The organism is Sphingobacterium siyangense (assembly GCF_007830445.1).
Lineage (GTDB): Bacteria > Bacteroidota > Bacteroidia > Sphingobacteriales > Sphingobacteriaceae > Sphingobacterium > Sphingobacterium siyangense.
Genome location: NZ_VLKR01000002.1, coordinates 115,344 through 173,014, shown reverse-complemented (window position 1 = coordinate 173,014; position 57,671 = coordinate 115,344). Strand labels below are relative to the sequence as shown.

The window sequence follows — 57,671 nt, the reverse complement described above, 5'->3', positions numbered from 1 at the left end:
GATGGTACCACGCTTAACAATTGGCATACCTACAATAATAGTAAAAATGCTCCTACAGCCTGGGTCGTTAAAAATGGGACTATTTACTGCAATCCAAACAGTGAAAGCCAAAAATATGACTTAGTATCGGACAAAGAGTATAAAAATTATGAGTTTAAGTTTGAATGGAAGCTCGAAAAAGAGGGAAATAGTGGCGTTTTTGTCAATGTACAGGAAAGACCGGATATCAATGCGACCTACCATTCAGGACCAGAATATCAATTGTTAGCAGATTCCCATCCTGATTTTGATAAGCCGCTAAAGCGTTCCGGCTGTCTTTATACATTTCTACCGCAGCAGAACTTTGTCAATATTAAAGCACAGGATGATTGGAATGAATCCAGTATTATTCAGAAAGACGGAAAGGTAACGTTCTACCTGAATGGTAAAATCACTGCTGAAATGGATTTTAATTCCGCTAAATGGAAAGATTTGGTAAAACATAGTAATTTCAAAGATTATCCAGAGTTTGGTAAACATATTAGTGGGAAATTAGCACTACAGGATTGGTCCAGAGGTGTTTCATTTAGAAACCTAAAAATAAAAACCTTATAATAAAAAAGTCCTTAGCAAATGCTAAGGACTTTTTTTTATGCAATAGCCTCAGCCCCATCATCCCGCTTTAACCCTCCTATTATCTTCCTGTTCCGCTTTCAATCCCCGCCTTTTGTCGACTGTCTTTGCCAATGAAATCCGTCAGGAGTTAAGCTCTCCCATCGCTAGACATTCAGTCCTTAATAAAGGATCTGCACCTTGATTTGAAAAAGATGCCTTATACACCCCAAAAACTTCACAAGCCTTTAGTATGTTAAAAAGAATTTAAAATCAAAATATGAATTAAATAAGAAATAAAATACTATGTAAAATAAATTGTAGCGAATTAAATTTCAAAAACGTTACCTATAGTAAGTCACATAAAATCCTGACTTAACTATATTAATGAAGAAAATTATATTCATCGTCCTAGTCTCCTTGATTTCGTTGGAAGGATATGGGCAAGAAAACATGCAAAAAAAATTAGAAATTCGAGTGGGGTATGGACTTATTCCGGTCCAAGAGATCGGTACAATGCTCGGTGAGGGAATATTTATGGGTTTACTCGGAAGAGAAGTAGAACATTCCAGCGGAACTGGCACATTTACTGCCGGGTATTGACGTAATTTAAACAAAAGACTGTCTATAGGCATCGACGGATTTTATGGTAAAAATACGGTTTCTTACAAAGATGATCTTGGGGATTCAAAATGGAATGTTTTTGGGGGGCTTTTGAATATGCGATATAGCTATTTGAATAAAACTAAACTTGAACTATATGGAAAAGGAGGTTTGGGCTATGCAAAATTTAACAATAGACAAAAAGAAGATAGAGAAAGCTTCGGTGCGCTATCCTATCAATTTACACCGATAGCCATTCGTTATGGCAATAAACTAGGTGTCTATGGCGAATTTGGATTCGGTTACCTTGGGATTGCAAATGTCGGGATATCCTTCAAATTGTAAATTATCCAATTTTGGTTCATTAACAGTTAAAACAAAACAAACAAAAAAAATATGATGTTAAAACTTACAATATCAGTAATTGCTGTCGCACTCGCTGCAAGCAGTTGTTCAACAACATTAAATACGAAAAAAATGAATACGGATACAACTGGTCTTTCCGTAAAAATTCAATCAACAAATGCTATTGCAGTTAAAAATCCAACGGGCAAGATTCGTCTGTATGCAGTTTCGGCCCAGATAGCAGATGTACCAGCTACAATGATTCTGGAAAAGAGTTTTACAGCGAACCAAATACCTTTTGATCTCAAACTCGATTTACCTAAAAATCACCTTAAGCTCATCCAGCCTAAAGTCAGTGACGCTGAGCCCATAAAATACTACGTAACATTAGATTGGGATTCCAACGGAGACGGCGAAAAGGGAAAAGGAGATATTGCGATTGACTTCAACAAAAAGTTTCCTACTGTGGTCATTGGACAAGAAAATGAAATTTTTGTCGCAGAATCCAAATAATAAAAAAGTTTCCCAAGAGGTATTCGTCGGAGAACGAGATAGCTCTTGGGAAACCACACTTCAATTAGCAGTAAACTACCGCCAGTCAATTCTTGTATCTATCCAAAAACAATCTCTATTCCGCCGAAATAAGTCGTCCGGTCTTTGGTGATTGTAGATAAGTTCTTCCAAGGCGTTAAAATTATAGCGAAACATGTCTTCATCTTTTGATTGAATGGGGCGCAGAATTGAATCTTCATCATCGATAAAAATGTCGGATTCAAAAATATTGATTCGATGCGCATTCACCCATGCAATAGCCGTCTCCTTACTCATGCGCTCCAATGCTTTGGTCGCTTCCTGAAATTGTTTCATTTCCCAGGGAAGATCTTCGGGATAATGTGAGGCAATATAGTCTTGATAAGCTTTTATATCACCTTCACGGAGACATTCGTTGCGAAGCAACAGCCTTGTTGTATCCCGAGCAAAGCTAATATACTCCGGTCGCATAAATAGGCCGTACCTTTTACTATACAATTCTATTTTTTCAGCTAGTTCTTGCCTCATAATTTAATTGCGCAGCAAAAATCATCCCAACCTACTCTCTTCTAATGAGTTTAGACTAAAAAAAATAGATTTTATATATTTTTAACAATCCAATTGAAGAAAATTGAGCGCACATTCTATTTTTTTATGTAGACTGCGATAAATAACATTTCCAGTATTTTTAAAAAATCTTTAAGCCAATAATTCCTGCGACGATCAATGTTGCAGACAGGAGTCTAAATACATTGGCCGAATCTCCGAAAAAAAAGATTCCGACCATTAATGTGCCCACTGCCCCTAAACCTGTCCATACGGCATATGCTGTACCTATAGGAATAGCTTTTTGAGCATAAAATAATAATCCGCCACTAATGCTCATGGAGACAATAGCTAATAGAATCCAACCAAATTTATTTGAATCTGGCTGTTGAGCCATTTTTAATCCGAGCGGCCAGCCAATTTCAAAAATGCCAGCAATAATCAATGCAATCCAATTCATTTTCAATAGTTTAAATTTCTAAAGCAAAGATAATCGCTATATAAGGGGCATTTTTTGACTTATATCAAAATCGTGTACTTATCGCCGTATCCGGCTAAGCGTTTCCTGTGTAATTCCTAAATATGATGCAATATGGCCAAGATTAATTCTATTTAACAAATTTGGCTGTAGGCGGATGAGAGATTGATATCGTTCTACTGCAGATTCGGTATGCAGGGACATAATCCGTTCTTCAAGAATAATACAAACCTCCTCAGCAATCTTTCGGCCTATAAGATTTAGTTCAGGATAAATCCTATACAATTCATTCAAATCGTCCACAGAAATTGCATAGATCTCGGAGTCTTCCAAAAACTGAATATTTTCAAAAGAGGGCTTTTCAGTATAAACGGGCAAAATCGATCCAAAAATCTGGTTTTCTTCACCAAACCAACTGTTCATTTCACGTCCATTTTTTAAGAAATAAGCACGAATCAGTCCTTTACGCAAAACAAAATAGCTTGATAAATGCTGCCCTTCCCTCAAAAAATGCTCACCCTTTTTCTTAAAAAAATAACGAGTTCTATTTTCTACCGCTTTCTCAAGCGCTTCATTGAGATAGCCATATTTTTTAAATTGTTCAATTAGGGGATTCATACTATTTTAGATTAAAATCATTCATAGTTTATCGAATTATCTGCTGGATTATACTTTAGAAGTTCTGTATATGCATCGCCTTCAATTCCCAATAGCTGACAAAATGCCGGCTCAGTTTTTACCCCGCTCCTTTTGAGCTGTCTGACCTGCTCAGCGAATTCTTCCCCCCTCAATTGAATGATTTCATGCTCTTTAAGCATATGTAAATATCCATTCTGAATTTCAGTTGCTTTATCCGTCGCATAAATTTCAAAAAGCTGTTCCTCAATCGAGAAGCTGCACACGATTACATGACCGGTAGCCCGCTGTAACCGAAAATGTGCATGCTGCGAAAAATTAAGAGACAGCTTTTCTTCAAGAGCATCAAAATCATCTACACACAGAATAATGTCTATATCGCTCCCATCAATATCTACCTGAATCGGTATCGTACCAACTACAATCGGACTGTAGCCCTCAAGACGGTTAATAATCTGATAATCCCTCAGTAACCGATAGGCTTTTTTTTGCACTTTATTTCCACTCTTCAAATACTCTATATTTCTAAAATTTATGGTCATAAGCAAATCGATAATTCGATCACACAAAATAGGTCAGAATATACTAAACAACAAAAGAAAATTGTAACTAAATCATATAAAAAAGGATAAGTCTTGTATCTTTATTTGCAACACATCATTCATATGCAGGAGATCCAACATTTCTATCTGAACCAGAAAGAACCAAATAAAAGCTGTCTTTTAGCATTAAGACATATTATCCTTCAACAGGATACGGATGTGAGTGAGACCATAAAGTACGGTATGCCTTGCTTTTGCTATAGAAAAAAAGCATTCTGTTACCTTTGGACCGACAAACGGACTACATTTCCGTACCTACTGATGGTTGAAGGTAAACATTTGGACCAGGTACAACTGGAAGCAGGTCAGCGTCTTCGGATGAAAACATTGCCTATTGATCCACAGGAAGATCTTCCGATAGACACAATCGAAAGTATTCTGACGGCCGCCTTAAACCTCTATCGCAATGGCACAATTAAAATTAAAAAATAGCCATCAACCAGTGAAATAACCTATCATCAACCATTAAACGATAACCTATATAATTACCAAATGAAGGCCTCATATAGCAGCGATTGTGGAAATATTTAAATAATATTTACTTAACACAAAATCAATAATACTCTCCTACCTTTATCGCGGTTTAAAAATCACCTAGTCATTTAAACAGCTACAAAACAAATGAGAAAACATTTGATTACCAGCATTTTGCTAAGCACAATTGGTACATCACTTACCTATGCGCAAAATGAAACCACCTCTGCTCTGAATGGAACCGTCAGAGAGGGAAATTCGCCAATCAATGGGGCGACAATTGAAGCCATACATTTACCTTCTGGGACAAAGTACGTTACTTCATCGCGAAGTGACGGTCGCTACAATCTCCCCAATATGAGAATTGGTGGCCCTTATCAAATCACCGTAACTTATCTGGGTCATTCACCCAATATCAAACAGATCGAGAAACTAGCTTTGGGACAAAGCTCAACATTAGATATTCAGATGCAGTCCGCATCGCAAGTGCTGGATGAAGCTGTCGTTGTAGGAACGAGACAGGGATAAGTCTTCAACTCCGGCCGAACAGGTGCAGCACAAAACATTTCCCGAACAGCGATTCAAAATCTACCTACACTCAATCGAAGCTTTACAGATTTTGTCAAACTGACGCCTCAATTTTCGATGCAATACGGTAATCCTTCGTTTGCAGGGAGAAGCAACCTTGCAAATAACTTTACGATCGACGGAGCGCTATTCAATAATGCTTTTGGATTACAGGGAACTATCGGAAGTCAAACAAACTCGCAACCCATCAATATGGACGCCTTTGAGGAGATTTCAGTAAACATCGCTCCTTATGACGTCAGACAAAATGGTTTTACCGGCGCTGCAATTAATGCTGTAACAAGAAGTGGTACAAACGAAGTACAAGGTTCATTAAATTATTATTTCAGAAATCAAAATTTAGTCAACAAATACAATTCGGCCGGGTTAAGAGCACCTGTCAACAACTTCAGCTTGAAAGGCTATGGTTTTACCGTAGGGGGGCCAATTATCAAAAACAAGCTATTCTTTTTTGCAAGCGGTGAGCTTGAGCGAAGAACAGACCCAGGAACAAATTTTATAGCTTCACGTGGAGGAAATACGGGGCCGAATGTTTCAACCGTATCTGCGGAGAAACTTGATGATCTAGCCAACTACCTAAAATCGATCGGCTATAATCCTGGATCTTATCAAGATTATCCTTTAGATACACGCAGTGACAAATTTTCCGTTAAATTAGATTACAATATCGATCAAAAAAATACTTTAAGCGCCAAATATTTCTACTTTCGTTCCTATCGCGACATCCTACCATCCAATAGTGGTGCGCCAAAAAATAATCGGCAACCGTCCAACCTTGGCCTACCTTTCAGCTCAGCAGGCTACGGTATAAACAACAACATGGACAATGTGAATTTAGAATTACGCACACGTATCAGTAGCAAATATTCAAATTCATTGACCGTAGGTTACAATGTCATGAACGATTTTAGGGAATCCAAAGGTGGTCAGCCATTTCCTTTGGTAGACATCATGAACCCCGACGGTAGTAGCATGACAGCATTTGGTTACGAACCATTTACAGCATTTAATAGTTTAAAGACGAAGGTATTTCAAGCTACAAACAACTTTAATATTTATGCCGGAAAACATGAGATTACATTGGGAGCCAATTTTGAAAACTACAAAACCACCAATGGATTTGCCCCGAACTATTATGGAGCCTATACATTTGCCAGTTTAGATGATTTCTACAACTCTGCAAAAAATAATGTTTCTAACGCAACCAAATACCAAATCCAGTATTCTGTTTTACCTGATGGATCATTTCCTTATGCAGAGATTTCAGCACGTATGTTTGGCCTATATGCACAGGATGCCTATGCTGTAAATGAGCATTTTAAATTGACTGCTGGATTGAGAGCCGATTTGACGAACATATCATCTCCCAATGATCTGAAAAATGATAATGTAACCAAGTTAAATTTTGATCAAGGTGAAAAGATCGATGTATCAAAATATCCAAAGAGTGCAATTCTTTGGTCGCCGCGAATTGGATTTAATTGGAATGTCAATGGAACAAATCAAACGCAGGTACGTGGTGGATCGGGAATTTTTACAGGTCGTCCGCCATTAGTATGGATTTCTAATCAGGCCGGCAATAATGGTGTCATGTTTGGTTCTGAATCCATCAATAATCCAACAAATAGACCGTTTACACCTGATGTGGATGCTTATCGCAACGTGAACCACCAAACTGCAGCCAACAACTCCAGTTATAACTTGGCGGTAACGGATAATAACTTCAAATTTATGCAGCTTTGGAGAACGAACCTTGCCGTTGACCAAAAATTACCGGGCGGTGTTATTGGTACTTTTGAAGCCATGTATTCGAAAGATATCAATTCGGTTTATTTCCGTAACGTCAATCTAAATACGACGGACGGAAAAGCTTTAGCTGGTGCCGATAACCGTATGCGCTATACAACACCACGTATCTATGGCGCCGCACAACCGACTCCTGAAAATCCTAACATTTCCGACGCTATTGTGATGTCCAATACATCAAAAGGCTATAGCTACACCCTTACAGGAACATTATCGAAAGAATTCAAAGGTGGTTTCTTTGCAAATATCGGTTATACCTATACAGATTCAAGATCTGTGAACGATGGAGGATCTATTGCGCAGTCAATGTGGCGTGATCGTTATGTTTCGGGCAATCCAAATAGTGCCGATCTTTCTTATTCAACTTATCTGGTTAAAAATAGATTTATTGCCAACTTCTCTTACCGTAAAGAATACCTGGATCATTTAGGAACGACATTCTCCTTATTTTATCAACTACAGGATGGGCCTCGTTATTCCTATACCTATGGCGGTGACCTGAATAATGATGGTTTGTCGGGCAATGACTTGATCTATATCCCGAATAGTAAAGCTGAAATTGCTCTTGTTGGCGACAATGCGCAAGACACTCGGACAGCTGATCAACTATGGTCTCAATTGAACGGCTACATTAATCAGGACAATTACCTGAATGCACACAGAGGCCAATACGCGAAACGTAACGCATTGGTAGGAAAAATGATCGGAACACTGGATATTCGTATCGCGCAAGATGTGTTTTTAAATACCAGCGGAAAGAAACATCAATTGCAGATTACTTTTGATGTATTTAATTTCGGTAATATGATCAACAAAAGCTGGGGAGTTGCCCAATTTGCCAACAAAGCAAACGGTATCTTAAATTACAAAGGATCGAATGCTCAGGGACAACCAACATTCTCATTCCCGTATTTAGATGCAACAAATCAGATTCCTTTAACCAACACGTTCTCGAACAGTGTGGATGAAACTTCACGCTGGAGAATTCAGCTGGGTGTACGTTACCGATTCAACCAATAAACAAAAAATAGTGTAAATTTGAACCCATCCTATAATAAAGGATGGGTTTTTAGTTTAATAATCATGAAAAAACTAGCGCTTTCCATTTTTACATTTCTTGTGACCATGACCTGTCATGCACAGCATTTTGACCTTGTCCCGCTGGGAATATATGGTGGCGAACAAGAAGACAATCTTTCTGCTTATTTAGTAGGAACTCCAAAAGACACGGCCTTCCTTTGCCTCGATGCCGGAACCATAAATACAGGCATCAGAAAAGCCATTGCATTGAAAAGTCTAAATGGTTCGGTCGAAACAATTTTACATAACCAAATAAAGGGATATTTCATTTCCCATGGACATCTCGATCATTTATCGGGTCTTATTATTAATTCTCCTGCCGATAGCAAAAAGAACATTTTTGCTATTGATCCGGTCCTTCAAATTCTACAAAATCACTATTTTATCACGGATACCTGGATCAATTTTGGCGACCAGGGCCAAAAACCCATACTAGGAAAGTATCATTACAACAGTTTACAAGAGGGGCTGGAAACGCAAGTACCAAATACGACATTATCTTTGACGGCATACGAGCTGAGCCATGTAAATCCATATAAAAGTAGTGCTGCCCTCGTCCACTACGACAACCACTATCTCCTTTACCTTGGTGATACCGGTGCCGATCGGGTGGAAAAATCCGATCAGCTAGATAAGCTCTGGAATACCATTGCCCCACTGATCAAAAACAAACAATTAAACAGTATATTGATTGAAGTCTCCTTTCCAAATAATCAACCGGAAAATTTACTCTTTGGTCACCTAACCCCCAGTTTGTTGTTAGAAGAACTGCTAAAGCTCAAAGAAAAAACGGGACTGAAAAACTTGGAAGGGCTAAGCATAGTGGTCACACACCGAAAACCAACTGGTAACAACCCTGAAATCATTAAAAACGAATTGCTCAAGAATAATCCACTTAAAGTAAATTATATTTTCCCCGAACAGGGCAAAAAGATAAGTTTAAACTAATGTAAAAAAGATGAAACCGATAGTGGTTTCATCTTTTTTTACCTAGAGTTCTTCAATTATATCTGCAATTGTCAAGCGTGATTTTGCGGTAATGGCAGGCTGATTTGCATCCTCCACATGTCGATAGCCAATAGCAACTGCAAACAGCGTCTGATAGCCATCGAGTTCCAGTATTTCATCGTAGACGGAATTTTCAATTCCTTCCATTGGGGTTGCGTCAATATGATTTGCAGCACAGGCTGCAAGGAAAAATCCCAAAGAAAGATACACTTGTTGCTTCATCCAGGATTGAACATGGACCTCCCCTTTCGACTGCAAAAATTGCTTATAGTAATTAATCGATCCCTCTGGAAGCGTGTTTGCGATTTGCTCTTCAAAGCGATCTACATCGGTAAGTGCACTAAACACAACCAGATGACTTGCCTCATTTATCTTCTGTGCGTTCCAATAGGATGCGGCAGCGAGTTTTTGTTTCATGTCCGCAGAAGAAACAAAGAAAAACTTCCATGGCTGGCTATTGATGGAAGATGGACTCAATCGGATTATTTCCTTTAATTCAGCGATTTTCTCCTCCGGAATTAGCGCTTCTGAATTATACTTTTTCGTTGTGTAACGTTGCTTTGCAATTTCTAAAAAAGCCATAACATACAAGATTAAATTAACTATATTTTTTATAGTTGCAAACTTAAATATAGTGTTATATATTTGCAATAACGGTCAAACTTGATAGTAACAGATGTATTTGATAGACAACAAACAATACCCATGCAGTACCAGCCTGACTATGAAATACATAGGCGGCAAGTGGAAGGCAGTGATTTTGATTCATTTAATTGAAAAAAAACGCTATAATGAACTGAGAAAAGAATGCGCCTTAATTACAGAGCGTACATTAAGCTTACAATTAAAGGAACTTGAGGCTGATGGTTTAGTAAAGCGTACAGTACATACCGACAAAGCTCCTTTGAAAGTAGATTACGAACTGACAGAATTCGGGAAAACACTTGTTCCACTACTCGAGTCGATCGCAGAATGGGGAAGAGAAACGGCGGGTCGGACCGAACGGATTCAACAAATGTAACGTCAGCAACTTTCGATCACTCAAATCAGCTATAATGAATGAGCATCTAAAAAAAATCAATGCTTTAATTGACGGTTTTGATGCGGAAACAAACTCAGCATTACAGGCCATTTCCAAAACCAAAAAATACAAAAAGGGCGAATTTCTTTTATATCAAGGTGAGGTCTGCAAGTCTAGCTTTTGGATAGAGGAAGGTATTACGAGGAAATACTATATGAATGAGAAAAAAGAAGTAACGACTGAGCTACTTTTTAAACATGATCTCGCAGTCGCCTTTAGCAGTTATGTTTCGAATCAGCCTAGCAGGGAGTTTATTCAGGCAATTACAGATGTTACTGTCTCGTGCATGGATAAAAACGCCTTTCAGCATCTCAAAATAAATCATCCACAACTCATTCAACTCGATCTTTTAATGACAGAATACTATACAATGTGGTTAGAAAAACGTCTGTTCGAATTTCACACCCTCAGCGCCATGGAAAGGTATAAGCTACTCCTTAAGGAGCAACCAGATTTCATACGCCATATACCGCTTACCTATATTGCTTCTTATCTGGGAATTTCCCTAGAAACATTAAGCAGGGTCCGCACAAAAATCTAATTATTTGATTTAAGTCAAATGCCAAACCAGTGCATCTTTCAAAATTTGCAGTACATTTTGAAAATCAACTATCATGGCAGAAAAAATCAGATTTATAGGATTTGATATCCTGAGAGCTTACGCAATCTTTGGGATGTATATCGTCAATTTTAATCTCGTTCTTGGAGATCCACAACATACCAGTTGGCTAGGCCAGTTTCTCACGCTCTTTAGTGGCAATTCGAGTACAATATTTGTTGTCCTATCAGGCATGGGACTTACTTTGCGAACAGAAAAATCTATTTACGCTTCTCCGCAAGAACAAGTTAAACTAAAGGCTATTGTGCAGAAGAAAGCAGGTTTTCTATTTGTTCTCGGATTATTATTATCTATTTGGTGGCCTGCAGATATCCTTCACTTTTATGGATTTTACATGTTTATCGCCTCCTTCTTGCTATTCGTTGATAAACAATACTACATACATGGAGCAGTTTTCTTCACGATCGTTTTTCATCTTTTGCTCATTTTAATTCCTTATGAAACTGGATGGAATTTTGATACACTAACTTATACCGACAACTGGAGCCTAAAGGGGTTTATCAGAAACTCTTTATATAATGGCTGGAATTCCATTTTTCCGTGGATGTCTTATTTCATGATCGGTATGTACCTGGGTAAACTGAACTGGACCAGCGCCATTGTTCAAAAAAAACTGTTTTTCATAGGATTGGTATTATACCTGGTAGTACAAGTTGCACAATGTATTCCTCAAAACCTCATTGGCATGGCAGCCTACTCTTTTCTAAACGCGGATTATCTTCCTCCGGTACTTCCATTTTTAATCAGTACAATAGGTTTTAGCCTGCTACTTATTAGCAGCTTCATGTACATTAGCCGCTTTATTACTCCCAATACATTTGTCAACTGTCTCGCGAAAACTGGCCAGATGACATTAACGCATTATATATCCCATTTAACATTGGGCATCCTATTATTTTCTTTTTTGGCTAGCAAAGGGGTGTTTCATCAAGTAATCGACCAACAAGCAACCTTATCACCAGGGATGATTCTCTTCCTATCATCGACCTATTTTATCGGCAGCTATTATTTTAGCAAAATTTGGACAAAAAAATTTAAGAACGGTCCATTTGAATTTCTTTTAAGACAAGCATCGAACTAGTGACACGCTTAAAGACAGCATTTACGCATCAGGAAGTTTTTGTGATATACTTCCTGATGAATTAACAAATTGCGATCACAGCCGGAAAACCGATCAATGCGGCCACTAAAAAACCTCGTCGACAAGTTCTTTATTAACCATTGCTCCAGCTAGGTTTCCTGTCGCAACAGCATTCGCCACCGAACGCATCATACTAGAATTATCTCCACAGGCAAAAACTCCTGCAAGTGAAGTTTTTTGAAAATTATCTATTTTGATATGTCCCTGTTCCGTTATTTCACAACCTAGTGCGGCAGGAATAGCCGAATGTTGCCTGAAAGGAATGGCAGCATAAACAGCATCAAAGGCAAGTTCACGACCGTCTTTTAATTGTACCTGCTGAACCCATCCATTCTTGTGCTGGATTTTACCTATTTCTTCTTCAATAATCGAAATACCGTGTAACTTCAGTTTTGCTTTCTGCTTAACATCAAAACTAGCCTTACCCGAAGTCAATAGCGTTAAGTCGGACGAGAGATTGTGAACCAAACCTGCAAGGTGAAGAGCTCTTTCACCATTGGCCATAATAGCAGTTTTTCCTTTTCGAAACTCATAACCGTGACAATATGGGCAATGGATAACCGAAATTCCCCAACAGGCTGAAAATCCTTGTATACTAGGCATAATATCTTCCACACCAGTCGCAAAAATGAGCTTTTTAGCCTGAAAAACGTCCCCATTTTCGGTGGTTATTTCATACCCTGTAGCTGTCTTCGTGCCGCTCACAGCAAGCCCTTTCTGGAACTTGACACTCGGGTAGTTCAGAACTTCTTCCCTTGCTTTTTTCGCTATACTGAGCGGCTTTTCACCATCATGCGTGATGAAATTATGGGAGTGCGGCGTCTGTCGATTACAAGGTAGCCCACTATCGATAATCAACACATTCCGCAAGGAACGTCCCAATGCCATCGCTGCAGAAAGCCCCGCATAACTTCCCCCAACAATAATTACCTCATAGCTTCTATCATCTTTCATATATACATTATTAAATATTAATCCTTTTCTGACAAATGATGAAGTAGAATGGAAAATTTTCCTCCACTTCCCTAATTTCCATTAATCCATAGGGGTCGAATTCGGCATGAATGGAATCAACATCGTAAAAGAACATATGTACTCCACCAAACATTGCAAATCGATCAGTGCCTATGGCCTCCCCCTTTCCGTAGATGCTTGCTTGCTTTGATACGGACGTAAAAATCATATAACCTCCTTCAGCCAATTGGTCAAAACAATGCTGGATTAACGCATTACGTTCTTCAGCATCCAATAGATGAATAAGCCCGTAACAAAATATACCCTCATATATATCCTGATCAAAAGGCATTTCATTAACTGAACCATGATGGATAACCGTATCTGCCCCAAAGGATTTCCGGGCGAGCTCTATTGCCGTTTTCGAGATCTCAATGCCTGTAATTTTTATTCCATTTTCCAAAAAAGGGCGACCGTTGCGACCGTAGCCGAACCCAGGAATCAGTATATTTTTGATGTTGTGTTCCAAAAAAAGCCTACTGCAAACGTTGTAGACTTTGCGGCTTCATCCCCCCACATTTCTTGCTTCTCTATAAAATTACGTTCCCAAAATTCCATACTACTGTTGCTTATATTGTTTAAAATTGAAATCGATGCTGTTAGCTATACCAATTCGGTACTACAATGGATTAAAAGTCTACTCAGCGAAGATAGTATTTTTCACTATTGCAACTATGTAGCAAAAACGTTAAATGCAATTAAATTGCAAATAAATTACAATAGGATGAATTATTGAAATCATGGTTATTTATCAGTATTGAAAACCTGTGCTATGCTTAAATATCTTTGCTGAAAATGAATATCATCACAAAAACAAAAACATGAAAACTATAAAGACATTTTTAGCAGCTTCATTATTTCCATTGCTTACGATACAGGCCAGCGCACAAAAATTGGATAAGATGCTTTGGTTTAACGAACCAACAGAATGGAACATCAAAGACAATTCGCTTTCGATGTTCGTTACGCCTAAAAGCGATTATTGGCGTATCTCTCATTATGGATTTACAGTAGATGACGCGCCCTTTTTCTATACGCTACGCGGGGGAGAGTTTGAAGTCAAGGCGAAGATCTCGGCGAACTATCAAACCCGGTTCGATCAAGCAGGTATTATGCTGCGCATTGATCATGAAAACTATATAAAAGCAGGAATCGAATTTGTTGACGGAAAATACAATTTAAGTACAGTCGTTACGCATAAAACAAGTGATTGGAGCATTGTTCCGATCGATAAGGAAATCTCCTACATCTGGATCAAAGCGATACGTCGATTAGATGCTGTAGAATTTTTCTATTCCTTTGATGACAAGGAGTATATTATGATGAGAAATGCCTGGCTACAGGATAATCACCCTGTTATGGTCGGTCTAATGGCAGCTTCACCAGACGGCAATGGCTTTCAGGCCAAATTTGATTATTTTACGATCAAACACCTTGCAGACCAACGTCGAAGCAAATGGCTGAAAGAGAATAATTCAAACTAAAAATACCGACGCCCATCTATAAGGCTGCCTCAGGTGGGCGTTGTCTTAAATCTAGTCAGTATGATCCCGCTGCATCTTGTTAAACACACTCACTGCTTCATATGAATTTCGTACACGAAGCTTTTGGAGTATATTTTGCCGATGCCGATTAACTGTATTTATACTCAGACCTAGTTTTTCGGCAATTAGCTTGCTAATCATTCCCTCCTTGATACAGCTTAAAATTTCTTTCTCGCGTGTGCTAATCGAAGTTTTTGCGCCATAACCATCCAGGTGATGAACCACGCCCGTTACCTGATTGAGAATATAATTTCGGAGATTGACTGATGTTTCAGTTTCTGGTAATAGGGTATAACAGCATAAAGCCAACTGTGGAAATTCCGGTCCCGGGGTGTCCAAGTAAAAAATTTGATGGGACAGCTGCATGATTTGCCCCTCTCTCCCCTCGACCCGCAGGACACTGTTTGCTTGATAATTAAATCGCTCCGCCAGATCCATTTTTTTGACCAAGTCAAGAAATTGAAGCTCCAAAGCATGCTTGATGGCCAAATCGTCGGGGTAAACACGTTCGAGAAGAAAATCTTCCCAAATACCGTTTATTTCCAGTTTCTTTTCATCTGCAGGAAGATGAAGTCGCTCCGCAATTGTCCCTAAATATGTATAACTCCAGTTCGCTGTCAGGTCACTCAGTACAGCTATACCATTATGAATGTCGGCAAAAGTTTTTGCGTAACTCTTATAGTGTTTTAGCACAGACAAATCAATGCTGCTATTTCGTAGTCCACGCTCCGAAAAATTCTTATCTAATTTTTTTTTGATCTCCGATTTCATTTCATTTCACACTTAAAAAGCTTCATTTTAGGTCTTTAAAAAGAAAGTCCAACCCGAAGATAAGGCAATGTTGCTTCTTTACTAAAACCAATTACCCCCTGAATAGTGAGCAGGTCTCCAGGCATAAAATAAATTCCACCGCCGTACCCCATATGCCAGTCATTGGAATTTTCATGACTCATCCATACCCTTCCGACATCATAAAAACCAATTGCCCCGACTGTTCCTGGGACGATATAAGAAGAGTAGCTAAATAATTTTAATCGCATGTCAAAATTATTATAAAGCGCTGTTTTCCCAGTGAACCGTCGGGAATTATACCCTCTTAAGCTCATTTCCCCTCCAATTTGCGCATGCTGATAAAAATAGGGATCTCCCCATACCGCATCAAATCCCACACGATTTGCGAAAGTAATATAGTTATCGGCAACCGTTTTATAAAAACTCATGGAATGCTGCAATTTTGTATAGTTGCGGCCCTCCCCTCCAATTTCAGCATTCCAGCCCAGCCTGGTATGTACGTGTACTCCAGATTTAGGATTGGCCATATTATCACGTGTATCATAATCTATCCCGCCAGTAAGCCCAGTGAAGAAATTACTCCCATAGATAGGTTCCGATGGATATTTTTGATGGAATTCCTCAAAATAACGTCCAACATTATTCGATTCTTTACTCGTATAATATTCGGAAGAAGATCCATAGAACACCTTGAATTTAGGTTCTAGGTACTTTTCCAGAAAAATGTCACCGCTCACAAGATCAAATCGATTTCGGTAATACGAAATGCGCTTTGAATCCGATTTATCGAAAATAGTATTGTTTCCATATCCAAAGAAATTACTCAGGTTTTTGGGACCAAGGGACGAAAGATGAATATAAAGATCATGCCCTGCAATGAGATCTTTATAATTCCCTTTGTAATCAAACATAAATGATTCGCGACCGGTCAAATAACTGCCTAGAAACTGATGCCGATAGGCATAAGGCTTCTTTCTGAACCCCTGATTCTCGATCATATACCCCAGTCCAAAAATAAGTCCACGATCAACCCCATAATCTAGGTTAAAAACGACCCCTTTACGGTCATAGATAAAATTTTCATAGTCAAACTTATGGACAGCGCTGTCTTTGCTCAACTTCAGATGAATAGCATCATCAACCTGCATAGCACCCGGCACCTGATTTTTACCATCATAGATATAAACTTTGCTACCATTGGCAAATTTATCAGTTGTACGATATAGATTCTGTCCATCCCCCCCAATTAGCCGGATCTTTATGGGCGATTTGCCCGATCCATGTAACTTATATTCGTCAGTGCCCGATATGCCATATATACGAACTTCTTTGGTCTGATCAGGTACAAAGGTGCGTTTTAGCAATTTTCGTCCTTCGGTACCATCTTTTTTCTTGTTGTGGATATTGACAGTGACCGAGCCATCCTTATTGTAATCGACATCCACAAATTCAGATTTGGCGGACAATGGTAGTTCAACGACACGCGCAAGAAATCGATAATAGGTCAGTCCGCTTTCCATCAGCTCGTCCCTTCTTGAACGAATATTTGTTTCCAATTCATTCGCACTCATTTTCACAATTGTATCAGGCATCGTTAACATCGCTTGATGAATCAACGAATCCGTCAGTGTTTTCTGAACAAACTGTATTTCGTCAATCCATTCATCCTCTGTAAGATGAGTGAGAAAAAAATGATCAAAAGTACTCGCATTAAAATTCCAATGGGGCACATTTCGAATATGTGGACTAAAGGGTTGCAAATGAGCCTTCAGCCATTGATAGGAAAGTAATGTGGGAAATACCCCCGAAGTTTTATAATATACCTTATCCCGATCCCTTGGGACGGGAGTATAGATCTTTTTACCTTTTTCCTTTTCGGGATCCCAACGCCAATTATCCTGATGACGATCCCAGTCCCCCAGCGTAAAATCGAGCATCCGCGCACGTAGTGTGAGCTTCTGATCAATTTGCGTATCGTTGTCTTCCAACACTTTACGCATTACTTTTGCGCTATTATCTGTTTTTTGATCCTCAAAAGGGGTGCGCGCCTCAAACATGTAGGCCCTATTTTTAAATACCTCACGATACTCGCCGAACCTAGGGTCATCTCCTACAAAAACCAGTTCTGGCGAAGCTGAAGGAATACCTAAGGCTTTATTAAATGGCGGAACGGTCAATGCACCAAATGGATGATGTATCGAAATCTGATCTTGTACTATATCTTTTGCAAATGTCTTTCGAAGGCTTTCCGGTAGGCTACGTTCAGGGTATTTCTGAATAGACCTAAGAACCCACTCCCTACCCATAGAATCTACCAGTCGAAGTGACTGTGTCTGCATGCCACCACCCAACTTAACAATCTGAAGCCCGCCCCGCTCTGTAGCGAGATCCATCACACGCATCTTAACAGGAGTATTATATAATTTACGGTAACTATCTCCAAGCCAAAATCGATGCAGTAAACCCACTCGGTCATATTCAGGTGCGATCACCGTGGTAATACTGTCCATACGTTGTGCATGCGAATTAAAAACACAGCAACAGGCAATTAATGTAAAGATTCTTCTCATTTTATCTAAGTCGGGTCTTCGAGAAATCAACAGTCGATACAGGTAGAATGTTTGATGGTCTCGATATCTAATTGGGCTAAAGTTCACCTTTTAAAGCAAAGAATCAAAAACTTTCTGCTCCTTTTTTAGTATAAAACCACTATTTTGATAAAACGTATGGCTCTCGGTCCGAATGATATTGCATCTTACACGCAAACGGTAGCAATCGAGGGACCTAGACCAATCGGATGCCGCATGCAATAATAATCGGCCTAGCCCCCGACCTCGATATTCTTCATCGACAACCAAGCCAATGATTTCTACATAAACACCAGTCTCCATACTGATGACCTGATGAAGTTGAATCCAGCCAACTGTTTTATTGTCAATAATCCCCACAAATACAGCATACTCCTGCTTCCGCAACAGATCCTCCAAAATAGTTTTCGTTCCTTCAATATCGGCTGGATAACCCAGCTGTTCGGTCAAGGTTGCGAGATCCGGAGCATCAGATAATACCGCTTTTCTTATGTCCATACTATAAATTTGTTTCCTATGTTGTAGAACAAGAATAGGTTTACCAATACATTAACTATACCTCAGGTTGATCCAGCAGTCGCCGGTGATAGTTTATTTGGCCAAGGTGATAAGTTAGATGGGTGGTCAGATGAACAAGCAAATACTGCGTTGTTGTTTTTTCCTCAAACACGAGTATGGGATATATCTCAAGAAGGTTCTCCTCCGACAACAGATCCAGAGAACGTGTAACCACATCAATCGTATCATCTATCTGATCTAATAATCGTGTTCGAGGAATGTCTTTTAACGAAAACTCAGCCGCTCGATCTCTGATATACCCAGTCTTGCCTATTTCAGTACCAATATATGTTTGAAGATTTCCGATCAGGTGTAAACATAAGTTGCCAGCTGAATTGGAAATATCACGTTCAATAAGCCATATATTTCCTTCCTGTTTGTACAAAGAAATTTCATCACGCAGCCTGTTTAAGTCCCGTCGGAAAAGGTTTTTTAAAGTTTCTATAAGCATAGACTAAATTTAGGTATATTTTCTACCAAAAAAGCAACTTCTATATCAACACATCAACTTTAGCCGTCAATGGCCATATGTATACGAATGAAAAGTATACATCTCCACATGATATTATGTAATTTTAAACTACTTAAAGCCCAGTAACCATGAAGATAGTTTCAAATTCCCCAAAGAAAACTTGGGTAATTTTTAGTGTAATGACAGTTGCGGCCACCATTCTCTTCGCTAAATGCGATAGTCCATCCGATGGAAATGACAGATTGGGCTTTCCAATTCCTTTTTATGAATATATTGGCGGCAAACGCTCAATTGAACCTGAGAATCGAAGTAGTTTCAATTTTATTTGTCTTCTTTTCGATCCTATTATCTATTTGGACTTGCTTATTTTTTCACATTTTTAATCAAGAGATCTAAAAAATAGTGTACATTGAAATGGAATTAATCGACCAAATTATTTCCATCTTTTTTACAAGTTTTAAGCTAAACCGCCTTTACGATGAAGAGGAGCACAAAAATAACCAACCAAAGTATCGAATCTGCAGGACTTCCCAAAGACCCTAAACATGCCATTGCTGAATATATCTGGAATGGATTTGATGCAAAAGCCACACAGATCGAACTCTCCATAGACAGTAATGAATTAGGCTACATTAATCGTATAAGCATACAGGACAATGGTGAAGGCATACCCCTAGAGACACTTTCTTCCTCATTTGGAAACTTTTTGGATTCTATAAAAAAGAACAGCCTCAAACGCAGCTCCTATACAAGAGGAAAAAAGGGAAAGGGCCGATTTTCTTTCTCGCTTTTTGCAACGCGTGCAATTTGGAATACTGTTTTTCAGAAGGATGAATATTTCTCAAACTACCGAATTCAAATCGATCGCGAAAGTAAAGAGCAATACGATATCAGTGAAAGCTCGCCGGTAGGACATAAAAATACAGGAACACAAGTTACTTTTGAAGGCGTTTTTGGACTTAATGCTACTGTTTTTGAAAGCGATGACTTTAACAATTTCCTCGCACAAGAATTCGGTTGGTTTCTTTACTTGAATAAGGAAAGGGATTACGCCATACGCGTCAATGGAAAGCTGTTGGTTTATGATCATTTAATCCAGGAGACAGACCAGCTTTCGTGGACAGGCTATAGCCCGGATCGTGATACTTCTTATCATTTCACCATCAATTACATTCGCTGGAACCAGCAAATTGGTGATCGATATTATTATTATTTTCTTAATAGTGATAAAAAGGAAATTGCCAAAGTACTTAGCAGTTTCAATAATAACGCGATCAATTTCCACCACTCTGTCTATGTGGAATCTACTTTCTTTGATCATTTCGAACAACAAGATATCCTCCTATCTACAGAAGATAATCTTTTCTCGGGGAAAGCCAAACAAGTTATTTATCGAAATTTACTTGCTGAATTACGTGATTTACTCGATAGAAAGCAAAAAAAATATGTACTTGAGCACGCTGTCGCTGTAAAATTAACAGATCTTGAAAGAAAGGGCCTACTACCCGCCTACAACAACTCGGAAGAGGATAAAAAAAGAAAAAACCTATTGTTAGCATTAGTACAGGAATTATATATTGTAGATCCACGCATTTTCTTCGGCATTAAAACAGACCTTATCCGCACCTATCTTGGTTTCATCGACCTGTTATTACAATCGGAAAAAAGTACGGAAATTCTCCCTATCATCGAACAGGCACTTCCCCTAACTGAGAAAGAAAAGAATCGCATAAAACAGATTGTAACCCTTGCTGCAAGCCCTGAAAACGCTTCTTCCAAACCGAAAAAATAAGGCCTTTTTATTTAATGACTTTTAGATGTCAATAAATAAAATTAAAAGTATCACTTTTGCCTAACACTGTTAAATTATTTACACATTAGCATGGGTAGTAAAGAACGCATACAACGGCTCAAAGATGAAAATAGAACCAATATTCTAGATGCTGCGCTCCAAATCGTCAAAGAAGAAGGATGGCAAGCCCTGAGTATGCGCAAAATTGCAGATATCATTGAATATACTGCCCCCATGATATACGAGTATTTCGCCAATAAAGATGCCATTTTGATGGAACTTGCCAACCAAGGCTATCTCCTGCTTGCCAAAAAAGTAAAGCAAGCCAAATCAACTGAAACCGATCTGGAGAAGCAATTGGAAGCAATGTGGTTTAGCTATTGGGATTTCGCCTTCGAAGAACGGGAATTATATCAGTTAATGTTCGGTGTGGGAACTGCCTGTTGTGGATTTGAAAAAACGTATAAATGTGCAGAATCCCATGGGAAATTGATAAGTGATGTCATCCGTGAAATCATGAAAGAGAAAAATCCATCCGAAGAATTGATCTGTAGAAAGTATTTCACCTACTGGTCTATTATACATGGATTGATTTCGATCAATCTGGTAAACCAAGGTAATGGCGAAAATACCAATCAAGAAGTATTAAAGGATGCTATTTACGGCATCACACGCTCCCTGACTGACTAAATTTTTTTACAGCAAAAAATACAACGTTAAAAAATCTAACACCGTTAAATACACCAAAACTTCAATTTTTAATATCACATGAAAACAAATTTATCACCAAGTCTTAAAAAGATTTACGTTCCAGCACTTAACAGTGTTAAACGAATTAATATCGTAAAGACGGCATATGTGTTGAGTGCAATCTTTCTATACAGTTGCTCAACCGGAACAAGTAAACCCATTGATCCACCACCAGTTAACCTCCCGGTCGTTACCATCGAGAACGGTAACGAGACCGTTTACCAGGAATATCCAGCGACTATTGAAGCTTCCGCCAATATTGAGATCAGACCTCAGGTAGAGGGAATTTTGGAAAACATCTATGTCGATGAAGGAGCCAAAGTAACTAAAGGTCAAGCACTTTTCAAGATCAACGACCGCCCCTATCAGGAACAATTAAACCAAGCGAAGGCAAATTTACTGGCAGCAAAAGCTAGTCTGGAAAATGCGGAGTTAGAAGTCGAAAAGAAAACAAAGCTGGTGAATACCAAAGTACTGACAGACTTCCAGCTAAAAACAGCTATTAGCGCACGTAATGCCGCTAAAGCAAACGTACAATTGGCACTATCGGCCGTTGAAACTGCAAAAATCAATGTCGGATATACGCTAATACGGGCTTCAGCCGAAGGATACATCGGTAGATTACAGCGCAAGCAAGGGAGTTTGGTTGGTCCTACAGACGCACAACCACTTACCGCATTGTCAAATGTAAGAGATCTTCATGTTTATTTCTCACTGGGAGAAAATGACTTTATCGCATTCAAAAACAATACAGAAGGGAGCAACTTACAACAAAAGCTTCACAACCTCCCTCCGATCAGCCTAGTTCTTTCGGATCAGACAATTTATGATCAGAAAGGAAAAATAGATATGGTGGACGGGCAGTTTGATAAAAATACCGGTGCGATTACACTTCGTGCAACGTTCAACAATCCGGAGGGAGTTTTACGCAATGGAAATACGGGGCGTGTAAGACTACAGAAGAAGTATGAACAAGCATTATTGGTACCGCAGCTTGCTACCCTTGAAATGCAGGATAAAATCTTCGTTTATACCGTTGGTAAAGAAAATAAAGTTGTTCAACAGCCTATTACTGTCATTGGAAAAAGTGGTGCAAACTACCTGGTAAGTAAAGGACTGAATGCGGGAGATCGAATTGTCTACAAAGGCATTGACTTGCTTCAGGATGGTCAGAAAATTACACCACAAGCCTTATCAAGAGATAGCATCAATTCATTATAATATTAGAAAATCACATGCTTAAGAAATTTATAGAAAGACCTGTACTTGCTACCGTTATCTCCATATTACTTGTCATATTGGGGGTGATTGGTATCCTCAAACTGCCATTGCAGCAGTTTCCCGATATTGCACCGCCCGCAGTGCAAGTAACGGCATTATATCCTGGGGCAAATGCCGAAACCGTCCTTCGTGCCGTAGCCCCCTCACTCGAAGAGTCAATCAACGGTGTTGAAAATATGAGCTACATGAGCTCTACCGCCAGCAACGACGGTTCGTTAATGATTACGGTATATTTTAAACTTGGTACAGACCCTGACCAAGCTGCTGTAAACGTCCAAAATCGTGTGGCTCAGGCAACCAGCCAATTGCCAGCTGAGGTTGTACAAGCCGGGATCACCACCGCAAAACAGCAAAACAGCTTGATCATGGTATTGGATCTTTATACGGAAGATCAGAGTAAATACGATCAGACCTTTATTACCAATTACGCCCAGATCAATATCATTCCTGAACTGAAGCGGATACCCGGCGTGGGACAAGCATTGGCATTTGGTGGTAGTAAAGACTACTCCATGCGTGTATGGCTCAATCCAAATCAAATGGCGACCTATAAATTAACGCCTGAGGAAGTAATGGCCGCCATCCAAGATAAAAACGTCGAAGCTGCTCCGGGTAAATTCGGAGAGAGCAGCCGTGAAGCTTTTGAATTTGTAATCAAATATAAAGGTAAACTCAACCAGCCAAGTGATTACGAAAATATTATTATCCGCTCCAATACAGACGGTTCTGTATTAAAACTCAAAGACGTCGCTCGTGTCGAACTGGGATCTTATACCTATGCGAGTCATACGCGCATCAACGGTAAAGCAGGATTGAATATTGGGGTCATGCAGCTTGCAGGTTCGAATGCAAATGAAATTCAGATTGCCATTCAAAAATTCATGGAGAAAGCCTCTTTAAGCTTTCCAAAAGGTGTCAAATATCTCGTTTTATACAACACAAAAGATGCACTTGATCAATCCATTGACCAAGTAAAACATACACTAGTTGAAGCATTTATACTGGTATTTTTAGTTGTCTTTCTATTCCTTCAAGATTTTAGATCGACATTGATACCAGCGATTGCGGTACCGGTAGCCATCGTGGGAACATTTTTCTTCATGCAGCTCTTCGGCTTTTCAATCAACCTACTGACTTTGTTTGCTCTGGTACTAGCCATTGGGATTGTCGTCGATGACGCGATTGTGGTTGTGGAGGCTGTTCATGCCAAGATGGAGCATGAAAATCTCCCGCCTAAGCTTGCTACGACATCTGCCATGAGTGAGATCACAGGCGCCATCATCTCGATTACATTGGTGATGTCTGCCGTATTCCTTCCCATCGGCTTTATGGAAGGTTCAACCGGGGTATTTTATAGACAATTTGCTTTCACCTTGGCGATTGCAATCGTTATTTCAGCAATCAATGCCTTGACACTAAGCCCTGCGTTATGTGCGCTCTTCTTAAAACCAACGCATCATGGTCATGCTGATGCCAAGAAACTTAATTTCAAAGAGCGTTTCTTCGCTGGATTCAATGTCGGATTTGATCGGTTGACGAAGAATTATTTAGGTAGTTTACGCTTCTTGATCCGTTATAAGTGGGTTGCATTTGCAGGATTGGGAATTACCCTACTTTTGACTGTATTTATGATCCGTAAAACACCTACTGGATTCATCCCATCAGAGGATCAAGGATTCATTGCTGTATCCTTATCTATGCCAGCAGGTGCTTCTTTGGATCGTACCTCTGGAGCATTAGCCGAAGCAGAGAAGCAACTTCAACATGCTGATTTTACCAAAACTTTAAATGTACTTGCTGGTTTCAATATTTTGACACAATCCACAAGTCCATCAGCAGGTGTTGCATTTATCCTCCTTAAACCACATGAAGAACGTGGTAAGATAAAAGACATCAATGCTATTATGGCCGATGTCAATCAGCGATTGGCAAATATCAAAGGCGCAAATTTCTTTGTCTTTACCTTCCCTACTGTCCCAGGATTCAGTAACGTGGATGGTCTGGATATGGTACTGCAGGACCGGACCGGTGGACAACTCGGAAAATTCAGTGGCATAGGCCAAAAGTTTATTGGCGAATTGATGAAACGTCCAGAAATTATGATGGCTTTCACAACCTTTAAAGCGGATTATCCACAATATGAACTCCAGGTAGATGATATCAAAGCAGAACAACTTGGCGTAAGCACAAAAAGCATTTTACAGACTATGCAAGCCTATTTTGGTAGTGCCCAAGCCTCAGATTTTAATCGTTTTGGAAAGTATTATCGTGTGATGGTTCAAGCTGATGCCAAGGATAGAAGTGAACCAACTTCAATGGACGGTATTTTTGTAAAAAACAGATTGGGAGACATGGTTCCCATCAATACATTAGTCAAATTAGAACGTGTATATGGTCCGGAAACTGCATCTCGTTACAACTTATTTAATTCGATTGGAATAAATGCGATACCAAAACCAGGATATAGTTCTGGAGATGCTATCCGTGCGGTTGAAGAAGTTGCAAAACAACAATTGCCGACCGGATTTACTTATGAGTTCTCAGGTATGACTAAAGAAGAAATTGTCTCCGGAGGCCAATCCACATTGATTTTTATTCTCTGTCTGATATTCGTTTATTTTCTGCTTGCGGCACAATATGAAAGCTATATCATTCCATTGGCGGTTATTCTCTCCATTCCTACAGGTATATTTGGGGTCTTCGCAGCAATTAGCTTCACTGATATTGCCAACAACATCTATGTACAAGTTGCACTCGTTATGTTGATTGGATTATTGGCCAAAAATGCCATTCTGATCGTAGAATTTGCCATCCAAGGGCGTAAACAGGGACTATCAATTCCTAGTGCCGCACTTAAAGCAGCGAGATTACGTTTGAGACCTATTATTATGACTTCTTTAGCTTTTATCGTTGGTATGATTCCAATGATGACAGCGGTAGGTCCATCAGCGCAAGGAAATCACTCAATCAGTATTGCCGCTGCGGGAGGGATGTTCACTGGAGTAGTTTTAGGACTCTTTATTATCCCTATTCTCTTTATTTTCTTCCAATTTATCCAAGAGAAAATAGGAGGTTCTCCAAAGCAAAAACAACATGAAAACAATGCCGTTTCGTTGGAAATACCCGTGCATACAAACAATTAGTATATCATGACAGCATTTAAATATATGAATAGTAAATCAAAATTACTGACGGTTTTCATCTTATCCTTTGTCGCATGGTCTTGCAAAACAGATAAGTTGGTCAGCAATCAACACCTTGCCCCCAACTTACCCGAACAGTACCGCGACCAGGCTAAAGCTCCGCAGGAAACTAGCATAGGTTCTATTCCATGGCGTGATTTTTTTAAGGATCAAGTCTTACAAACCTTGATCGATAGTGCTATACAACATAACTTAGATATGCAACTGGCACTAAAAAATATAGAAGCGTCTCAACTGAGCCTGAAACAAGCAAAAGCAAACTATCTTCCCACGGCCCAACTACAGATCCGCGGAAATAGTACCAACCCATCCAATAATAGTATGAATGGATTGAGCCTGGGGCAGTTTTTAGGCCAACACCATGTGGAAGATTATACGGCATCCTTAGGTTTATCCTGGGAGGCCGACATATGGGGTAAAATCAAAAACCAAAATATCGCTGCTTTAGCTTCCTATCTACAGACAGAAGAAGCGAAAAAAGTAATTCAAACCCAATTAATTGCACAAGTTGCACAAGGTTATTATCAACTACTGATGCTTTATCAATTGCGTGATATCGCCAAACAAAACTTGCAATTGAGCGATACAACTTTACGCATTGTCCAGCAACAATATGAAGTTGGTGACATTACGCTGCTTGCGTTGGAACAGGTCGATGCGCAGCGATTGTCTGCAGCTGCCTTGATCCCAGACTTTGAACAACAGATCCGTATTCAGGAAAATGCCATTCAGATTCTTAGCGGAAAACTCCCGCAGGAAATTAAAATAGGGGAGAAATTGTCGAATATTCAATTCCCCGAAGAATTAGCAACTGGCGTCCCAGCCGATTTGTTAAGTCATCGTCCGGATGTAAAACAAGCTGAACTGGCTATTACAGCTTCACAAGCTTATCAACAATACGCAAAGGCACGCATGTATCCTTCCTTGGTTATTAGCGCCGAAGCAGGAGTAAATGCATTCAAGGCAAGCAATTGGTTCAACTTACCGGCTTCATTATTTGGGGCAATTACAGGAAGTATTACGCAGCCAATTTTACAGCGGAAGGAATTGAAAACTCAATATGAACTGGCACGTGTCGAACAAGAAAAGAACGTACTGATCTTCAAGCAAAAAGTAATCTCAGCAGCTGGAGAAGTTTCCGATGCTTTAATTTCAATTCAAAAATTGAAAGAAAAACAAAAGATTACTTTGGATAGAACGACACGTCTAAAGGAAGCAACGAAGCACGCCAATCTTTTATTTGAAACAGGAATGGCCACTTACTTGGAAGTAATTACAGCACAAAGCAATATCTTGCAAAGTGAGCTCGAACTTGCTCAGGTAAAAAAAGCGGAGCTTTCTGCAGTTGTTGACCTGTATCGTTCATTAGGTGGTGGATGGAGCAACAATTAATGCTGTAAAAAAAGCAATTTTCTAATTTTATTATACATATCTGGTAGATGGGGGGCTTTCGGGTCCCCTGTTTTATTTTTATCCGAAGCGCATTCTTCCATCACCTTTAATTTGTTTCCATGTAAAGCATACTTCAAAGCAAATTAAAAGCAAGCTTTTTCTTTTGTTTAACCTTCTTGTACAACGCGATCTCATTCAATTTATAAATCCTTCAAACCTTGGAATAAAAGAGACAAATGCAGCTGAAACAATGCGATTATTTTTGTGACATCATATAAATTTTATAAAATGAGAGATTTAAAAAAAATTGTATTAGCGGTATGTATCGCCTTAAGCACATTAGTAGCGATGAGCTGCAGTAAAGATGACGAAACTGTTGTTGAGCCACAGCTTACACCAAGCGAAATATTGGCCAGTACACCCTGGGAAACAACAAACGCAAAGAATAATAAAGGAGAAAGTGTAGTGTTAACAGATGCTAACGTGTCAAATTTTGTAGGATTTGCTTATTTCAAATCTGACGGTACATTTACAATGTTCAATCTTGACAATTCTCCCAAAATGCACGGCGACTGGACCGTATCTGCAGATGGTAAAACGAGAACAATTGTTGCTAAAAATGCTGCTGGTGAAACATTGTTTACTCGTGTGGTTGATATTACTGTATTAACGAAGAAAGAATTCACGTATAGAGTTTATCCAAACGCGAATGACAAAACAATCTATTTCGATATTATCCATACACCAACAACGCATCAAGAGCCAAAATAATTTACACGATAACACATCGAAAAAATAGTTACTTCAGTAAAACAGAAAGGCTTGACGAAACGATGTCAAGCCTTTCTGTTTATAGCTAAAAACGAGCCCCTTAACCAGAGTCATTCTTTTACACTGTTATATCAACAGATCACAAAAAAAACAATAACAACAAGATTTACAACCCATTAAAAAAAACAGAACATCCGAATTTCATAAAAAATTATATTCTGATATGCCAAGGCAAGATAATCTATCGGCCTTCGTCAATATACGTCTGAGTACATCAAATTGATATTTCAGTCGGGGCTTTATACGCTTCAGCAGAAATTTGTCGTCCAATACTAAAAGGAATTACGAAATTTGCATAGATTTCACCGATACATATAAGTTAAAAGAATGCAGGATATAGCGATCTATAAAAACGATAAGACTCTAATTAGTACAAATAAAAAAAGGCTGATATTTACCTTTCTGTCCTTTCTGCTTATTTATCTCGTCGCCTATATTATTGATCCTTTCTCGAGTTGCTGGGATGGCTATTTTAAACGGAATATGTTCGAAATACTCGGTGAATGGACATTTACGATCATTTACAGCTTTATCATTTCCGAATTTAGTATCATTGTCCATGACAAGCTTAATAAGTTCTTAACTTGGAAAGATAGTCCGACAGAGCGACTTCTACTTGAAACCGTCATCAACCTTTTTGCAGTACTCTTTATCAATTTACTGCTGGAGTACCTGATTTCAAAATATTATTTTGGACCTCAAAATGTTACTATAGCCCCATCTTTGGAGGAAAAAAGGGGGATGATTCAAAACATTACAATCAGTGTATTGATTGCGCTCATGATAATGGGGATCAATATTGGTAGTCATTTGATCACTAACTGGAAAAATGAGTCCATGCGTGCGGCAAAGCTCGATCAGGTCATTCTTGAAACAGAACTTCAATCGTTAAAATTACAGATCGACCCCCATTTTGTCTTTAATAACCTGAGCGTGCTCTCAGAAATCATCCTCGAAGACCAACAATTAGGCTATGAATATGCAGAAAACTTCTCCAAAATATATCGCTACCTTCTTGTCAATTCCAAAAAGGACATTATCTCACTCGACGAAGAACTCAACTTTCTAAATTCATACATATTTCTCATCAAAAACCGATTTGGCGATGGCGTAAACTTCGAAATAAACGTCAATCCCGCCAAACGCAATTGCCAATTACCTCCCCTTACCTTACAATTATTGGTAGAAAATGCATTAAAGCATAATCAGACAAATAAGAAAAAACCGCTGAAAATAAAGGTATACACCAACTCCCAGAATCAACTTGTTGTTGAAAATATATTAATCCCTATTGAGAATGTATCCGAATCATCGGGAATCGGGATTTCAAACATCATTAAGAGATACGATTTGCTATCCAACTTAAAACTGCAAATAAAGAATGATGGCAAAACATTTAACGTTATCCTCCCACTTTTAGCGCAAGCATAATGAATATAACCAAAGTATTAATCATCGAGGACGAAAAACTCAATGCCGATCGTTTAAAACGACTTTTGAAGGAAATAAAGCCATCCATCGTTATTTTAGATGTGCTGGATAATATCGCTGATAGCATCAACTGGTTCAATGGCAATGAACTTCCCGACCTCGTGATGATGGATATTCGTCTATCCGATGGTTTAAGCTTTGAAATATTAGAGACTATAAAAATAGATTGCCCAATCATATTTACAACAGCATTTGACGAATACGCTGTGAGGGCCTTTAAATTCAATAGCATAGATTATTTGCTTAAGCCTGTAGAAAAAACAGAGCTGGAAAACGCCATCCAAAAACTTGACTATCAAAAAGATCTCCAGATCCACCAACAACCGCTTCAAGGTTTATTGGATTTTATCTATCCGAAAGATTTTCGCTCACGCTTTCTAATTCCATTCAAAGACGGCTATAAAACCGTTCTTGTTGAAGAGATATTATACTTCTACTCCGAATTTAAACTTACCCATGCGCAACTCAAATGTGGCACTGTCGAAATTGTCCCTCAAACAATGGAAGAACTCGAACAGCAATTAAATCCAAAAGTATTTTTTCGCGCCAACAGGCAATTCATTGTGCATATAGATGCGATCAAAAGATTACATAACCACTTCAACGGAAAACTAAAAATAGAAATTAAAAATAACGATCAAGTGGAAATCCTTGTGAGCAGAGAAAAGGCTCAACTGCTAAAAAATTGGTTAGACTATTAATATTAAAACTGATCCGCTTACTCCTTTTTTCGTCAGAAAGGTAAAGTAAGTTTTTCGCGATGAAGAAGGGGATGTCAATCGGTAAGACCAATATCTCCAACACAATTGGATCGGATCATTTAATATCGTAAAATTCAGATCATCACTGATACGTTTCAGTAAGCAATTGTAACGTCTCGGTAGATTTCTTTGCCTTATGGCTTAAAAGAATTCTTTTCTTTGTTTCATTATAAAATGATAAAATGGCACAAAGAACGATGACTTTAAAACCTTTCCTTACACTTATTACAGCAGCAGCATTATTATCGTCCTGTGGAGGCAACCAAGAACAACCGCAAGAGCAGGCAGTTACTGTTGACTTTATCGAATTATCTCCTACCCACGCGGAGACCGAAAAAAAATATCCTGGTACATTAGAGGGGACCGTCAACGTCGATGTCAAAGCGCAGGTAACGGGGTATCTCGAGCAGATTTATGTCAAAGAAGGAGACTATGTATCCCAGGGTCAACCCCTTTTCAAAATAAAAGCTGATGTCTACAACGAACAAGTAAACAACAGCAAGGCAGCTTACCAAGCTGCTTTATCGGCAGAACAAAACGCGAAATTGGAGATTGAAAAAATCAAACCACTTGTTGAGGGTAAAGTGTATACCGAATTACAGTTAAAAACTGCAGAGGCCAATTATGCCGCAGCTAAAGCGCAGGTAGCGCAAGCACAAGCTGCACTCGGTTCATCTCAAATAAATGCCAAATTTACGTTGATCAATGCGCCAGTGAGTGGTTATATCGGCCGTATTCCTAATCGGATCGGAAATTTAATTACCGCAGCAGATGCGACACCTTTAACAACGCTATCTGAAATCAATACCGTAAATGTATATTTTTCATTGAGTGAGGCCGATTTTATAGCCTTTATCAAAGATCATAATAACAAAACATCCAATCAACAAGCAACGCTATTACTGGCTGATGGAACAGCATACAACCATTCGGGGAAAGTAGAGTTAGCTAGTGGTAACATCGACAGAACAACAGGAAGCATGGCACTTAAAGCAAGTTTCATCAATCCCGAAAAAATTCTCCGTTCGGGTGGCTCAGCAAAAGTAATCTTGAAAAAAGCGCATGAAAACGTATTGTTGGTACCTATGGCCGCTGTAAAGGATATTCAAGACCGCTATTTCGTTTATGTTATTGGTGAGAAAAATAAAATTTCCATGAAACAGATTGAAATTGCAGGTAATACAGCTAACGCCTATTTACTAAAATCGGGACTCACAGCTGGTGAAAAAATCGTTATGAATAGAATTGACATGCTTAATGATGGAATGCAAGTTCAACCGACTAAAAAATCCACCATGTAACAAGAATAGCAGGTATAGCAAAAGCTGAACTGCTCAAAGAAAGGCAACAAGGCTATACATTCAGTATTCACTTTTGAAAAAAAAACGATACTAAAAGCTTTATAAAATTTAAACTAAAATGTTAAAGAAATTTATTGACAGGCCAGTTTTGGCAACTGTTATATCTATCATATTTGTCATACTGGGGGTCATCGGTCTTTTTAGGTTGCCTCAAACGCGATTCCCGGATATCGCCCCGCCCACGGTTCAAGTTACCGGAAGCTATCCCGGAGGAAATAGCGAAACAGTATTGAGGTCAGTTGTTACACCCCTTGAAGAGCAAATCAATGGTGTGGAGGACATGGAGTACATTACATCTACTGCAAGTAATGACGGTACATTCTCTGTACGCATTGTCTTTAAAGCAGGTGTAAATCCAGATCAGGCAGCCGTAAATGTGCAAAACAGAGTACAACAGGCTACTCCTATCCTGCCACAGGAAGTTGTCCGAATGGGATTAACGACCTCCAAGCAACAAAATAGTATGATCATGATATTTAATATCTATACAGAAGATAATAAAAAATATGATGAACTATTTTTACAGAATTATGTGAACATCAACTTGATCCCGCAGATCAAGCGTGTACCTGGGGTAGGTCAGGCCATGGTATTCGGTTCCAAAGACTATTCGATGCGTGTATGGTTGAATCCGCAAAAAATGGCGAGTTATGGACTTGTGCCACAAGAAGTCATTGCTGCAATTTCCAAACAAAGTTTGGAATCTGCACCTGGAAAATTAGGGGAAGAATCAAAAGCACCACTGGAATATGTCATACGCTATAAAGGGAAAAAGAACCTTCCTGAACAGTATGAAAACATTATCGTCAAAAACAATAACGTTCAGATCGTACGCTTAAAGGATGTGGCACGTATCGAGTTTGGCTCAATTAGTTATAGTGGTAATTCGCAAAATAATGGCCTCAATACCGTTACCATTGGTATATTCCAGACATCAGGCTCCAACGCCAATGAAATTGAAATCGGAATCGACAAACAGATTGAAATAGCGCAACGCTCTTTCCCTCCTGGGATCAAGATTTTTAAATTGATCAGTACCAAAGAACGCTTGGATGAAAGTACGGCACAAGTACGTTCGACATTGATTGAAGCCTTCATATTGGTTTTCCTCGTTGTATTTTTGTTCCTACAGGATATACGGTCGACTATTATTCCAGCAATCGCAGTACCAGTAGCTATCGTAGGTACGTTCTTCTTCCTGCTGGTGTTTGGCTTTACCATCAATATATTGACGTTATTTGCCTTAGTACTCGCCATTGGTATCGTTGTCGATGATGCAATTGTCGTTGTCGAAGCAGTACACGGAAAGATGGAGACTTCCAACTTAACCGGCAAGCAGGCTACCCATAGTGCCATGAGTGAAATCACAGGAGCTGTAATCTCCATTACCTTGGTTATGTGTGCAGTTTTTATTCCCATTGGATTTATGACAGGTTCATCGGGCATGTTTTATAAACAGTTTGCCTATACCCTTGTTATCGCCATTGTGATCTCTGCGATCAATGCCTTGACTTTAACACCAGCACTCTGCGCATTATTGCTTAAAAATACGCACGCCGAAAATCACGATGGGCTGAGCCCAAAAACAGGATTTTCTCAACGTTTTTTCAAAGCGTTTAATGCTGGCTTCGAAAACATGACCAACCGATACGTTGGTTCATTAAAATTCCTGGCAAAGAAAAAATGGATTTCGGCACTTTTGATCCTAGCGACAATTGGCGTTGCCGGATACCTCATGACAAGCACTTCCAAAAGTTTTGTACCAATGGAGGATGATAACTTTGTTGTATACAGTTTGGAAATGCCCCCAGGAACGGGACTTGATCGAACCACAAAAGCAGTAGAAAAAATCGAAAAACTACTTGCCGATATCCCTTCTATTGAAAGCCATACAAGTATTACTGGATTCAATATGATCGGTAACAACTCCAGCGCAGCCTATGCAACAGGATTTATACGCCTGAAAGATAAAAAGAAACGTGGTGAGATGAACGATATCGATCAGATTCACCAAGTGATCTCGCAAAAATTATCCAGTGTCAAAGAAGGTAACGCTATGGCCTTCCGCTCCCCTCCTGTTGATGGTTATGGTATGATGAATGGCGCGGAACTCGTTTTGCAGGACAGGGCTGGTAAATCGCCGGTAGAGCTCAAAGCAATGTCCGACTCCGTTATTGCGCAGATTATGAAACAACCCGGGGTGCAGTTTGCTTATACCATGTTCAGAGCAGATTATCCACAGATGGAGTTAGAAGTAGATGAAGACAAAGCTGCCCAACTTGGCGTAGATGTCAGTGAAATGCTTTCGTCCGTTCAAACTTACTTTGCGGGTGACCAATCATTGAATTTCAATCGTTTCGGTAAATTCTATCGGATAGCAGTTAAAGCGGATGGCATCTATAGAACCGATAAAGAAGCCTTCAACGAAATATTTGTCAAGAATAATCTTGGCCAAATGGTTCCGGTGAACACTTTGGTTACACTTCGTAAAGTTTATGGTCCTGAGTCGGTAACTCGTTATAATTTATACAATTCACTCACGATAAACGTGGTTAGTACACCTGGTATCAGTAATGGTGCGATCATGGAAACATTGGAGAAAAATGTATTGACCAAATTACCGGGAGACTATAGCTACGAATGGACGGGACTTAGCTTGGAAGAGAAGTCTTCGGGCAATCAGACTGTGCTTATCCTAGCATTAAGCTTACTATTTGTATATTTCTTACTATCAGCACAGTATGAAAGTTATTTATTGCCCCTTGCCGTCCTGTTATCAATCCCAACAGGTATGATCGGTTCTTTCCTAGGAACACGTGCCATTGGATTGGACAACAATATCTACGTCCAGGTCGGCTTGATCATGCTCATCGGTCTTTTGGCAAAAAATGCCATTTTGATTGTTGAATTTGCTTTACAGCGGAGAAGAGCAGGCTCCTCACTCATTGATTCGGCTTTAGAAGGCGCAAGAGCTCGTCTACGCCCAATCTTGATGACTTCATTGGCTTTCATTGCGGGTATGGTCCCCTTGATGTTTGCGACCGGCGGAACGGCTACAGGTAACCATTCCATCAGTACCGGAGCAGCAATGGGTATGTTAAGCGGTGTTATCCTTGGGGTAATTATTATACCATTACTGTACCTGGTGTTCCAATATTTGCAAGAAAAAGTTTCGGGTAAAAAGCTTACGGACAATACAGTACACAATACAAACGATTAAAATGAAAAGATTTCATCACTATATAACAATTTTTGCAAGCACTACCCTGTTGTTGTCCGCATGCAGCGTGGGGAAAAAATACACACGTCAGGAGATAGCAATGCCCGAAAATTTCAAAAACAGCGAGGTTGTCGTAACATCTGATACGCTACAACTATCCTGGCGTAACTTTGTACAGGATCCCTTGTTGACCTCACTCATTGAGAAGGCATTATCCAACAATACAGACGTCAATGTTGCACTCCTCAACATGCAACAATTGGAACTCGCGTACAAGCAGTCTAAGAAAGGGTTACTGCCAACAGCTGATTTAAGCGTTGGAGCGAATAGAACCTGGTTATCGAGCAACTCCTTGAATGGCTCGCTGAGTGACCAATTTATCGGGACACCTTATATGGACGATTATAGTGCCACGCTCAGATTGTCTTGGGAAGCCGATATCTGGGGAAAGGTAAAAATGCAAAAAGAGGAATCTATGGCCAATTTTTTTGGCCAAAAGGAAAATTTATCGGCTCTGAAAACCCGGGTTATTGTACAGGTCATCCAGTCCTATTATAATCTGATTGCTTTGGATGAGCAGCTTAAGATTGCACAAAGAAATGTTCAATTGAGCGACAGCACACTGAATATGATACGTTTGCAATACAACTCATCACTGGTCAGTTCGCTTGCCGTGGAGCAAGCCGAAGCTCAGAAGAAAACTGCTGAATTGTTGATTCCCCTAGCCCATCAAAACATGGCTGTAGAAGAAAATGCACTGAGCATTCTTTGCGGAAGTTTCCCTCAGGGCATTCAACGTACAGCAAGTTTAGATGATACGATTGTTGGAGACGGACTTGCTACAGGGGTGCCGGCCGAACTCTTGAGCCGCAGACCAGATGTCAGAGCAGCTGAATACGCGGTTGTGGCTGCCACAAGCAGAATGGGACTCGCCAAAGCGGCGATGTACCCTTCCCTAAGCTTGACACCATCCATTGGTACAAACTCCATTCAATTTAACAAATGGTTTGATCTACCGGGTTCGATTGTGAAAACAATAGCGGGGAATATTGCACAGCCAATTTTCCAGAAAGGTGCTTTAAAAACAAACTATGAGATATCAGTCATCGAACGCGAAAAGATAGCATTGAAGTTTAAACAGTCGGTTATGGTTGCAGTTTCAGAAGTTTCTGATGCCTTGGCAAAAATCAAACATACGGAACAGCGCCTGCAACTTATCCACGCCAAATCAAATGCCCTCGCCAAAGCCACCGCTGATGCAGCCTTACTTTATAAAAGTGGGATGGCAAACTATTTGGAAGTGATAACTGCCCAAAACAATGCGCTCCAAAATGATTTGGAACGTATTACAGTAAAACGGGAAAAGCTCAACGCAGCTATAGATCTTTATCGTGCACTGGGTGGCGGAACAGATACTTTACCGCCAAATACGCCATAGAATCACAAAATAAAGGCAACTGACTAAATATATGCCCCTAGAACCAAAGACTTTCTAGGGGCTTTTTCATTCCTTTTTTGCAGCTGCGCCCAAAATTTCCTATCTTCGGGTAAATACAAATATGATGAATAGAACGAGTTGTCTTCCCCCTCCAATAGCGTAATATTTTTTCTCTATATTACTGAAGCCCAATACCAGAAATGGACCGATTTGCTGTGCTTCTTATTTACGATCAATTTTATTATTTAACACCTTTCGTCCTTCATGGACGGAACCGGAAGACAATTTCTTATGAAACATTCATATTTCATGCTGCACCTTGCTGTGCTGTGCCTGGGACTATCTGGCGTATTTGGAAAAGCGATTTCACTCAACGAGGGGATACTCACATGGTACCGTGTATTTTTAGCTGCCGTTATCCTATTTTTTATTCTAAAATGGTATAAAATACCTACCGATTTTACGTTCAAAGAGAAACTACATATTGCAAAAAATGGGCTACTATTGACAGCATCCTGGCTATTATTCTATGCTAGCATCAAATATTCAAACATTTCCATCGGCGTGATCTGCTACTGTATGGCAAGTTTTTTCACCGCTATTTTTGCACCGATGATCAATAAAACGAAATTCAGATTGTCTGAACTTCTGTTGAGTGGACTTACGTTGTGTGGGATAGCACTGATATTTCACTTCGATACCTCACACCAGCTTGGCATAGTCTTAGGGATAATTTCTCCGGCTTTTGCCTCACTCTATGCGGTTCACAATGAAAAATTGACCAAAAAGTACAACGCAATATGCATTAACTATTATCAAATGATCGGTGGAACAATAGGGCTGGCATGTCTACTTCCTTTTTACATTCAGCACTATCCAATCAGCACTTTCATTCCCGATGCCCTGGATATTTTCTATCTGATCATCCTATCTTTATGTTGCACTGTGGGAGTCTATCTCGCATTTACAGAAATCTTAAAGAAGATATCAGCATTTACATTGAACTTAAGCTTAAATCTTGAGCCAGTATATGCTATTTTGATTGCATTTTTACTTCTTAATGAAGCAAGAGAATTAAACCTATCCTTCTATGTTGGACTGTTTTTGGTTGTTTCATCTGTGTTATTGCAGTATTGGATCAGTAGTAAAAAGAGCGCTTAACAACCTCCATTCATTTCCCAGTCTAACGAAGATTGGGAAATGAATATTGTTTCCTCCTTGTGCCAAGCAGGTAGCCCCGATAAACAGGTAGCCCCCAAAAAACATGTTGAAAAGAAAAATGTGTGTCATTTTCAACAAAGCCTTATATTTATGAAACGGTTCGGGTTTTAATTCCAAAACCGGCACAACCGGTCAAGCAATTTATTATATATACATTAAATAGATAGTTCCGTTATGAGCAATAGCAGTACAGAAAACAAATTTGTCAATCAGCAGATCCAATACCTTGAGTTTGTATCAAGCGACCTTGAACGTGCCAAAGCATTCTACTCAACGAGTTTCGGTTGGGAGTTTACGGATTACGGACCAGCATATACGGCTTTTGGCGGAAAATATGTTGATGGTGGTTTTACACTTGGTGACCCCAGAAATGGCAGTATTCTCGTCGTTATCTATGCCGACGATCTGCAGGCTACGCGTGATCAGGTTATCCGTGCTGGCGGGACTATATTAAAAGATATTTTTAGCTTTCCCGGAGGAAAAAGATTCCAGTTCCAGGATCCTGACGGATATGAATTGGCCGTATGGACTGTTGAATAAAAGTTGAATACAGTATATACTCAAATACAAAGCCCCCATATTTTTCTCATATGGGGGCTTTGTATTTTAAAATCAGGCTCTTTTAGCTTTCTGATAGTTTTTATTTTTATTCCTATTGAAACGCTTCTTCTTATGCTGTGGATTCTTTTTGGCAGGATTATAAGTAGGTCCCGCTTCAAACCCCTCTGGCAATGGAAGTTGTTCAATCGGATAACCTATTAAATTCTCGATCTGAGCGAAACGGTTTTGGTCTTTCTCATTGACAAAGGTAATGGCTGTTCCTGTAGTTGCTGCCCGCGCAGTACGTCCAATACGGTGTACGTAGTCTTCCGGATCCGGTGGAACATCGTAATTAACGACCAAACTGATCCCCACCACATCGATACCGCGAGATATCACATCTGTCCCTACCAGTACCCGTACCTGACGAGACCGGAATCTAGCCATGATATCTTCCCGTTTCGACTGCTCGAGATCCGAATGGAAACCTTCCGCATCAATCCCCTGCTTCTGTAATTCCTGAGCGAGAAGTTTGACTGTAGTTTTTTGGGATGCAAAAATAATAACAGATACATAGTTGGGATCCTTCAGTATATTCTTCAGAAGCTCCATTTTCTGTTGATCATAGGCAAGATATACACGTTGATCTATCCCTTCCGAAGGTTTAGAAATGGCAATATTGACTTCCACAGGCTCTTGCAGAATTTTTCGGGCAAAAGACCTGATCTTCATCGGCATCGTCGCCGAAAACAAAAGCATCTGCTTTTTCTTCGGTAGATAACTTACAATACGTAAAATATCGTCTTGAAATCCCATATCCAGCATACTATCGGCTTCATCCAAAACAAAGTGCTTTAAATGAGAGAGATCAATCTTCATGGAGGTAAGATGGCTTATCAACCTTCCCGGCGTAGCAACAATAATATTTACCCCCTCTCGTATGGCCCGTTTTTGCTGTTCATACCCCATACCATCACCACCACCATAAATGGCTATGGATGTTGCACCCGTATAATAAGACATGCCCATAATCTGCTGGTCAATTTGCATAGCAAGTTCCCGGGTCGGAACAAGGATAATAGCGAGGATAGATTCCCTTGAATTCCGTGCTATTGCATCGAGGATCGGCAACATATAAGCTGCTGTTTTACCTGTACCTGTCTGTGCACAGGCAATCATATCTTTTCCCTCTTTAATAATCGGGATGGTCTGTTCTTGGATCGGCGTAGCCTCCTCAAACATCATACTTTCTAAACCTTCTTCCAAAGCTGGAACAAAGCCAAATTCATCAAATCTCAACGTATTGTTTTTATTGTTGTGCCCTAAATTACTAAATCTAATTCATAAAAGTCTAAAATTAATACCTATAGCTCGTTATCCGCTTTCAAATAGATGTCCAGATAGGATTAATCCATGAGAGAATCAGAAATAAATTTGACCAAAAACAACTGTCCTACATATTCCTGTAAGCCAAGCATACGACTGCTATCTATTCAAAATCTAATCAATAACCTCTGTTTTCTTTGCGGCTGACACTGCGCTCAAAACAACATAGCCTAGCAAGCCAGCGCATAAAGAAGCGATCAGAACCGCGAACTTTGCTTCTTCAATCAGCATGCTATCATCAAAAGATAGTATCGAGATGAAGATCGACATCGTGAAACCGATTCCCCCCAACAAACCTACACCAAAAATCTGTTTCCAGCCAGCCCCTTCCGGTAATTGCGCAATCTTCAATTTTTTAGCAATAAAACAGATCAAAAATATCCCAATTGATTTACCAGCGATTAGGCCAAGGATAATACCGATCCCCAATTTTGAAGTCAAACCACCAATCATTTCCCCATGGATTGGAATAAGCGTATTCGCAAATGCAAACAAAGGAATGATAATGAAATTGACAGGTTTGGTCAATAGATGCTCAAGTTTTTCCAAGGGAGATTCTTCCGCATCCGGTGTTGTCGGCAGCGTCATGGCCACCAGCACGCCAGCTATTGTTGCATGAATACCCGAGTGGTGAACAAAGTACCAAATAAATAGTCCCGGAATCAGGTAAGCCCATATCGCTTTAACGCCCAATTTATTTAACACGATCAAAAACAGAAATATACCTAAAGCAATAAATAAATAGGTCGCATGAATACCATTGCTATAAAAGATCGCAATAACCAATATGGCAAGTAGGTCGTCAACAATCGCTAGCGCAGCCAAAAAGATCTTAAGACTGGCAGGTACCTTATTTCCCAGAAGCGTGATAACTGCTAAAGCAAATGCAATATCCGTTGCCATAGGGATTCCCCAGCCGTTTGCAGTATCGGTTCCCTGATTTAATGCAAAATAAATGATGGCAGGCAAAAGTGCTCCACCAACCGCAGCCAAAATGGGCAGAATTGCTTTACTTGGCGATGAGAGTTCACCCTCTACAATTTCACGTTTTATCTCGAGGCCCACCAGTAAAAAGAAAATCGCCATCAAACCATCGTTGAGCCACAACAACCACGAATATTTTAAATGAATATGATCGCTCTCAAAGCCTACTTCCCGGTTCAGAAATTCCATTACACTGGCATACAATGATGTATTTGCTACGATCAATGCCAGAATAACACAGGAAAAAAGTATAATTCCGCCTGCAAAGCTGGATTTTAAGAACTCTCTAAAGACAGTTAAATTGATAAGTTTTGACATGATTTGAATATCTAAAAACGCTTACAAAGGTTCACAAGATACGATTTTTAGGACCATTTACCGAATTCCCTAAACAATATCCGGAGCTATATCCAATGTAAAAAAGCTGAATTAGCTGTGTTTTATCAGTGGTAAAGCTCCTCTCCTATCCTTTTATTTTTCGAACCTAACGAATCAAATGTGAGAAACAGACATTATAACTTAAAATTTCATAAAAATCTAACTTATTTTTTACCGAATTAATTTGACTTTGTTGCAAAAAATACTTAGCTTGCTACTATAGTTAATAAACCGTTTATTATGTGCAAGAAGTGGATTTTCATGGTGCTTCTTTTCGTAGCAAATTTTACATATGCGCAGACGACAGAGGATAAAACCCAACATTCAGGTTCCCATTACATTATTTTAGCAATCATCGCTATCATTGTCATTGTTTATATATTATACAGGAGGCAAAAGAGGAAATTTAATGAATAAGGGAGATCAGTAGATCTCCCTTATTCATTAAATTTCCTTCCATATCCCCTTCACTTCCCATCAAACTTTCAATGACTCGACATATTAATCACGAATCGGTTCATTCGTTTGTGCTAATCGTTGCGACCCCGTATTTGCCGGACAGGCAATATCATCTGTTGCATCGTATACAAGCTTCTTACCATTCAACTTTGTAATCAGTTCTTGAGGGACATACACCTGAACTTTAGTAACCGCATAACCACTTGGATAATAACGAACATAATAACCATCAGGATGAAGCGTCCAAATACCACTTGGCACGTCCGTACGAGGCTCAGCCATACCAGCTAAGATCGCATATTGTTCAAAATCAGCGTACGAATAGTTTCCTGAGGAAACGAGCTGCCGAATATTATTTTCTGCTTCAAAGATTGTCTGTACTGCCGGTGGCATCTGGTCTTTTGCCTTTTGGACAACGTCAAATGGCAAAACGCCGAGTGCACCACCTTCCAAATGTAAAATTTGTTCAGCTGTAAGCAATTTTAAAGCTGTTTCTTTCACCGGACCCGAATAATCAATAAATTTTGTCTTCGCAATGATCGTCCACAATAGCATCTGTATATCTGATTGTGCAACTTCAGGATGCTTTTCAGCGCTTTTCAAAATTGCAATGACCACGTCTCTCTTCTTGCCTAATGTAGGTGCATACATATATCCATCACCTTTCGAAGGCGCAAAAGTACCCGCTTTCAAGCAATAACTCTTATTGGTCATTTCAAAATGTCCAGCCTCCAATAAGTAACCATCATTGCCATTCTTTTGCAAATTTTGTAAAGGTTTATAAACAGCCGTATTTTGAAAATCTGGCATTTGCTCCCCTTTCCTATTTACATCTTCAAAACTTGTACTAATCGCTTCGGGCTCTTTTAAAAGTTTATCCAGCCCAAGTACCTTGCTTCCCTTGGAAGCAACGGCTTTGCTTGCCTTATCCAATAGCCCTCCAAATTGAGCCGAGGCTCCTTGGATATTAAATAAAAAAGCAACTGCAAGTATAACGACACCCGTTATTCTATTTCTTTTCATAATTGATTTCATTTCAGCTCTTGTCCACAAAAAAGAAGCCAATTTAAATCACCAGCACAATATTTATAATTTATTAATTCATAATTTGCACACATTGCTGGATTTCACGCTTCATTTCAAAGATCCTCTCCATCCATTGAAATTTCAGCGCATACAGGTTCGCCAAAGAAGCTAAAAACAGTTGATTTCCCCAACATTACTCTCTTCAATTTCTCCTGAAACTGATCACCGTAAATAGTTAAAAATACAATATTAAAACGTATCTTTGCAGCATGATTAATGTGTCAAATCTCTCCCTTCGTTTTGGTAAACGTGTACTATTCGAAGATGTCAATCTAAAATTCACACCTGGAAACTGTTACGGTATTATTGGCGCTAATGGAGCAGGTAAATCTACTTTCTTAAAAATTATCTCAGGGGAAGTTGATCCTTCGACAGGTTCAGTGGCATTCACGCCAGGCGAACGCATGTCTGTTTTAAGTCAGGATCACTATGCTTTCGATGAGTTTACTGTTCTTGAAACTGTCATGATGGGTAACCAAGAGCTTTACAAAATCATGAAAGAGAAAGATGCCATTTACATGAAAGAGGATTTCTCTGATGCCGACGGCGAACGTGCTGGCGAACTGGAAAGTCTTTTTGCTGAAATGGATGGATGGAATGCCGAATCTAATGCCGCAACTTTATTGAGCAGTTTGGGCATTAAAGAAGAACTACATTATAAGTTAGTTTCTGAAATTGACGGTAACCAAAAAGTCCGCGTACTCTTAGCGCAAGCATTATTTGGCAAACCAGATATTTTGATTCTCGATGAGCCTACCAATGATTTGGATATTAATACCATCGCATGGTTAGAGGATTTTTTAGCGAGTTACGAGGCAATCGTCTTAGTTGTATCCCACGACCGTCACTTCTTGGATGCTGTATGTACGCATACGGTGGATATTGATTTTGGTAAGATGACAATCTATACGGGTAACTACTCGTTCTGGTACGAATCTTCTCAATTAGCGTTAAAGCAACGTTCTGATCAAAACAAGAAAATGGAAGATAAAGTGAAAGAACTTCAGGAATTTATCCGTCGCTTCTCTGCCAACGCTTCCAAATCCAAACAAGCTACTTCTCGTAAGAAAGCATTGGATAAAATTAATATTGACGAGATTAAACCGTCCAACCGTAAATATCCTGCCATCATGTTCAATACCATGAATCGTGAACCAGGAGATCAAACGCTGCAAGTCGAAGGATTAAGCAAAACGGTCAATGGTGAGGTATTCTTCAAGGATATTACCTTTATGATTAATAAAGGCGATAAAATCGCTGTTCTAGGTCCAAATTCATTGGTTACCACAGCATTTTATGATATTATAACTGGTAGAGACACCGATTTCAGTGGCGAATTCAAATGGGGCGTTACCATCACTCCTGCCGATATGCCGATTGAAAATGCCGCATTCTTCGAAGGAAAAAGTGATAATTTGGTCGATTGGTTGAGAGACTATACAACTAACCCAGAGGCAGACGAACAATTTATACGCGGATTTTTAGGGAAAATGTTGTTCTCTGGAGAAGAAGTTATGAAGAAAGTATCTGTACTTTCAGGGGGAGAAAAAATGCGTTGTATGTTTTCTCGCATGATGCTTCAAGGTGCCAACTTCCTAATCTTTGATGAACCAACCAACCACTTGGATTTGGAATCTATCACTGCATTGAACAATGGAATGTCTGATTTTAAAGGATCAATGTTGTTCACATCCCGTGACCACGAATTGACTGAAACTGTTGCAAATAGAATCATCGAATTGACGCCGAAAGGTATCATCGACAAATTGATGACTTACGATGAATACATTAATAGCGATGTGGTGAAAGCACAACGTGAAGAAATGTATAAATAAGATAATTTATCCCAATTTAATAAAGGCTCCATAATTCATTTTATGGGGCTTTTTTGATGCGCAATAAAAAAGCACTGAGGGGTTCAGTGCTAATCGCGATTGATATGAAAGAATTGAGAAAGTTTTACTTTATTGAACCGAAGGCTTGACAACACGCCAACCTAATTGTAAGGACACCGCACAATGGTCGGATAAATCCTGTCCCTTTTCGTTTTGAAAAAGCTTTTTTTGAACCTGATAATTCTTTGCCTCAAATAGCAAATGATGGTTATTGCGATAGTAAATTTTATCAATACCTTCGCAATCCTCTGTCAACTCCAATGCTGTTTTCGCTTCAAAATTCACTTGATGCCCAGGAATATTACCTTTATTGCGTAAACTTACCCATGCATCTACCAAACCTAAGTCCTTCTGAAAAGAACCGATGTTATCCAGCTCATAAGCATAATGTGCATTAAAGTCGCCCATAATCAAAAGTGGTCTGTCAGCCGAATACTTTTTAATATAGGCCTTTAGCTGATTCATATTCTTCTGCCGGGCAATCGTTGCATTCGGATCATCCTGAGCAGTCGCATGTACATTATAAACATCAATAAATACGTCTTTGGCCAATTGAATTCGAGCATAAGAAAAGCCTTTTGGAGTCAGACAATCTGCACCATTGCAATCAGTCCAGCCTACCCGCTCAAACTCAACAATAGGATATTTTGAAAGTGTGCTCAGTCCGTCCCCAAAAGGTACCCCTCCCATATTTGCCGTTCGGTAGCTATGCTTATTTTCGCTGTAGAGGAACTTGTTGTAGTTAAAATCTTCCTGCACATTGACAATATCAAACCCATTGATCCGATTGCCGATCGACGTAATACTGGAAGACCGCTCGGTTACAGCACTGGAAATCAATTCAGGAAGGCCAGCTATATTGTACGTTAACAAATTTAGCTTTCCGTAAGTCGCTTCCGGCATAGCTGCATACACAGCATTACTGAGCTTTGGCTGTTGTTTTGGCTTCAACTTAAAACCCAGCATAACACCGGCAGACGCACAAATAAATAAGATGACAATCTTTCGAAAACCCTTAGGTCTAATTTTTTTTTCGAACAATAGATCTAATAGCATGGATTGAATATTTCGTTCACTCCAAAGCTACTGCGCCAACATTAGCTCTATTATCATATTCAATTAATTCTATTTTTAATAATTATGCACAAATTATTAAAAACTAATAATTTATAAACACTATAATGACAAAAGGTTAATACCTGCATAGCATAGGAGTTACAGCTTTCAGCTATTTTTATACAACCCCTAATAAGAATAACATGAGAAAGGTAGCCTTCTTTACAGAGATACTCGTCGAGGATTTTGACGGTGCATCACGGACAATGTTTCAGCTAATAAACCGTATAGACCAGCAGAAATTCAACTATTTTTTTATTTATGGTGGCGGCCCTACGCAATTTCGCAATTTTCATTCTTACAAGGTACCCACGTTCAAAATACCGGTCAACGACGATTATTGTCTCGCTATTCCTCAGCTTATTAAAAAGAAACTTGAGCTCGCCTTAGATAAATTTGCTCCCGACATGATCCATATTGCAACGCCTTCGCTTTTAGGCTTTTTTGCATTAAATTATGCCAAACGAAAAGGTATTCCTGTCCTTACGATATATCATACACACTTCATTTCATACATTGCCTATTATTTCAAAAACATACTCCCCTTGGTCAAGCCAACTGAACAATGGATGAAAAAAGCAATGAATAACTTTTATAACAAATGTGATATTGTCTATGTACCCACCAAATCTATTCTAAACGAATTACAGCAGATCGGATTACAACAAGAAGGATTAAAACTGTGGCAAAGAGGAATAGACACAGCCTTGTTTAACCCCAATAAAAAGAATCTATCTCAGCTGCAGACTATCACAAAGAATAACAAACCAACAATCCTCTTTGTCAGTCGTATCGTCTGGGAAAAAAATATTAAAACGCTTATCGAAATCTATCAACAGATACAAGCTCAGAATCTTAACTATAATTTCATTGTTGTCGGTGAAGGAACAGCCAAAATAATTGCAATGCAAGAGATGCCTAATGCCATTTTCTTAGGAAAGAAAAGCCATGATGAGCTTGCAATTCTATATGCTTCGGCAGATGCCTTTGTTTTTCCGTCGGTCTCAGAAACGTACGGAAATGTCGTTGTCGAAGCATTGGCATCCGGACTTCCTTGTGTTATCGCCGATGGTGGGGGTTCGGCTTCCTTGATTCAGCACGGGAAAAATGGATTTAAGTGTCAACCTGAAAATGCAGCTGGATATGTTTACTACCTCAAAAAAATTCTCTCTGACGTGAGCCTAAAAAAGAATCTCATCAATGAAGGTCTATCCTATGTCGGACAACTGGATTGGAATAGACTATCTGGGTGCTATTTTAATGACATTGAACTATTGATTGACAAAACACAGGAAGTCGATTTGGCATGGGCAAACTAACAAACCCAAGCCAACTCATCAAAGGTATTTTTCTATTTTTGATTCTGGCGTCCATAACTGTCTTTTTAGCGAAAAGCGACTTAAATGCCTTGAAAAAAGAGCTCTCCTCCGTTGGTTATCGCTTTATAATTATTTTGTTTACGACTTTCGCGGCCTATTTTGTTGGCACATTAGCTTGGTGGATATGCTTGGGCTCCGCAAAAAAGAAGGTCAATCTGATCGAACTCTTTGCCATCCGTCAAATCGGGGAAACCGTTGGACTATTCAACCCTACAAGCATTATAGGTGGTGATTTATTAAAGGCACAATTGATAACCCGTTATGACATCCCCTTAAAAGAAGGATTGAATTCAGTTGCAATATCCCGTATTACCGCCGTACTGTCTCAATTGACACTCTTTTTGATTGCGATGCTTTGGTTGGTATTTTCTCCCTTAAAAAATGAAATTATACGCTACGCAGGCCCGGTAATATATATTATCTGTCTATTTTTGTTCCTTTTGATGATCCTGATATTTTATTGGTTAATGGTTGCAAAAAGTCCCTCGCAAACCAAGGCTTCAACAGCAACACTTTTTGGAAAAGCAAAAGCGCATTTTCAGTCACTACTTTGGAACGTAAAAGACTTTTATCGGCATCAAAATAAGGTTTTTTGGTATTCTTACTTACTTTTTGCACTACATTGGATTATTGGCAGCCTTGAATTCTATTATATTCTAAAATTTTTGGGTGTTGCAGTACAACCAATACATGGTTTAATAGTAGATATGAGTGTCATTGTGCTGAAAAGCATCGGTGCTTTTATTCCAGGGCAACTGGGTATTGAAGAAATCGCCAATAAGCTCCTACTCCATATGATCGGTATTACTGGGGGTAGTATTTGGCTCAGTGCTTCATTATTACGTCGCGGCCGACAGCTCATCTGGGTAGCGTTGGGTTTTATATTTTATCTATGCATCAAAAGGAAACCAGTACATGTATCCATCTGAAATAGAAATACTATTTGTCAGCCACAAATATCCCCCAAGTGTTGGCGGTATGGAAAAACAAAGCTTTGAACTGATCAATACTGCGGCTCTTTACTTGAAGGTACACACCTTAGTCTATGACAACCGGGAACCTCTTTTAGCTTTCTTCTTCCAGCTGAATCGCCGAATTCTAGCCAAAATTAACGATAACCCCGGCATCAAGCTTATTCACTTTAATGATGGTTTAATTGCGTCTTTAGCCTCTTTTCACAAAGGATATTCCCATTTAAAACGAGTTGCCACGCTTCACGGACTGGATATTGTATTTCCCTTTCGCTATTTTCAACGTAAGATCATACCGCGGTTTAATACATTTGATCAGCTTATTGCGGTTAGCCAAGCTACCGCCGACGCCGCCCAGTTACGTGGTATCGATCCATCCAAAATTATTGTTATACCCAACGGTGTAGATCCGATACACCACTCCACTGCAAACAATGAATCAGCCTGCCAAAGCAAGCCCTATTTTATCACTTTGGGACGCCCTGTTAAACGGAAGGGCTTCTCGTGGTTGATGAAACATGTCATTCCCGCTATCCAGGGTGATTTCAAATTACTGATGGTAGGTCCATTCGATCACGAGCCTACATGGAAAGAACGCCTATTGCAGCTTATACCCAAAAAGATAAATCATTTAATCACCTTATTCCTCGGATTTCCGACCGATCAGGGGGAGATCAGAAAATTACTGAAAGCGTACCCCGAAAAAATTGAACATCTTGGAAAAGTGCCATTCGAACAACTACAAAGCCTCTTGACCAACGCACAGGCCTTCTTGATGCCCAATATTGAAGTGCCCGGAGATATGGAAGGCTTTGGGCTCGTCTGTTTGGAGGCTTCTACAGCAGGCACCATTGTTGTGGCCGCCGAATTAGAAGGAATTACAAGCGCCGTGACACATAATTGCAATGGCCTGCTCCTGGCAAGCAAAAACCAAAATGCATGGATTGAACAACTTCAAGCCATTTTAGCAAATCCAGTCCATTATAAAAGCCTGAGCCTACAATTTAAACAAAATACCCTAAAACAATATAGCTGGGATATTATGGCCAGATCCTATTGTCAATCATTTGCGGACTTAATTACAGCAGCAGGCCAATAATTGACAGTAACACTTCATAAATTTGACCGCATCTATCATTCAGAGGGAATGGCTTTTCAGAATGCAATTTTCAACATCTTTCAAGACGCAAAACTTTTTTATAGTGACCTGCTAATGTTTTATAAAAAATCAATTGAATCAAAGCGAAACATCCTACCAAAACAAGCCCCAATGGTGAATAAAAAGTTAGACTGATATACAGTAGTAATAAGAATAGCCGAAGCATCTCAAGTGGAAAAACCCAGTCTTCATGTTCTAGAAGTCCCCCAATACAAATGACGCTACAGAGAATAAATCCTCCGCCAATAAGGAGTTGTATGAGTTGCTGATAATTACCATAAAGCAAAAAAAAGAAAAGCAGGAGCATCGTCAGCATGGACTGAAAAAAGATATAGCGGCTTAATACCTGTGCATGAACTTGTGGCCTAGCTCCTGCGAATATGCGCTCTTCCAGTTCTTCTCGAATTTCAGGCTGTATATCGTCAGGCCTACCAAATATAGTCCGCATTTTGTTTTTAAATCCTTCGGCCCGCTTAAATGATAGACCAATTTCAAATAAATAATGAAAATGCTGCCATAGAAAAGTGTAGCGATGAATGGGCTTTGTGAGTCCATAGACACAAGGTTCTTCTTTTTGTTCCGGGATAAATGTTCCGAATAGCTTGTCCCAAATAATCAGGATATCTCCATAATTTTTATCCAAATAGATTTCATTGCTGCTATGATGCACCCGGTGGTGAGATGGCGTTACAAATACACGCTCCAAAATCCCCAAATTTCCTACGGTCTGCGTATGGGAGAAAAATGGATATACGCCATGAATCAACAAAATAGTGGTCATCATAAAGGGAGGGAATCCCAAAAGGGGAATAAAAGCCCAAAATAACGAACGGAAAACGGCTTGAAATATTGTGATCCGGGCTGCTACGGTAAAGTTATAATCTTCACTTTGGTGATGTACAACATGAGCTGCCCACAACAAGTTTATTTCATGGCTATAGCGATGATACCAATACCAGAGAAAATCTGTAAATAGAAAAAGTATAACCCAGGTCCAAACATTCGCTTCAATGCGAAATATCGCAAAGTTTTGATACACCCAAACGAAAAAAAAGTAAAATAAACTAACAGAAAACATATCACACATACGCTCGACGATACCAACATTGAGATTTGAGATCGATTCATCAAAAGAATAAAAACGTTTCTGTTTTTTGAGGCTATACCAATATTCCAACACCATCAAGATTAAAAATAAGGGAATGATAAACGCCAAAAAATTAAGTTTTTCTGTATACATGCAGTCGCTATTTTGAAGACAAAAAATCTACCTTAATCGCAATTCAACAAGAACCATCTTTTCTGATGCCAAAAGATCAATTCTTCCAAACTCTTTATTATTAAACAATCAATTTTAAATCAGGTTTTTCAATGGACAAAAATGTATGCTTTCTAACGCCCCTACAATAACAAACGCCAACTCAAAAAGAAATGCCAACTCAACGTGATTTTCTACCACAAAAGAACGTGCACAAAAAAAGTCCTCAAAAGTTAAACACTTTTGAGGACTTCTGATTGAACGATAAATTGTTCTTCACTGATGGTGCACTATGATAACAGCGCAGCAGACGAATCCAATATTAATGTACACTGGACATATCGATCTGTGTTTTCCCCTGTTTGATCATCAATACAAAAGGGACACAAATCAGAAAGACAACCCCGAGGTACAGGAACACATCCATGTAAGATAGCACTGTTGCTTGTTTCATCACACTCAAGTCTAATATTTGATGCGCTTTGGCCAAAGCCTCATTAGGTGAAAAACCTTTCGCCTGAAAACTCATCTGCAATTGCTGCACCCGTTGTTGCACATCAAACTTACTTGGATCTAAATTAGCTACCAGATCAACACGGTGTTTTTGGCTATCACGGGCGATAAATGTCGTAATCAAAGCAATTCCAAATGAACCACCCAATTGACGCATCATCCCTGTAAAAGCAGCTCCTTCACCGATTGACTTACCATGTAATGTTGATAAAGACAGTGTCATAACAGGCACAAACAACAATCCTAGGCCAACTCCGCGGAGAATCAATGGCCAAAACATATGCTCCGAACCTGTATCGTTTGTCATGAGGCTATACATCCAAAAACAAAAGCCAAAAAAGATACATAGCCCTAAAGCAACCATATACTTCTGAGGAACACCATTTTGGATCATCTTACCGATAAAAGGCATCATGATACCGGTCATAATCGAACTCGGTAACAAGAGCAAACCCGCATCTGTTGCCGTCCATCCCAATATCGACTGCGTATAGATTGGAATAATAAAGGTCGATCCGAACAAGCCAAAACCAAGAATAAAGCTCATCACCACACCCACCTGTAAATTCTTATCCTTCAATACACGCAGGTTAACAATCGGTTTATCGTACACCAACTCCCGCCATATAAAAAACAGTAATCCAAAGACAGACAAAATCGATAAGCCTAAAATCAAAGGATCGTCAAACCAGTCATCCTGTTGTCCATGTTCCAATACAAACTGAAGTGAACCAATAAACATGATCAAAAATATCATACCGAACCAATCCACTTCCCTAGCAGACTGCTTTTGACTGTATTTAGGACTGCGTACAAAAGATAAGGTCAACAAGGTCGCAATAATGCCAAGCGGCACATTGATATAAAAGATATAAGGCCAAGAGAAGTTATCGATGATGTACCCACCCAACGGCGGCCCTAATGTAGGACCAACAATGACGCCCATCCCGTAGATAGCTTGGGCCATACTACGTTTTTCTTTGGGATAACTTTCCGTGATAATAGTCTGGGCTGTAACCAGTAAGGCTCCCCCACCCATCCCTTGTATAAAGCGAAATGCAACAAGCTCCCACATATTGGTTGCATTACCGCACAAAAATGAAGATACTGTGAATATGATAATAGAAGCCGCAAAGTAATTTCTACGCCCAAACTGTTGGGACAACCAGCTGGTCATCGGAATCACAATTACATTGGCAATTGCATAAGCTGTGATAACCCATGCGACATCCGTCAGCGTCGCCCCCAATGAACCTTTCATATCGTTCAGGGCCACATTGACAATCGTTGTATCCACAATTTCCAACAGCGCACAAAGCACCGCTGTAATCGTGATTACAACGCGACGAAAACCATATTCAACCAGACTATCTTGTTGATTTAAATTTTCCATAGTTATTTAACATGCACATCTACGTCAGCATTCATGCCCGGTCTGAGCAAAGCCACATTTTCTGCTTTATTGTCTTTTGTCAATTTGATCTTTACGGGTAAACGCTGAACAGTCTTTACAAAGTTACCCGTTGCATTATCTGGAGGCAATAAAGAGAAACGTGAACCAGTGGCTGGAGAGAAAGAGTTTACCTCGCCTTCAAACTCAATAGCAGGATAAGCATCCACTTTAATACCGACTTTTTGTCCAGGTTTTATTTTTTCCAATTGCGTCTCCTTAAAGTTAGCAACGACCCAAGTTTCAATATTATCTACAATGTAGAACAAAGATTGACCTGGATTGACCATCTGCCCTGGTTGTACCTTGATATTCGATACCTGGCCATCCACAGAAGCAAGTACTGCAGTATAAGAAAGGTTCAATTTAGCCGCTTCAAGTTGCGCATTCGCTCTTTTTATATTTGCCTCAGCAACAGAAGTTTGCTTTGAAGCTACTGTAGTCTTACTCACGACTGCATTACGTTGTGAAGCACTGGCGTTACGTTGTTGTTGCAAAATTTCAACCTGCTTGTCAGCTTCCAATTTCGCTGTTAATGCCTGCTCATACTGTTGTTTCGTAATTGACTGATTGTTGTATAAGTTTTGGTAGCGGATATAATCATTATTCGCTTGCTTAGCACGAATACGTGCTGCATCGATGCTGCCCAAATTAGATTGGATCGTTGCATCCGAGATGGCTACATTCGCCGAAGATGCAGATACATCTGCCTTTGAAACATCAAAGCTACTTTGAGCTGCTGCCAAGGCTGCTAGCGCTTCATCCACACGAACCTGATAATCTTGGCTCTCAATGGTGAACAACGTATCCCCTTTTTTTACCAAATCATTATCTTTTACGTACACTTTCGAGATAAACCCACCAACACGTGGAATGATCGGACTCATATTTTTCTCTACCTGCGCATCGTCTGTCGTTTCATGCGCCTGACCGTGCATATATTTATAAGCACCATAGGCTCCTCCGAAGATGACCAATGCAGCCAAAATAATTGTGAATTTTTTATTTGTACCTTTCTTTTCAGGTGCGTTTTCTACTGTATTTTCCATGTCTAGATTAATTGCTATTTAATGTTTAAAGACCCATTTGCTAACAGCAGGTCGTAATATTTTTCAATGGTATTTGCTTTGCTGATCGCAAGATTGATCTTGCTTTGAAGTTGCTGTACGTCGGCCGTTAACAAATCGTCCGTATCCGCAATACCATTATCGTACTTATCTTTTGTAATACGATAATTTTCAACTGCCTGATCCACCGCCTGATGGTAAACCACATCCTGCTTTTGTGCCAGCATATAGTTTTCATTGGCCTGTTGAACCTGCACTTTCACCTTATCGTTTAATAATTCAATGTGCTCATCAATTTCCCTGATATGATTTTTCGCAACATTCACTTCTCTTTTGTTTTTATAAAGTGAACCGATGTCGTAGGATACACCTACACCTACCATGGCCGCATTTGTTACGGTAACCACTTTTTGCAAACCAAAAGCATTATAACCTGCCGTTGCAGAAACCTGTGGCAATGTAGATGCTTTTGTTACCTTCAACTGGTCCTCTGCAACCAACCGTTGTGACTCCAAAGATTTCACATCAGAACGCGAGGTTTTCGCAGCGTCATAAGATGCTTTTAAACCCAAATCAACACCGTTCACCTCAGCCAGATTGATCTGATCCAACTGCGTATCCGCATCAATTTTCAAAAAATTAGCCAATTGATAATTCAGCACCTTGATATTTTTCTGTGCTTCCTGAAGCGAAACCTGATAATTTGAAAGCTGCAGTTCTGCTTTTAACAGGTCGTTACGCGCGATCAAACCATTGTCAAGCATCGCTTTAAAATCCGAAACACGCTGCTCAGACTGCTTGATGTTTTCAGCAATCAACAAGTTGGTTTGCTGAGCCTTATAAAGACTTAAATAAAGATTCACTGCACGTATAGCCAGTTGTTCTTTACTTGCTACAGCGTTGTATTCCTCGGCTTTTAATACATCTTTTGCAATATTAATTCCACCTTTAATACGTCCACCTGTATAGATTGGCATACTCACCGAAGCCTGTCCCAACCACAATTGGTTTGCAGCAATATCCGGAGCAGAGCCCCCCTCACCTAAAGCCAACTTTAAATTCACATTTGGAGTAGTCATAGCCATGTATTGTCCACTCAATTTTGCATCAGGAAGCTGTTTCGATTTGGCAGTTTCGACTTCGAGCTGTCTCCCCAATATCTTCGTATCGGTAGACTTTGCTTCCACGCTTTGATTTGCGGCCAAGTGAATTATCTCTTCCAAAGTCATGTGTTTGTTGTCTTGCGCCAACAGACCCATAGGACTTAAAAGCAATAAAGCACTCAAATTGGCCAACTTATTTTTCATATGTCAATAAAGCTTTAATTGTTTTCTGTATAAATTCTGTTAAAGTTGTTTCTATATAATTTGCATAGTCCTCATCGTTATCGATATGCAACTGATCCTGTAAAAAACAATGATTCATCTGAAAATTCATAAATACGCCCATCATCATGGAGTGGATCAAGATGGGATCATAACCCGCTTTGAATACACCCTGTTCTACCCCCGCATTGATAACAGACGATATCACTTCAAGATTGTGCAGCTTGAGTTTGCGAAAAGCCTCCGAGATCAGCATGCGTTGTTTTAACGAACTTTCAATGGTGATGATATGATACAGTTTACGATGCGAGTTCATGGACTTAAACGATTTATCCACCATAGCGTCAATTTTATCCAACGCATTATCGACAAGCGCCAACTCATCCACATTGATCATAAAATCAGGAACACGCCATTCAAAAAACGTATCCAGTAGCTTGTCCTTTGATCCAAAATAATAGTTGATCATCGCAACATTCACATTCGCCTCATTGGCGATATCACGAACGGAAGTCCCATCAAATCCTTTTGTTGCAAAAAGACGCTCTGCTGCAAGCAGAATATCAATCTGTTTCTCGTTAAATTCCATTTTAAACCTCGATCTTTTAAAGATACAATCGCATATTCATAGCGATTATAAAATACGTTCTCGCTAAATGCGCGACAAAGTTAAACAAACGTTTAATTTAAACAAGTGTTTAATTATTAAATTTGTGTAAAAAAAAACACCATTTCTGGTGTTCTTGCTGTTGGATGGGATTAGTTAAGTATCCGATAGATCATTTCTTTTAAAATCTCTTCACTATTGAAATTGCTCGGCACATTGACACCTTTAGATTTTAAATCACTCTCCTTCAATACATTGAGCACATCGAAAGTTTTCCGCCGGTTGTAATTTCTTGCAGCAAGCTCGTATTCTTTCAAAAAGAAAGGATGTACCCCCAATTCTTTTGCTGCGACCGATTTGTCGATCAGATAATGGTATTTGAGAATCTTCGTGAAGTAGGTGGCAATTTGTCCAATGACCATTACCAGCGGATTATTTTTGGGGTTGGCCACAAAATAATCAACGATCTGATAAGCTTTTAGGGCATTACGTTTAGCCAATGCAGTATTTAATTCAAAAACATTATAATCTTTGGAGATACCAATATTTCGTTCAACATCTTCCATGCTGATCTCTTGACTCTTTGGAACATTAAGCATGAGCTTGTCAAGTTCATTGGACACTTTGGACAGATCATTACCGAGATAGTCCGCAATCATCATCGTCGCTTGCGGATGAATGCGCCAGCCGGCATCTTTCACATAAGCTCCGATCCAAGGGCCCACCTTATCGTCGTATAGTTTGGCAGCATCAACAACTAGTCCTTTTTTTTCAAAGACCTTATAGATCTTTTTGCGTTTGTCAAATTTCCCATGTTTAAAACAAAACACAAGAATGGTTGTCGGTGTAAGATGTTCCAGGTATTTAGTCAACAGTTCTTCCGTATCCGATTTCCATTTTAGCTCCTGTGCCTCCTTGATAATAATCACCTGATAGTCACTTAGCATAGGATACCTCTTTGCTGCATTGACAATCGTAGAGATATCGATATCTTTTCCGTAAAAAATCGATTGATCAAAGCCTTTCTGCGCATCATTCAATACGGTTGCTTCCAAAGCGTCGGCAATGGTATCAATGAAATAACTCTCCTCCCCTTGCAATAAATACACTGGTTTAAAAGACCTGTTCTTAATATCGGATAAGATCGGATTTATGTTCATATATATAGTCTATTTATTCGTCCGCAATAGATCAGTTGCCCAGATTTGTTTTCGGTATCCAAGCCATCTGCGAAGGCTAAAATACCCCCATGTCACCACATATCAAAATGTCTTTCGAGTTCGACCATGGGCTTTTTATGCGAAGCAAAATTACGATTTTAATGGCAATTCAACCGAGTAACTCCGTAAAATTACGCTTTTATAATTGACTCATGTATCGCGATTACATTAAACTATTGATTTAATGCCATGAACATTTAGCAACATAACTTTCACCATCTCGTTAAGTAATCGCATCATAAATACAGACCTCGGGTTTCCCCCGGCCTAAAAAATCAGACTAGTCAAAAAAACACCATCCTTCGGACTTGACGAATTTATTTCTTTTGCTAATATTTTAGTATATTTGTGTATGTTTTCACCGACTCCACTGAACTTACCGCCATTTAAAGCTAAAATATCCAAGAAGAACAATTCGATTTACATCTTTGATGAGCTCAGAAAAAAGGACTTGGTATTAACACCGGAGGAATGGGTTAGACAACATTGGATCAATTATTTGTCGCTCATGAAAAATTACCCCAAATCACTGATGCATATTGAAGGCGGATTGAAATTAAATAACCTTCAGAAACGAAGTGATTTATTGATTTACAACAGTAGCGGGCATAAGGTCGTGTTAGCCGAGTTTAAAGCGCCACATATAAAAATCACCCAACAGGTATTTGAGCAAATTGCAAATTATAATACGGTTCATCGTATACCATACCTATTAGTGAGCAATGGCATGAATCATTACTATTGTAAAATTGATTTTATCAACGCGTCTTACGAATTTTTAGAAGACCTCCCCAACTACAACGAAATTGACTAAGGAGCTATGCATGAAATAGATAAAGAATTAATCCGGAGATACAGTGTCCCCCAGGTCTTGAAAGGAGATCACCGAAAAAATGTAAAGTAGATGTAAAACATCTTTTCAATTTATTTGATTTTTAAAATATAGTTTTATATTAGTCCTACAGAATAGAAAAAATAAAAAGATGAATATAGATAAAAACGAATTCAGAAAATATGCAGTAAAGCATCACCGTATTGGA

General features: G+C 39.3%; 52 protein-coding genes (2 of these 52 cut by a window edge). 31 read left to right on the top strand and 21 right to left on the bottom strand.

Annotated elements, in window-relative coordinates; translation table 11 throughout:
- The 4 genes from IQ31_RS03070 to IQ31_RS03055 all read left to right on the top strand — a co-directional run.
- Positions 1 to 594, top strand: the 3' portion of a protein-coding gene (locus IQ31_RS03070) for a 3-keto-disaccharide hydrolase (RefSeq protein WP_075994866.1). Its footprint begins 138 nt before the window's first position; the window shows 594 of its 732 coding nt (coding positions 139-732); its start codon lies off the left edge, out of view; the stop codon is at positions 592 to 594.
- Positions 595 to 978: 384 nt separating this feature from the next.
- Positions 979 to 1,194 (top strand): hypothetical protein, encoded by a 216-nt coding sequence (locus tag IQ31_RS03065; RefSeq protein ID WP_145327076.1) that lies wholly within the window; start codon positions 979 to 981, stop codon positions 1,192 to 1,194.
- Between the two features lie 132 nt (positions 1,195 to 1,326).
- Positions 1,327 to 1,539, top strand: coding sequence for a hypothetical protein (locus IQ31_RS03060; RefSeq protein ID WP_158638785.1), 213 nt, complete (start codon positions 1,327 to 1,329; stop codon positions 1,537 to 1,539).
- A gap of 51 nt (positions 1,540 to 1,590) precedes the next feature.
- Positions 1,591 to 2,052, top strand: coding sequence for a hypothetical protein (locus IQ31_RS03055; RefSeq protein WP_145327074.1), 462 nt, complete (start codon positions 1,591 to 1,593; stop codon positions 2,050 to 2,052).
- Positions 2,053 to 2,127: 75 nt separating this feature from the next.
- Here the strand turns inward: IQ31_RS03055 and IQ31_RS03050 are convergent, their stop codons facing one another.
- The 4 genes from IQ31_RS03050 to IQ31_RS03035 form a co-directional block, all read right to left on the bottom strand.
- Positions 2,128 to 2,598, bottom strand: coding sequence for a hypothetical protein (locus IQ31_RS03050; protein WP_075993232.1), 471 nt, complete (start codon positions 2,596 to 2,598; stop codon positions 2,128 to 2,130).
- A 160-nt stretch (positions 2,599 to 2,758) separates the two neighbouring features.
- Entirely contained in the window at positions 2,759 to 3,076 is a 318-nt protein-coding gene (locus tag IQ31_RS03045) for a DMT family transporter (protein ID WP_088162084.1), read from the bottom strand.
- Between the two features lie 78 nt (positions 3,077 to 3,154).
- Complete coding sequence (locus IQ31_RS03040) at positions 3,155 to 3,712, bottom strand: Crp/Fnr family transcriptional regulator (protein ID WP_145327073.1); 558 nt, start codon at positions 3,710 to 3,712, stop codon at positions 3,155 to 3,157.
- Between the two features lie 17 nt (positions 3,713 to 3,729).
- On the bottom strand, positions 3,730 to 4,272 hold the full coding sequence (locus IQ31_RS03035; protein ID WP_088162086.1) for a DUF4269 domain-containing protein: 543 nt from the start codon (positions 4,270 to 4,272) through the stop codon (positions 3,730 to 3,732).
- A gap of 123 nt (positions 4,273 to 4,395) precedes the next feature.
- On the opposite strand from IQ31_RS03035, the gene IQ31_RS03030 reads away from it, so the two are divergent.
- The 4 genes from IQ31_RS03030 (at position 4,396) to IQ31_RS03015 (ending at position 9,228) form a co-directional block, all read left to right on the top strand.
- Entirely contained in the window at positions 4,396 to 4,764 is a 369-nt protein-coding gene (locus IQ31_RS03030) for a DUF1801 domain-containing protein (RefSeq protein WP_145327072.1), read from the top strand.
- Between the two features lie 189 nt (positions 4,765 to 4,953).
- Entirely contained in the window at positions 4,954 to 5,334 is a 381-nt protein-coding gene (locus IQ31_RS03025) for a carboxypeptidase-like regulatory domain-containing protein (RefSeq protein WP_145327071.1), read from the top strand.
- 117 nt (positions 5,335 to 5,451) lie between these two features.
- Positions 5,452 to 8,220 carry an outer membrane beta-barrel protein gene (locus tag IQ31_RS03020; RefSeq protein ID WP_145327070.1) on the top strand — a complete coding sequence of 923 codons (2,769 nt, stop codon included), beginning with the start codon at positions 5,452 to 5,454 and terminating at the stop codon, positions 8,218 to 8,220.
- A gap of 63 nt (positions 8,221 to 8,283) precedes the next feature.
- A complete protein-coding gene (locus tag IQ31_RS03015) occupies positions 8,284 to 9,228 on the top strand; it encodes an MBL fold metallo-hydrolase (protein WP_145327069.1) in 945 nt (314 codons plus the stop codon).
- A 42-nt stretch (positions 9,229 to 9,270) separates the two neighbouring features.
- Here IQ31_RS03015 and IQ31_RS03010 read toward each other — a convergent pair whose 3' ends face one another.
- Entirely contained in the window at positions 9,271 to 9,870 is a 600-nt protein-coding gene (locus tag IQ31_RS03010) for a nitroreductase family protein (RefSeq protein WP_145327068.1), read from the bottom strand.
- 142 nt (positions 9,871 to 10,012) lie between these two features.
- Here IQ31_RS03010 and IQ31_RS03005 point away from each other — a divergent pair, with 142 nt between their 5' ends.
- From IQ31_RS03005 to IQ31_RS02995, 3 genes are all read left to right on the top strand, one after another.
- Entirely contained in the window at positions 10,013 to 10,309 is a 297-nt protein-coding gene (locus IQ31_RS03005; RefSeq protein WP_198385931.1) for a winged helix-turn-helix transcriptional regulator, read from the top strand.
- A 34-nt stretch (positions 10,310 to 10,343) separates the two neighbouring features.
- Positions 10,344 to 10,910, top strand: a complete 567-nt coding sequence (locus IQ31_RS03000; RefSeq protein ID WP_145327067.1) for a Crp/Fnr family transcriptional regulator — start codon at positions 10,344 to 10,346, stop codon at positions 10,908 to 10,910.
- Between the two features lie 73 nt (positions 10,911 to 10,983).
- Positions 10,984 to 12,069, top strand: coding sequence for a DUF418 domain-containing protein (locus IQ31_RS02995; protein ID WP_145327066.1), 1,086 nt, complete (start codon positions 10,984 to 10,986; stop codon positions 12,067 to 12,069).
- A gap of 105 nt (positions 12,070 to 12,174) precedes the next feature.
- Here the strand turns inward: IQ31_RS02995 and IQ31_RS02990 are convergent, their stop codons facing one another.
- Together IQ31_RS02990 and IQ31_RS02985 are read right to left on the bottom strand one after the other, a co-directional pair.
- A complete protein-coding gene (locus IQ31_RS02990; protein ID WP_088162094.1) occupies positions 12,175 to 13,083 on the bottom strand; it encodes an NAD(P)/FAD-dependent oxidoreductase in 909 nt (302 codons plus the stop codon).
- Between the two features lie 10 nt (positions 13,084 to 13,093).
- The gene (locus IQ31_RS02985; protein ID WP_244294313.1) at positions 13,094 to 13,612 is read right to left on the bottom strand and encodes a class I SAM-dependent methyltransferase; all 519 of its coding nucleotides are present in this window, start codon (positions 13,610 to 13,612) and stop codon (positions 13,094 to 13,096) included.
- A 352-nt stretch (positions 13,613 to 13,964) separates the two neighbouring features.
- On the opposite strand from IQ31_RS02985, the gene IQ31_RS02980 reads away from it, so the two are divergent.
- On the top strand, positions 13,965 to 14,627 hold the full coding sequence (locus tag IQ31_RS02980) for a DUF1349 domain-containing protein (RefSeq protein WP_145327065.1): 663 nt from the start codon (positions 13,965 to 13,967) through the stop codon (positions 14,625 to 14,627).
- Positions 14,628 to 14,678: 51 nt separating this feature from the next.
- Here the strand turns inward: IQ31_RS02980 and IQ31_RS02975 are convergent, their stop codons facing one another.
- The 4 genes from IQ31_RS02975 to IQ31_RS02960 form a co-directional block, all read right to left on the bottom strand.
- A complete protein-coding gene (locus IQ31_RS02975) occupies positions 14,679 to 15,458 on the bottom strand; it encodes a helix-turn-helix domain-containing protein (protein ID WP_145327064.1) in 780 nt (259 codons plus the stop codon).
- Positions 15,459 to 15,493: 35 nt separating this feature from the next.
- A complete protein-coding gene (locus tag IQ31_RS02970; protein WP_145327063.1) occupies positions 15,494 to 18,049 on the bottom strand; it encodes a BamA/TamA family outer membrane protein in 2,556 nt (851 codons plus the stop codon).
- A 90-nt stretch (positions 18,050 to 18,139) separates the two neighbouring features.
- Positions 18,140 to 18,565: a GNAT family N-acetyltransferase gene (locus tag IQ31_RS02965; protein WP_145327062.1), complete on the bottom strand. Its 426-nt coding sequence runs from the start codon at positions 18,563 to 18,565 to the stop codon at positions 18,140 to 18,142.
- 55 nt (positions 18,566 to 18,620) lie between these two features.
- Positions 18,621 to 19,076, bottom strand: a complete 456-nt coding sequence (locus IQ31_RS02960; RefSeq protein ID WP_088162099.1) for a DUF1572 family protein — start codon at positions 19,074 to 19,076, stop codon at positions 18,621 to 18,623.
- A gap of 499 nt (positions 19,077 to 19,575) precedes the next feature.
- On the opposite strand from IQ31_RS02960, the gene IQ31_RS02955 reads away from it, so the two are divergent.
- The 13 genes from IQ31_RS02955 (at position 19,576) to IQ31_RS02895 (ending at position 38,378) form a co-directional block, all read left to right on the top strand.
- The gene (locus IQ31_RS02955) at positions 19,576 to 20,889 is read left to right on the top strand and encodes an ATP-binding protein (protein WP_088162101.1); all 1,314 of its coding nucleotides are present in this window, start codon (positions 19,576 to 19,578) and stop codon (positions 20,887 to 20,889) included.
- A gap of 90 nt (positions 20,890 to 20,979) precedes the next feature.
- Positions 20,980 to 21,579, top strand: a complete 600-nt coding sequence (locus tag IQ31_RS02950) for a TetR/AcrR family transcriptional regulator (protein WP_088162102.1) — start codon at positions 20,980 to 20,982, stop codon at positions 21,577 to 21,579.
- 78 nt (positions 21,580 to 21,657) lie between these two features.
- Entirely contained in the window at positions 21,658 to 22,860 is a 1,203-nt protein-coding gene (locus IQ31_RS02945; RefSeq protein ID WP_145327061.1) for an efflux RND transporter periplasmic adaptor subunit, read from the top strand.
- Between the two features lie 14 nt (positions 22,861 to 22,874).
- Positions 22,875 to 26,063, top strand: coding sequence for an efflux RND transporter permease subunit (locus IQ31_RS02940; RefSeq protein WP_088162104.1), 3,189 nt, complete (start codon positions 22,875 to 22,877; stop codon positions 26,061 to 26,063).
- Between the two features lie 24 nt (positions 26,064 to 26,087).
- Positions 26,088 to 27,515, top strand: a complete 1,428-nt coding sequence (locus IQ31_RS02935; RefSeq protein ID WP_145327060.1) for an efflux transporter outer membrane subunit — start codon at positions 26,088 to 26,090, stop codon at positions 27,513 to 27,515.
- A 288-nt stretch (positions 27,516 to 27,803) separates the two neighbouring features.
- Positions 27,804 to 28,286: a DUF4822 domain-containing protein gene (locus IQ31_RS02930; RefSeq protein WP_145327059.1), complete on the top strand. Its 483-nt coding sequence runs from the start codon at positions 27,804 to 27,806 to the stop codon at positions 28,284 to 28,286.
- A gap of 387 nt (positions 28,287 to 28,673) precedes the next feature.
- Positions 28,674 to 29,777, top strand: coding sequence for a sensor histidine kinase (locus tag IQ31_RS02925; protein ID WP_088162106.1), 1,104 nt, complete (start codon positions 28,674 to 28,676; stop codon positions 29,775 to 29,777).
- Positions 29,777 to 30,538 (top strand): LytR/AlgR family response regulator transcription factor, encoded by a 762-nt coding sequence (locus tag IQ31_RS02920; protein WP_145327058.1) that lies wholly within the window; start codon positions 29,777 to 29,779, stop codon positions 30,536 to 30,538. The genes IQ31_RS02925 and IQ31_RS02920 overlap by 1 nt, the downstream gene beginning before the upstream one ends.
- Positions 30,539 to 30,780: 242 nt before the next feature.
- Positions 30,781 to 31,899, top strand: a complete 1,119-nt coding sequence (locus tag IQ31_RS02915) for an efflux RND transporter periplasmic adaptor subunit (protein ID WP_088162107.1) — start codon at positions 30,781 to 30,783, stop codon at positions 31,897 to 31,899.
- 118 nt (positions 31,900 to 32,017) lie between these two features.
- A complete protein-coding gene (locus IQ31_RS02910; RefSeq protein WP_145327057.1) occupies positions 32,018 to 35,179 on the top strand; it encodes an efflux RND transporter permease subunit in 3,162 nt (1,053 codons plus the stop codon).
- A 1-nt stretch (position 35,180) separates the two neighbouring features.
- Entirely contained in the window at positions 35,181 to 36,617 is a 1,437-nt protein-coding gene (locus IQ31_RS02905; RefSeq protein ID WP_145327056.1) for an efflux transporter outer membrane subunit, read from the top strand.
- A 291-nt stretch (positions 36,618 to 36,908) separates the two neighbouring features.
- Complete coding sequence (locus tag IQ31_RS02900) at positions 36,909 to 37,778, top strand: DMT family transporter (protein WP_145327055.1); 870 nt, start codon at positions 36,909 to 36,911, stop codon at positions 37,776 to 37,778.
- Positions 37,779 to 38,012: 234 nt separating this feature from the next.
- Positions 38,013 to 38,378: a VOC family protein gene (locus IQ31_RS02895; RefSeq protein ID WP_046674543.1), complete on the top strand. Its 366-nt coding sequence runs from the start codon at positions 38,013 to 38,015 to the stop codon at positions 38,376 to 38,378.
- 72 nt (positions 38,379 to 38,450) lie between these two features.
- Here the strand turns inward: IQ31_RS02895 and IQ31_RS02890 are convergent, their stop codons facing one another.
- The 3 genes from IQ31_RS02890 to IQ31_RS02880 form a co-directional block, all read right to left on the bottom strand.
- Positions 38,451 to 39,677: a DEAD/DEAH box helicase gene (locus IQ31_RS02890; protein WP_046674542.1), complete on the bottom strand. Its 1,227-nt coding sequence runs from the start codon at positions 39,675 to 39,677 to the stop codon at positions 38,451 to 38,453.
- Positions 39,678 to 39,878: 201 nt separating this feature from the next.
- A complete protein-coding gene (gene nhaA / locus IQ31_RS02885; RefSeq protein WP_145327054.1) occupies positions 39,879 to 41,066 on the bottom strand; it encodes a Na+/H+ antiporter NhaA in 1,188 nt (395 codons plus the stop codon).
- A gap of 561 nt (positions 41,067 to 41,627) precedes the next feature.
- Positions 41,628 to 42,608 carry a hypothetical protein gene (locus IQ31_RS02880; RefSeq protein WP_145327053.1) on the bottom strand — a complete coding sequence of 327 codons (981 nt, stop codon included), beginning with the start codon at positions 42,606 to 42,608 and terminating at the stop codon, positions 41,628 to 41,630.
- Positions 42,609 to 42,880: 272 nt separating this feature from the next.
- Between IQ31_RS02880 and IQ31_RS02875 the strand changes: the two genes are divergently transcribed.
- Positions 42,881 to 44,506, top strand: a complete 1,626-nt coding sequence (locus IQ31_RS02875; protein WP_088162112.1) for an ABC-F family ATP-binding cassette domain-containing protein — start codon at positions 42,881 to 42,883, stop codon at positions 44,504 to 44,506.
- Positions 44,507 to 44,635: 129 nt separating this feature from the next.
- Here IQ31_RS02875 and IQ31_RS02870 read toward each other — a convergent pair whose 3' ends face one another.
- Entirely contained in the window at positions 44,636 to 45,622 is a 987-nt protein-coding gene (locus tag IQ31_RS02870) for an endonuclease/exonuclease/phosphatase family protein (protein WP_145327052.1), read from the bottom strand.
- Between the two features lie 203 nt (positions 45,623 to 45,825).
- Between IQ31_RS02870 and IQ31_RS02865 the strand changes: the two genes are divergently transcribed.
- Genes IQ31_RS02865 through IQ31_RS02855 form a run of 3 tightly spaced genes read left to right on the top strand, consistent with a single transcriptional unit; the run spans position 45,826 to position 49,131 of the window.
- Positions 45,826 to 47,001, top strand: a complete 1,176-nt coding sequence (locus IQ31_RS02865; protein ID WP_145327051.1) for a glycosyltransferase family 4 protein — start codon at positions 45,826 to 45,828, stop codon at positions 46,999 to 47,001.
- On the top strand, positions 46,989 to 47,990 hold the full coding sequence (locus IQ31_RS02860) for a lysylphosphatidylglycerol synthase transmembrane domain-containing protein (RefSeq protein ID WP_145327050.1): 1,002 nt from the start codon (positions 46,989 to 46,991) through the stop codon (positions 47,988 to 47,990). Before IQ31_RS02865 ends, IQ31_RS02860 begins: the two co-directional genes overlap by 13 nt.
- A 49-nt stretch (positions 47,991 to 48,039) precedes the next feature.
- Positions 48,040 to 49,131, top strand: coding sequence for a glycosyltransferase family 4 protein (locus IQ31_RS02855; RefSeq protein ID WP_158638783.1), 1,092 nt, complete (start codon positions 48,040 to 48,042; stop codon positions 49,129 to 49,131).
- A gap of 70 nt (positions 49,132 to 49,201) precedes the next feature.
- Here the strand turns inward: IQ31_RS02855 and IQ31_RS02850 are convergent, their stop codons facing one another.
- The 6 genes from IQ31_RS02850 to holA all read right to left on the bottom strand — a co-directional run bounded on the left by IQ31_RS02850 (position 49,202) and on the right by holA (position 56,571).
- Positions 49,202 to 50,431 (bottom strand): sterol desaturase family protein, encoded by a 1,230-nt coding sequence (locus IQ31_RS02850; RefSeq protein WP_208734098.1) that lies wholly within the window; start codon positions 50,429 to 50,431, stop codon positions 49,202 to 49,204.
- 340 nt (positions 50,432 to 50,771) lie between these two features.
- Entirely contained in the window at positions 50,772 to 52,355 is a 1,584-nt protein-coding gene (locus IQ31_RS02845) for an MDR family MFS transporter (protein ID WP_120332704.1), read from the bottom strand.
- A 2-nt stretch (positions 52,356 to 52,357) separates the two neighbouring features.
- The gene (locus tag IQ31_RS02840; protein WP_088162118.1) at positions 52,358 to 53,461 is read right to left on the bottom strand and encodes an HlyD family secretion protein; all 1,104 of its coding nucleotides are present in this window, start codon (positions 53,459 to 53,461) and stop codon (positions 52,358 to 52,360) included.
- Positions 53,462 to 53,475: 14 nt separating this feature from the next.
- Entirely contained in the window at positions 53,476 to 54,786 is a 1,311-nt protein-coding gene (locus IQ31_RS02835; protein ID WP_088162119.1) for a TolC family protein, read from the bottom strand.
- Positions 54,776 to 55,393 (bottom strand): TetR/AcrR family transcriptional regulator, encoded by a 618-nt coding sequence (locus IQ31_RS02830; protein WP_075993267.1) that lies wholly within the window; start codon positions 55,391 to 55,393, stop codon positions 54,776 to 54,778. Before IQ31_RS02830 ends, IQ31_RS02835 begins: the two co-directional genes overlap by 11 nt.
- Positions 55,394 to 55,563: 170 nt before the next feature.
- A complete protein-coding gene (gene holA, locus IQ31_RS02825) occupies positions 55,564 to 56,571 on the bottom strand; it encodes a DNA polymerase III subunit delta (protein ID WP_145327048.1) in 1,008 nt (335 codons plus the stop codon).
- A gap of 412 nt (positions 56,572 to 56,983) precedes the next feature.
- On the opposite strand from holA, the gene IQ31_RS02820 reads away from it, so the two are divergent.
- The gene (locus IQ31_RS02820; protein ID WP_088162121.1) at positions 56,984 to 57,445 is read left to right on the top strand and encodes a type I restriction enzyme HsdR N-terminal domain-containing protein; all 462 of its coding nucleotides are present in this window, start codon (positions 56,984 to 56,986) and stop codon (positions 57,443 to 57,445) included.
- 169 nt (positions 57,446 to 57,614) lie between these two features.
- Positions 57,615 to 57,671, top strand: the beginning of a protein-coding gene (gene clpP / locus IQ31_RS02815; RefSeq protein WP_046674530.1) for an ATP-dependent Clp endopeptidase proteolytic subunit ClpP. 645 nt of this gene lie beyond the right edge of the window; the window shows 57 of its 702 coding nt (coding positions 1-57); the start codon lies at positions 57,615 to 57,617; its stop codon lies off the right edge, out of view.

Bases quoted from the DNA above. Each gene is read 5' to 3' on its own strand.
- IQ31_RS03065 (WP_145327076.1), top strand. From the start codon at position 979: ATGAAGAAAATTATATTCATCGTCCTAGTCTCCTTGATTTCGTTGGAA.
- IQ31_RS03055 (WP_145327074.1), top strand. From the start codon at position 1,591: ATGATGTTAAAACTTACAATATCAGTAATTGCTGTCGCACTCGCTGCA.
- IQ31_RS03050 (WP_075993232.1), bottom strand. From the start codon at position 2,598: ATGAGGCAAGAACTAGCTGAAAAAATAGAATTGTATAGTAAAAGGTAC.
- IQ31_RS03045 (WP_088162084.1), bottom strand. From the start codon at position 3,076: ATGAATTGGATTGCATTGATTATTGCTGGCATTTTTGAAATTGGCTGG.
- IQ31_RS03040 (WP_145327073.1), bottom strand. From the start codon at position 3,712: ATGAATCCCCTAATTGAACAATTTAAAAAATATGGCTATCTCAATGAA.
- IQ31_RS03035 (WP_088162086.1), bottom strand. From the start codon at position 4,272: ATGACCATAAATTTTAGAAATATAGAGTATTTGAAGAGTGGAAATAAA.
- IQ31_RS03030 (WP_145327072.1), top strand. From the start codon at position 4,396: ATGCAGGAGATCCAACATTTCTATCTGAACCAGAAAGAACCAAATAAA.
- IQ31_RS03025 (WP_145327071.1), top strand. From the start codon at position 4,954: ATGAGAAAACATTTGATTACCAGCATTTTGCTAAGCACAATTGGTACA.
- IQ31_RS03020 (WP_145327070.1), top strand. From the start codon at position 5,452: ATGCAATACGGTAATCCTTCGTTTGCAGGGAGAAGCAACCTTGCAAAT.
- IQ31_RS03015 (WP_145327069.1), top strand. From the start codon at position 8,284: ATGAAAAAACTAGCGCTTTCCATTTTTACATTTCTTGTGACCATGACC.
- IQ31_RS03010 (WP_145327068.1), bottom strand. From the start codon at position 9,870: ATGGCTTTTTTAGAAATTGCAAAGCAACGTTACACAACGAAAAAGTAT.
- IQ31_RS03005 (WP_198385931.1), top strand. From the start codon at position 10,013: ATGAAATACATAGGCGGCAAGTGGAAGGCAGTGATTTTGATTCATTTA.
- IQ31_RS03000 (WP_145327067.1), top strand. From the start codon at position 10,344: ATGAATGAGCATCTAAAAAAAATCAATGCTTTAATTGACGGTTTTGAT.
- IQ31_RS02995 (WP_145327066.1), top strand. From the start codon at position 10,984: ATGGCAGAAAAAATCAGATTTATAGGATTTGATATCCTGAGAGCTTAC.
- IQ31_RS02990 (WP_088162094.1), bottom strand. From the start codon at position 13,083: ATGAAAGATGATAGAAGCTATGAGGTAATTATTGTTGGGGGAAGTTAT.
- IQ31_RS02980 (WP_145327065.1), top strand. From the start codon at position 13,965: ATGAAAACTATAAAGACATTTTTAGCAGCTTCATTATTTCCATTGCTT.
- IQ31_RS02975 (WP_145327064.1), bottom strand. From the start codon at position 15,458: ATGAAATCGGAGATCAAAAAAAAATTAGATAAGAATTTTTCGGAGCGT.
- IQ31_RS02970 (WP_145327063.1), bottom strand. From the start codon at position 18,049: ATGAGAAGAATCTTTACATTAATTGCCTGTTGCTGTGTTTTTAATTCG.
- IQ31_RS02965 (WP_145327062.1), bottom strand. From the start codon at position 18,565: ATGGACATAAGAAAAGCGGTATTATCTGATGCTCCGGATCTCGCAACC.
- IQ31_RS02960 (WP_088162099.1), bottom strand. From the start codon at position 19,076: ATGCTTATAGAAACTTTAAAAAACCTTTTCCGACGGGACTTAAACAGG.
- IQ31_RS02955 (WP_088162101.1), top strand. From the start codon at position 19,576: ATGAAGAGGAGCACAAAAATAACCAACCAAAGTATCGAATCTGCAGGA.
- IQ31_RS02950 (WP_088162102.1), top strand. From the start codon at position 20,980: ATGGGTAGTAAAGAACGCATACAACGGCTCAAAGATGAAAATAGAACC.
- IQ31_RS02945 (WP_145327061.1), top strand. From the start codon at position 21,658: ATGAAAACAAATTTATCACCAAGTCTTAAAAAGATTTACGTTCCAGCA.
- IQ31_RS02940 (WP_088162104.1), top strand. From the start codon at position 22,875: ATGCTTAAGAAATTTATAGAAAGACCTGTACTTGCTACCGTTATCTCC.
- IQ31_RS02935 (WP_145327060.1), top strand. From the start codon at position 26,088: ATGAATAGTAAATCAAAATTACTGACGGTTTTCATCTTATCCTTTGTC.
- IQ31_RS02930 (WP_145327059.1), top strand. From the start codon at position 27,804: ATGAGAGATTTAAAAAAAATTGTATTAGCGGTATGTATCGCCTTAAGC.
- IQ31_RS02925 (WP_088162106.1), top strand. From the start codon at position 28,674: ATGCAGGATATAGCGATCTATAAAAACGATAAGACTCTAATTAGTACA.
- IQ31_RS02920 (WP_145327058.1), top strand. From the start codon at position 29,777: ATGAATATAACCAAAGTATTAATCATCGAGGACGAAAAACTCAATGCC.
- IQ31_RS02915 (WP_088162107.1), top strand. From the start codon at position 30,781: ATGGCACAAAGAACGATGACTTTAAAACCTTTCCTTACACTTATTACA.
- IQ31_RS02910 (WP_145327057.1), top strand. From the start codon at position 32,018: ATGTTAAAGAAATTTATTGACAGGCCAGTTTTGGCAACTGTTATATCT.
- IQ31_RS02905 (WP_145327056.1), top strand. From the start codon at position 35,181: ATGAAAAGATTTCATCACTATATAACAATTTTTGCAAGCACTACCCTG.
- IQ31_RS02900 (WP_145327055.1), top strand. From the start codon at position 36,909: ATGAAACATTCATATTTCATGCTGCACCTTGCTGTGCTGTGCCTGGGA.
- IQ31_RS02895 (WP_046674543.1), top strand. From the start codon at position 38,013: ATGAGCAATAGCAGTACAGAAAACAAATTTGTCAATCAGCAGATCCAA.
- nhaA (WP_145327054.1), bottom strand. From the start codon at position 41,066: ATGTCAAAACTTATCAATTTAACTGTCTTTAGAGAGTTCTTAAAATCC.
- IQ31_RS02880 (WP_145327053.1), bottom strand. From the start codon at position 42,608: ATGAAAAGAAATAGAATAACGGGTGTCGTTATACTTGCAGTTGCTTTT.
- IQ31_RS02875 (WP_088162112.1), top strand. From the start codon at position 42,881: ATGATTAATGTGTCAAATCTCTCCCTTCGTTTTGGTAAACGTGTACTA.
- IQ31_RS02870 (WP_145327052.1), bottom strand. From the start codon at position 45,622: ATGCTATTAGATCTATTGTTCGAAAAAAAAATTAGACCTAAGGGTTTT.
- IQ31_RS02865 (WP_145327051.1), top strand. From the start codon at position 45,826: ATGAGAAAGGTAGCCTTCTTTACAGAGATACTCGTCGAGGATTTTGAC.
- IQ31_RS02860 (WP_145327050.1), top strand. From the start codon at position 46,989: ATGGGCAAACTAACAAACCCAAGCCAACTCATCAAAGGTATTTTTCTA.
- IQ31_RS02855 (WP_158638783.1), top strand. From the start codon at position 48,040: ATGGAAAAACAAAGCTTTGAACTGATCAATACTGCGGCTCTTTACTTG.
- IQ31_RS02850 (WP_208734098.1), bottom strand. From the start codon at position 50,431: ATGTATACAGAAAAACTTAATTTTTTGGCGTTTATCATTCCCTTATTT.
- IQ31_RS02845 (WP_120332704.1), bottom strand. From the start codon at position 52,355: ATGGAAAATTTAAATCAACAAGATAGTCTGGTTGAATATGGTTTTCGT.
- IQ31_RS02840 (WP_088162118.1), bottom strand. From the start codon at position 53,461: ATGGAAAATACAGTAGAAAACGCACCTGAAAAGAAAGGTACAAATAAA.
- IQ31_RS02835 (WP_088162119.1), bottom strand. From the start codon at position 54,786: ATGAAAAATAAGTTGGCCAATTTGAGTGCTTTATTGCTTTTAAGTCCT.
- IQ31_RS02830 (WP_075993267.1), bottom strand. From the start codon at position 55,393: ATGGAATTTAACGAGAAACAGATTGATATTCTGCTTGCAGCAGAGCGT.
- holA (WP_145327048.1), bottom strand. From the start codon at position 56,571: ATGAACATAAATCCGATCTTATCCGATATTAAGAACAGGTCTTTTAAA.
- IQ31_RS02820 (WP_088162121.1), top strand. From the start codon at position 56,984: ATGTTTTCACCGACTCCACTGAACTTACCGCCATTTAAAGCTAAAATA.